Here is a 43,524-nt window from a genome sequence, read left to right as displayed (position 1 = left end):
GCTTTCTGTAAGGACTGCAACAGTACCGCCCCAGGAAAACGTTCATCGATGATAATTGAATCTGTAAGGGTATAACAAATCAATCTATCCGTTTCTATATGGGGGATGTTAGGGAAACGTCTTGACTTATCAAAAATGAGAGGTAGTTTTCGTGGGAATGAAAAGGGAAACCCTATTGTAAGAACAGAGAGTTTCCCTAAAATCGATAATTCTAGTTCATAGACACAAGTACTGTTACGATACTGCATCCTTTCATCAAGGGATATAGGGATAATGTTAGAAATCATATTTTCATCATACTCTTGTAGTTCTTTAAAAGCTTGCTTGATGATATCCATGTCTACTCTCCCTTGGGATTTATGCTGATTCTGAACTTGGGATTAATGCCAAAGCAGCCGCCTTTTTTCCCGTATCTTTGCGAGGTGGGACTGGAAAGTCATCCCCGAATGCCTTTTTCAATATTTCTGCAGCGTCGGTTGGATCAGCTTCTGCCTTCGCATCTAGTAAACACTCAAGTAAACTTTCCAGCTCTTTTTTGAACGTCTTCATCTGCTTTAGTGACATTTTTTCGAATAGATCGGGATAAGGGGCAACAGGAAGATCAACAGTTATTTTGGGATAATACACTACACTATCATCTTCGATTACAGATACCGTTCTAAACTGATCGAGGATATTAGACACAAGAGTAGTAAGGGCATCTAAATCACGGTATTCTACTTTACTTTGCATAATGTCCACGATCTCTTTTTTCACATACATATGATGATAAGCACAGGCGGTTAGTGCAATACCAGTTGGCTTCCCATATGTGGTGTTTTTAAACTGAATATCCTTCCAACGTTTCAAATACCGTATAATACGACGAAACTGTTTTCTGTCATTTTCATTATCGAAATGGTCCCGAATGGTCTTAATCAAGTCTTTCGGATTTGACTCATCCCATTTCTTATTTTCTTCTGCACTCCCTGGTCTCCCCTTGGCAAGATATACCTTACCATCGCTATTCTCAGATGCATAGACCGTAATATCAACATGGTAACCTGCCTGATATGATACTGTTATGCAAGGTGTTTTCATTTTCACATCATTTGTATGTCCCGTTACTGCATCTAAGATCCACTGTTTTGCTTCGACAGGCTTCACATCTTCTTTAGACATTTTAAAATAGAGTCCCAAGTCGATATCATAATTTTCATCCAACGGCTTGATCCCGGTATGCATTGCGTAACTTCCTTGATTAAACGTCGTATAATCTTTCGCTTCATCCGGTATTTTGTCCTTAATTCGATTGATAATGATGTCCCGTTTCTCGGCTAGGATTTGATTTTCTTCTGTCAGTTTAATAGCATCGTGAAACTCCGTGAATTGCTTTTGACAATGAGCTATTTCTTTCACTTCCTTTTTTATTTGATTAACCTATTCTGGTGATTTACATATCCAATTAGTATTATAGTCCTTGGCATCATCCTATTATGATCCACTACTCTATTAATCTTGAGCATGATTCAACACCTATAATATTACCATATTTTTGCATGCTTTTCTTTTAATGAGAAATTTACATACTTCTTTATAGGGGACCCGACGACAAAATGCGGATTTCGAATGATAATCCATATTTGATAAGATAAGCGGGGGGTTATTCATGTATTATTTTTCTAGATAGCGATATATCGTTGTTCGAGAGACACCCCATCTTTCAGCAACATCTTTAATGGGTGTACCATTATCAATTAGGGCTTTCATCATCTCAATATCTTTCGATCCGTATTTTTTAGGACGACCACCAAGACGACCTCGCGCCCTTGCGGCTGCTCGTCCTGCAGCCGAGCGTTCCTCGATTAGATTCCGTTCAAATTCCGCAAAAGCTGCGAATAAGTGGAACATCAATTGCCCCGTTGCGTTGCTTTTATCCATTGTTAGATTTTCTTGTAAACTATGGAATCCCACGCCCCGTTCATTTAATGTATTTACAATTTGTATGAGGTCCTGCATGTTGCGACCAAGCCGATCTAGTCTCCATACGACAATGGTATCTCCCTCACGCGCATACTGAAGCGTTTCCTCTAAACCTGGTCGTTGTCTTTTGGCTCCACTTATTTTATCGTAAAAGATTTTCTCGCATCCGTATTGCATTAATGCATCCTTCTGTAAATCCAAATTTTGTAGTCCTGTTGACACACGTGCATATCCAATTAACATCAAAATCACTCTCATTTTATTTTTCTTTGATTTCATTGTACCATAAGATTATTTCAATAAGGTTATTGAACATTGAATAGAGAACAGGGTTTTGGAGCATATATGGCATAAAAAAAGCGCCCTTTTCACTTGAATCTATGTATGTTCAGAAAAGGACGAGTTTTGTGACACGAAAGACGAATACTCAGATTATTTAAGACCGAATTTTTACTTAGATCTACATTTACGTATAGAAACACCAACGTTTATTTTTCATCAGATATTTATGATCTTGATATGATGTTTGTAAGATGAGTTTATTAGATTGGTAGTTTTTCCTTTACTATTTCATGAGACAATTGTGCCATATGTAGATCTGATAAAAGTTTGACTAATACTTGTACATGAAGTGGATACTCGTATTTGGAAAAGGGAGGAATGTTCGGGTCTAGAGTTTCAGGATTGGTTAAGGTTTCGAGCGGAGATACGAATCCAAAAAGGGCATGTCTCTGAGTCTTCTTATTACATAAGCTCCCACATTTTTGGATGTTAAAGGTCACAGATACGATATTTGGCTGACGCCGTTTAATCGTTTCCAATCTGGGAAACAGGTTAATATAAATCACCTCAGCGAATAGTCACGTTAAATTCTTTGTGAATAAAGTGGCAAAATTGCCTGTTTATTTTAAGATTAGCACCTTACAGATTACCACTCCTTCATTCATGTTATACTTGGACTAGGTGATTTATTTATAAATTGATTTTTTATTTTTTAAAAAAGTGAGATGATACTTTTTGAGTGGAAGCAATTATTTATTTATAACTAAACCAACAACGTGGGAAAGGCTCGTCAAGGATCCAAATAAGTTTTGGCCTGTAAATGCAAGGAACTCTAGAACACTAAGTGGGTTAGAAAAAGGGAATGAGATAATTATATATTTAACCCAAAAAAGTGTGATAGCGGGCATAGCTGAGGTTACAGAAGAGTTAAAAGGAACTAATAAACCGTTTATTATAGCCGGAGATATTTACGAATATTATCTCACAATGAATTATAAATTTATTTTGGATAAAAATCATCTCATTCCAATGAAATCTGTTCTTAATGAACTTGATATTACAAAAGGTTTGAAGAATTGGGGAGCAGGTTTTCAGAGGTCAAATAGGAGACTTTCTGATTCTGACTTTAGACTTTTGAAAGAGAAAATTATTAATAATTTTGAAAAACAATCAACGGAGGGAACAACAGATTGAATTCCTTAATCAATAACGAGGTAAAACAAACGAAATCTAAGACTGACACAAGTTCCACTTTCATCAACAATATGAGACTGCCTATTCACAGATGGTTTCGTTATTCAGCAGGTTTCTCTGCGGAATGGGTAGAAGAAGTAATAAAGTCAAATTTGAACAGCTATCAAGAATTAGATAACTTTAAAGTGTTTGATCCGTTTACTGGTTCAGGAACTGTATTGCTTGCTAGTGATAAATTAGGTGTAAGCAGCATGGGAACAGAAGTGCATCCATTTGTTTCAAGAATTACTGAGGCCAAGCTCCATTGGAATACTAGTGTTGATAAGTTCCGCAGCTTTGCCGATAGGATACTTGAAAGATCAATACAGAATGTTGGATCAACTGAAGGGTTTCCTGATTTAATTTATAAATGTTATTCTCCTGAGTCATTAGAGCAGCTGTCTTCTATAAGAGATGCGGTCCGGGAATATCGGGATGGTTCCCCTGAGTATCAATTATCTTGGTTGGCATTAGTATCAATTCTTAGAATGTGCTCATCAGTAGGAACTGCCTCTTGGCAGTATGTACTTCCTAATCAAACTAAAGCTAGAGTAGCAATTCCGTTTGAAGCTTATGAAAAGCAAATAAATATGATGATCGATGATATGTTGGAAATGCAATCAGGAACGGGTACTGCTAAAGCAAAATTTTATCAGGAAGATTCTAGAGATTGCCCATCGATTTCGGATAATTCCATTGATTTAGTCATTACCTCACCACCATATGCAAATAACTATGATTATGCGGATGCTACGAGATTAGAAATGTCCTTCTTTGGAGAAGTATCGGGATGGGGAGATCTAAGAGAAAAAGTCAGTAAATATCTTATTCGTTCATGTACACAACATGTTTCTAAATATAGAAAAGAAACTTTTGAAATCCTAAAAGATGATGGTTTAGTGCCAATTTATGAAGAGATTTTAGATGTATGTCAACAACTCGACGAAGAGCGTCTAACTCGTGCCGGGCGAAAAAATTATCACACAATGATAGCAACTTATTTTTTTGATTTAGCTAAAGTTTGGATAGAGTTGAGAAGAGTATGTAAAGAGGGTTCTAATGTTTGTTTTGTTATAGGTGATTCTGCACCTTATGGTGTCTATGTCCCAGTCGACAGATGGATGGGTGAACTTGCCCTGGCTGCTGGTTTTAAAGATTATTATTTCGAAAAAACACGTGATAGAAATGTAAAGTGGAAAAATAGAAAGCATGATGTTCTTTTAAAAGAAGGAAGACTTTGGGTGAAAGGTTAGATGAAAATTGGCAAAATCCCCTTCCCATAAATTTGGGCAAATCATTGGAGATCTTATGGAATTAGCAATATATCCCCTTTTAGTTGAAGTTTGTGATAAATATAAATTGTATTTGGATAAAAAAGGTGTTAGACAAGCGAGAGGAAGAAGAAAAAAGGTCAGTTGGATTGATAGCTATGGAAATGCTCATGACCTTGACTTTGTTTTAGAGAGGGATGGAAGTCAAGACGTTATCGGTCAGCCTGTTGCTTTTATAGAAGTTGCCTGGAGAAGGTATACTAAGCATTCAAGGAATAAGGCCCAGGAAATACAAGGGGCCATAATGCCTTTAAAAGAAACTCATAGTAAAACGGCTCCCTTTATAGGTGCAGTGTTATCAGGAGTATTTACTGAAGGTGCAGTGAATCAACTGGAATCGTTAGGATTCAACATACTTTATTTTGAATATGACACAGTTATTGAGGCATTTAAACATGTAAATATTGATGCAAGATTCGATGAAGATACAGCAGTAGAGGATTTTGAAGATAAAATAGAATCATGGGAATCCCTTTCTGGGGAAGATATGCAATCGCTCTTAGATAGGTTGCACGAATTAAACTCCAAGGGAATAAAAAAATTTATGAGTAATCTCGAAAAAACAATTACGCGATATATTGAATCTATAAGGGTGCTTCCTCTTCATGGTGAATCGTTTGAATATACTAATATCCCAGATGTTATTACGTTTATTAAAGGATATGAAGAGTGTAAAACTATATCAGCTGAATTTATAAAATACGAAGTAATTGTAAGATACAATAATGGAGACCGTATTGATGCTGAATTTAAAAGCAAAGATTCAGTTGTCGACTTTCTAGAAAGTTTTCTTCCACCATTTAAGCCCCAGATTTAAAATTTTTATAAAGAGTATCCGAATGGTATCTGATTATTATTTATATCAAACTTTTTGGGTTTTGTAGAGGGTAATCCAGCAATGAGTTTGATATGAAGAAAATTTTATTAAACAAAGCCGAGACCAGAACATGGTTTCGGCTTTGTTTCCAACAATCGGTTTTTGATTTAGAGTACAATACATGCAGTCAATATTTGGTTAATCATTAGATTGAAAAGAAACCGTCTGATTCTGGATAATTAATCTGGCTTATTCATCACCAAATATTGTGAAATAACACAAAAAGGGCTCGAGGAAGGAAAATACCGAAAAGCTGCGGCTGTAGCAAAGAAAATGTTAGAAAAAGGACTAGACATTAAAACCATTAAGAGATTGACGGGTCTTACAGAAGAACAGAACCGCCAGCGCTATCCCCTTCCACAGTGTAAAGCTCACTGATCGCGGGATCACGCGAAGAACAATCCGCTAGTTTCAATTGCTAGAAAAAAATAGACCCATTATCCTCCAAACACAGTAAACCTCCAAATCCCTCCGAACAAGGAGGGATTTCTTCATCAAGGTCACTTTTATTTTGATTCAAATTGAAACGCAACCTTTTGATTTTGAATAAACAACCTCGCCTCAAACACCTTCCCCGCTCGGCTCTTAAAACCCTTTATTTTCGCCGTTACCTTTTTTTCTAGCAAATCTTTAATGTTTTTATTCGTTAGTTTTTTACCCGCAATCATTTTAGATATCGAGAACGAGCAGCCCTTTTTATATTCCGTGCATCCGTAAAATGTTTTTCGATCGACCATTTTCCCTGAGTTACAGATCGGACAGTTGCCAATATAGTTAACGTCCTTCTGTTCGTTGACGAGCGTTTGAATATCTTGCTGGTTTATTTTTAAAGGGGCTTCATCGATGGTGGATTGAATAAACTTGACGATATTTTTTAGAAAAAAGTCTTGAGATCCCTGACCCGTTCCGATTTTTTTAAGGTAACTTTCCCATTTCGCCGTCATAGAAGGACTAGATAGCAAATTTCCTTCGATGGCTTCGCAAAGAACAGTCCCTTTTTTAGTGACTGAAACGATATTTTTCTTGACCTCGATATACCCATTCTTTTTGATCGTCTCAATAATCGAAGAACGCGTCGCTTCGGTGCCAATTCCCTCGATTTCCTTCAAAATTTCACTCTCAGATTCATCATCCACCATTTTCCCCGCGGTTTTCATCAGTTGAATAAGCCCGCCCTCGGTAAACGGTTTAGGAGGGGTTGTATGGCCTTCTCTTACTTCCAGTGCTGAAGACACTCGGTCACCCTTTAAAACCTGAGGCAGCGCATTTTGAGGGGACGTTTTTTCACCGGACTCCATTTTTTCATTTGAAAAGAGGGATCGCCATCCTTTTTCGATTCCCACCCTGCCTTTCGTGAAAAATTCCATGGTTTTGACATCCGTAACGATAGTGGTTTCCTCATATTTGTAATCGTCGTGAAACATGGCAAGCGTCGTTTTTAAGATTTCAAAATAAATGTTTCTCTCTTCATTCGATAGACCACCTAACGTCTTTTCAGACGGAATCGATTGGGTCGGGATGATGGCATAGTGCTCCTTTACCTTTGCGTTGTCGACATACCGCTTATTTTTCCTTATTTTTGGTTCAAAGGAAACGCTGATCAGCCCCTGGTACTTCCTAACGTTTTCAGATAGATACGCAAACTCATTTTCCGTAATGTAATTGCAATCCGTTCTTGGATAGGTGACGATCTTCTTCTCGTAAAGGGATTGCATCACTTGCAGCACCTTCGCCGGGCTGTACTTCCATATCCTGTTCGCTTTTGTTTGCAACGTAGATAAAGAATGGAGCCGTGGCGACGGCGTTCGTTTCAATTGCTTGGAGACATCTTTAATGACCGCCTGATCGTCTGTTAAATCAGACAGTCCTTTTTCATCCAACAGCTTTAACACCGTTTCTTTTTGCTCTTCTTTGACCTTCGCCTTCCCGCTGTATGCGCCGTTTTCATGGGTGAAGTCAGCAAACAACTCATAGAAAGGCTTAGATACAAAGTTCTCCATCTCTTTTTGGCGTTGGTACACCATATAGACGGTCGGAGACTGGACGCGCCCGACGCTTAACGTCGTATTCAAGCCTTTTTGTTTTAGTAATAGAGTGAAGAGTTGACTTGCGTTCATCCCCACGATCCAATCGGCGATTTGGCGCGTTTTCGCTTCTTCATACTTCAATAAATCCTGATCGATCGGTTGCAGTTGACGGAACCCTTTGCGGATCTCATCGACTTCTAACGAGTTAATCCACAAACGTTTTAACTCTTTCGCCTTGTGTCCGATCAATTGATACGTGGAATGAAAGATTAGACTGCCTTCTCGATCAATGTCCGTTGCCACAATCACTGTCGCTCGTTCTTTTTCCGCCCGTTTAAACAGGCCTTGCACCGCGCGGTATTGCGCCATCGTTTCCTTTTTCGGCTTGTACCGAAAGGTATCGGGTAAGATCGGCAGGTGATCAAGGGACCAACGGGCCCATTCTTTGTTATAGTCACCGGGCATTTGTAACCCGACCAGGTGTCCGATGCCCCATGTAATGACGGCTCCTTTTGGGAACGTGTTGCATGGTTTTAACGTAATATGCGTCTTCTCTCGCTTCTCGATCGTAAAGGCGTCCGCATACGCTTTCGCTTGCGATGGTTTCTCCGCAAAAATATATTTCAAATCTGATCATCCTCTTGTATTAATTAAAGCGGCCAAACGACTCGGCTTGGCCGCTTGATTTGATCTATCGGGCTAACTCCGATTCTCGATCGGCTTTGACGGGGGATTTATTCTTAGGAAGAAGATCCGTTTGGATCTGAAATGAATCCAACGTTGCTTTTACAAACGGCCATTCCGTTTGCTCCACCCTGGTTGTGTCTAGCGTCTGATGAAAGGAGTGACCTAACTTCTCTTTCAACAGACCTTCCACGCCAAGATCCGAACCTCGCGTTAGTTTTCCAAAGTTAATTATATCGTTTTTTTCTAGCAATCCGTGGTCACTTTTTAAAAGTAGGTTGCTTAATTCTTCATTGACGACCCACTCATGGACATCCATCTTTTGATTCTCTTTTGGAATCTCTAGATTGAATTCATCGATCGATCCGTTTGCGTAATCGTGGATGGCTTTCTCTATCGCTTCATTCGGTTGGATGATCTCAAATAAAGGAGTATCGACAACACTGTCCGCTAAAGCGGTTTCGTAATCATTCGCTTGGTTTAATCCTTGTTTCGCGGGGAGATTCACATACACATAATAGGGCTGCAACTCGCCCTTTTCGATGTCGTTGGCGCATATACTCGTCACGTGTTCTTTCCCAGTCATCCCATTCGTTAGGATCAGTTGAGCGATTTCCTCTTTTGCCCGATCCGTTCGATCGCCGAAAGAGGAAATACGCAACGTATGTGAATCGATGGGTTGAAGATCGTCGCCCCGATCCGCGACCGCTTCTTTATCCTGTTCCTTTACCGTCGCTAGATCTCGATCTTTCACCAGCTCTTCTTCAAGCGTTTGTATGAAATCATGGGACGTGTCCCGAACTTCTTTTAATAATTGTTGCTGATCCTTTAATTCTTTCCCCTCCGTCCAATGATGCAAATAGGGCAAAGAATACTCGGATGTGTCCAATCCAAAGTAACTCGATACCGTATAAGCCACCATCTCGGCTTGAAACTCCTTTTCTTGACTCGTATAGTTTTGATGCGTTTCCGCGGTATGAAGAACCGCGTGAGCAAGTTCATGAACGAGCGTCTTTACGTTTTGCAGTTCGCTGTTTCTCGGATTCAAGGCCACTTCTTTTAACTTCGTGTAACTGACGCCCTTAGCAACACCTAATTCATTGTAGGGTTCAACGATCTTTACGCCGTTTGTTTTGGCCACCTGTTCAAGCGCCTTGTACATCGCCTGATAGTTTTCAATCGATCCTTCCAACCAACGGTTAGGGAAGATTTGCGGCAAGTCTTTCGCGGTCGCATTCGTTTGGGAGACATCAAACACATGGCCAATATCAAAAAAGGTTCGTTTAAAGCTTGGGATTTGCTTCTTTTCGATCTGTTCCTTTTCTTTCTTCGTCGCGTATTTCAATTGTACTTGCTTGCCGTTTCGTTCAAAGTACGTGACCATCTTCGGCACTAAAATTTTGATGCCCTTTTCCCCTTTTTGAACAAAGAACCCTTTCGATTTCCAAAAAGAAAAGGAGCCGACAGCTTGGGCTCCATGAAATTGACGATCGATTAATATGCTGTTGTTCGTGGAGTAGTTATAAAACTTCCCCATAAAATCCAAATATTCTTTTAGGCTTTCTTCACTTCGAAAATACGTAACAATCTGTTGTTCCATCCCCGACATTAAATCGTTAATTTCTTTCGCTCGTTCCTCCGCTGTTTTGCGTTTATATGCCACTTTATATCACCTTCTAATAAATAATAAGGGGTAGTACCAACAAAACGCAGAAAACGATACAAATTGGATATTGCCTTTACTTAAACTTAATTAATTCTTCACTCTTGGTTTTGTGAAAAGAAACCTAGGATTAATGTTAAGCCAGTTATTATTCCAAACACGTCAAATAAAAATAATTTTAATAACCAAAAAGGAACCGGTGAACTTTCAATATTTTCTGGCAAGAGTCCAATGGATGAAAGTGTAGCCAATATTGGATATCCAAATGATACTAATGTACATGGTATAGCCACACACCATAATAGAGATAGATTTATGTTAATTGACCATTTTTTCACGAAGATAAGAGAAACATAAAAACCAAATAGAACCGAAATGATTGGTTTAGACCAAAAAACAGAAAGAGTATCAAATGTTTCGCTTGCAGTTTGTTTAAGTTGATTTTCGAAATTTAAACTTATGATTGATAGTATGATTAATCCAACCAGCCAAAGTATCTTTCGAATATATAATGACCGAATAAAATTCACCGAGAACCCTCCCTCTATAAATGTTGATGAGGTAGTAAACAATGAAAGCCCCCCGTTTAGTACCTACATTTCTGTATAGGTTAAAATCAGATTTCTTTTCGGATAAATTTCATATAATCTCATTATACAGGTAAGTTTTGATATGAAAATAATTCCACCGAAGATTACGATGGAGGAAAATTAGTGAAAAAAGCAACCTGCTTTATATTTGATATTAATCGAACAACATCGAATATTAAATTACCTTTGAAATACATAATGAAATATAAATAGCTGCCTTCATTGGACAGCCTATTTTCTTCGTTTTGTTGGTACTACCCCATAATATTAATTACCGCTCCAAGTCATCCGCTAATTCAAACGTAGATATGCTTTTAGATCGATGGATCGAAGCAATATCTTCGCTTTGAACACCAAAAGCCCCGAACGTTTCTTTTACGAACGGCAATTCATCGTCTTCTACCTTTGCTATTTCAAGGGCATCCTGAAAGGCCCCCTTTAAATCCTCTTGATAGGGAATGTTGAGATCCAAATGATAAAAACCACGCAAGTTCTTCCCAAGACTCACTAAATCATCCTTCTCTAAAAAGCCATCGTTGGCTTTTAACATGACTTCGGTCAATTCCTCATTGACCATGATGTCATGCAGATCCATTGCCAATTGATCCTGCGGAAGGTCTATCTTGAATTCATCGATCCGTCCCTGGTGGTAATTGAGAAGGGTCTGTTCAATCTCTTCATTTGGTTGGATCAAATCAAATAGTTGTACATCGGACACACGCTCGTTGATCATTCCCTCCCACACGGCCCCGCTGGAGACCATGTCTTTATCTATGAACTGTTCTTGGATGTTGATTTGATCATGAAGCGGTTGGTTCAAGTAGACGTAGTAGGGTTGCAGCTTATCGTTTTCTAGATCATTGGCCCATACACTCATGACATACTCTTTTCCCGTCAGCCCGTTTGTAATGGTAATCTGAGCGATCTCCTCTTCATCGCGTTCTCGATCTTTATCAAAAGATGAAAGGCGGAGGGAATGAAGGTGCTTCATCTCTCCATTGACTCTTTCTTCGTACAAACCCAGCAAAGCAATATCTTCTTTCGACATGTATGGGGCCAGCTCTTGGTGCCGATCCCATTCCACCACATGGGATAATAGACCGTATTCCGATTGAAGATGTAACGCTGCTTGATAAGGATCTACTTTTTCAAACGATTGAACGAAAGAATCGGGTAATACAGGCGCGCTTCTTTTCATTTCCATCACCTCTCCATCTCATAAACGGGTTCTTTTTTCTTCTGCTGCTCTTTCCTTTTTTGTAAATCAACATTCCAATCCTTATGGATCGGAACATGGATATCCGCTTGGGTAAGGAGGCTTTTCCATCGCTGCGCAAATCCTTTTCCCGCTTCATCGTTATCCACGGCAAAGATGACCTTCTCTACCCTTTCGTCGCGCGCATGACACTCTTGAATGAGTTCCTTGATCGCGGTATTGGCGGTTCGATCTTTTAAACCGCTCATGGATTGCAACCGGATATTTTGCAGTTGAAATAATTCATAGTACGATATGGCGTCAATCGGACTTTCAAATAGAGCGATCTGATTTGGCGTTCCGACATCCACTCGAAACCCGCCATCTTCTTTGCTGTCCGCCGCAATTTGTTTAAAGGTTCCGTTGCTCGTTCGGATCGTCCCTTGCCGATCCGCGCCCACAATGTCTCCTTTTGAATCCCTCCACTTAAACACGCAATTTTTTCGTTGATCCTCGGCCAGGTAGCCATTCTTGATTAACGAATCGACCAATCGCGGATCGATCTTTCTTTCCTGGACGAGGTAGCGTCGGACATGTTTTTGCGTGTCCGCTTCGTATTGTTTGGGATAAATAAAACCTTGTTCAGATGCTTTTTTCAAATCATCCGTCAAGGTTTTATCAATCGAAAGCTGGTTCACATCGCGAACCGCATCCTGAAAACTTAAATTGTAAAAGGCGCGCGCAAAGCTGATCGGGCCATGCCCGCCTTCCCCGCGGCTATTCCAAAACCATTTGCCATCGTTTCGAATCACCAAGGAATCATGTTCGGCGTGACGAAAATACTTCCCTTGTTGAATCAACCCTTCCCCTTTGGTTTGTAGGTAGTCGAGAAGATGAACGTCGCTCGCCTTTTGAATTTCCTTTTCGCTCACGCGATCACCCGTTTTATTCTTCATTGGGCAGGTCGTCGGTGGCGCCTTCTAAGGCTTCGCTGTCCATTTCAGGGAAGGTTTCATAGACAACCGCTTCATCGATCGCCATCAAGATCTCCTTGTTTTTTTGATCATAGGGAACGAGAAACGTCCCTTCTTCGACCAATTCAAACACGACCTCTCTATTCTTTTCGCTTAACGGCACGACAACGTCTTCGCCATTGACCGTTAACAAGACGTCTTCCTCTCCGACTTCTTTAATCAATCCAATCGTGTAATTTTCGCTAAATACGTTCATGTTTTTATCGCTCCCTTGAATCTTTTCTTTGTTTTTGTTTCTCAATTCTTTCTTGCACGATCCCTTCAATATCTTTTAAGAACGGAGGCTTAACCATATCCGTCGTTATGACATACTCTAGGTTTTGCATTTGAATATGCCCTTGCACCATCTCAATTAAGATTTGCGTGTTTCGATCAATGTTATTGGCGCCGAGACGAATGCGATTGATTTCTTTGGATATGGTTTGATTCAACGACGCTTGCACGGATCGCGTCACCTGTTCTGTGACCGTGTCCGTAATATATTGAAGACTAAACTCTTCTTTCGTTAGCTTCATATGTTCGCGAACGATTCACTTCACGACCGACGTGAACGGAACGGCCCCTTCCCTTCCTTGAAGGGATTTTATTTTGTTTTTGATCAAAATCTTTCACCTCTTTTAAAATGGTGTTTCCCATGCGGGTGTATAGGTCTTTCATTTTTGTCTCGCGATAACGTTCAGCCTTCGAGTTTTCACCATACGATTTTTTATAGACAGCCACTTCTTGATCCAGCTGTTTTTTAAAGTCTTCAAATTCGGTTTTAAAATGGCGGTCGATGTACATATCCGTTAGCTTATCGAGTTCGGGACGTACGTGTTGAATCCCATTCATGTTATATCGCCAAAGTCGTTTGTCTTCGGGAAGCATGCTATGAATCTTTTTAAATTGACTCACGAGCTCTCGATCCACGATTCTATTTTTCAGCGATAGGATCGGATCCTCGCGTTTGCTTTGAATCAAATCATTTCGAATAAATTGATTGAGTCTTTCATTTTCCTTGGAACGATCCAGCAATTGATTCACGGTGGCCGACTTCATCTTTTCAATCGAGGATGGTTTTCTTTTTCCTCGCTCTCGAAAATTTTTTGTTTGAACCGTCGCCACATGAATGTGAATGTTATCCGTGTTGTAATGAATCGCCGCTGTCCATATGGTCGTATCCAATAACTTCTCATGCTTTAACATTTCATTGACGGCTGAGCGCGTCACGTTTTTTAATTTCTTTTCGTCGATGCCTTTGTCTTGAAGCACGCCCCTTTCTTTTAACCAATCGTTATCGAACGAGATGACGTCTTGCCATAAGACGCTACCTTTTTCCTGCATGTCTTTAAACGTATCTTTAAACCTTTCTTTTTCTTGATCCGTTAGAACATCTTTCTCGTTCGTAAATAATCCCGTGGATTTTTCTTCGTTGCTCATATAGTCCTGATAACTTTGAAATTCATTCTTCTCCGAATGCGTATCTGCGCGATCCATGTAATTCACATAGTTTCTAAACGAACCGTTGGCGGTTTGTTGCTTGCCCATTTTAAATTGAGACTTAATAATGACCGCGGGTGAATTATTCATCGAACATCAATTGCGTAAAGACTGCAATCATTTCATCCATCTTCTTTGCATTTTTTTCTAGCAACATTGTGTTTACTTCCAATTGCTTTTCGTAGCGATCCATGAGATTGAAATGCAAGTCGCTAACGGCAAAAGCTTCAAGGTGTTCTCTTAAATATTCTTGTCGCGAAATCCCTTTTTGTTTGGCGAGTTCATCAATTTTGTTGATTGTCGCGGGATGTACATCCCTAATGAGTATGTTCATTTTACGACCTCCTGCATCGTCATAGTAAAAATCCAAAGAAAAAAGACAAAAACTAAAAAGAGTAAGAAAGAGCATAAGGGGAAAATGCTATCACGCGCCGTGATAGCCCAGGCAAAGCCTGGGTTTATTGAGATATCGCATTTTTTCAAAAGAGGTACAGTCTTGTACCTAGCTAAAAGTAAAAAGGGTACAATTTTGTACCCGCCTAAAATCAAAAAAGGCACAGTTTTGTACCTTGTTTTTAAAACCCAATATCCCGCTTTTTCTGTTTCAATCGCTCGATCTTCGCGCGGATGTTTTGGCTATCCGCTTCGATTTTTTCGATCTCCTTTTGCTTCACGTCCATCTCACGATCCAACTGATAAATCTTGTTATTCGTCGTGATTTGTTCGTCCATCGTCTGATACAACAGCCCCGCTTTTAACTTTTCTTTTTCCTCATTCAGTTCCCGATATACTTCCTCCCATTGCTCCATCTTTTCCTCATTTTCTTTGATTTTAATTGTGGATTGATCGATCATCTGATCGGCCACTTGCCGCGTATAGTCACGATGATCTTTTACGTTTACTTCCCCTTTCTCGACGACACGTTCATCTGTATAAAGCGTGGAGATCACGGGGGTTTGTTTTTCTTCTTCCTCTTGTTCTTGAAACCAATCGTTTAAATTCCGCTCGTTTTTATGCAGTCGGATCGCCAATTGCTCGAAGTCTTTGGGCACCTGATCGATGTGTAAGATAAAGATTTCATTGTCTTCATAGACCGCTTGAATCGACAACGGTGTTCGAACGTCCTTTCTCGAAACCGAACTGAATTGTAAATCCGTCCGATAGTCTTTCATGTTATTCGTCGCTAAAATGACTTCCATTTTATTTTGATGTTCATCGTAGATCCAACGATCAATGCTCAACTTTCCATTTGCCCTAAGATCCAATTCCGTTTGCAACGGCGTCTGATTAATCGGCCTTTCCTCAGCGAAAAAGATCTTCGATGTGCCAAAAAATACAATGCCTAAAACGAAAAACAAGGCGATCGCCGCGTAGTAATTGGAGACATTAAACTTTAAATTCTTTCGCTTTTTCTTCTTCATCAGAGACCTCCTTCTTTTACATCTAAAGACTGAATGCGCGCTACTTTCCAAGCGGAATCTTCTTTTTCAAAGGTTACTTTGGCGTAATCGGAAACGACTTCGGAATAACCCGTTTCCCTGATTTCATTTTTCATCTTGTAAAAAACAATCGCTTCGTTTGTATTCTTCTCTCCTACATAAATGTCCGCTGATTCCAGTTTCACGCTCACTTTTTGCGCGTGTTCATCCACGCCGTCCGCGGCGTAAATCGTTTCAAACAACGCCCGCGTCATGTAATTTCGCGCTAACTTTTTTTGTTCCGCGTAATTTTCGGGCGTCCTATTAAAGGTAAATTCCATGAACCGTTTGGCCGCATTGAGCTTTTCGGTTTCGTTATTTTTTTCAACGACCAACGTCGAAATCGGATCACGATCCGCTGTGCTTGGTTCCCCATCGGCTGGGGATTGAGCAGCAAAAAAAGCGATCTTCTCTTTCAAATCGCTTTTTTCTTGATCGCTTTCGATTAACTTTTGATTGATCGCTTGGATGTTTCTCTCATATTTCTCGCGTACGTTTCCTTGCGTGGCAAGACTATAAACATTGAAGACCAAAGACATCACTAGAAAAAAAGAGAGAAGAAACAAGACGCCGTTTCGTGACAAAAGCATAGGGTTTTCTCCTTTTATCGTTACAATCCCAAATACGTTCGGGGATCGATATGTCCTTTCCATAATTCCGTTTTGATTTCAAAATGTAGATGCGTTCCCGTCGAAGCCCCTGTCGTTCCGCAGTATCCGATCGCTTCCCCCGATCGAACCTGTTGCCCATTCGAGACGTGAATACTGTCCAGGTGACCATAGGCGGTAATGAAACCGTCATGTTGAATTTGAATCAGGTTTCCGTATCCGCTGGCGGTTCCCGCGTACACCACTTTCCCGTCTTTAAAGGCATGGATGCTATCGGAATACGTGCAAGCTAAATCAATACCCGCATGCAACGTGCGAACCTTTGAAAAGGGATCGACCCGATAACCATAATGAGAATTGACCTTGAGCTCGCGCGCTAACGGCGAGGACGTTCCTTCTCCAAGCGCCGCGGAATCCACTTCCAACGCGGACGGTAAATAACGCAGGACCGCATCCACATACCCAATGTCGCCATAACACGCCTGGTGTTCAATCGCTTCGGGTCGATGGCACGTGTAGTTCCCTGTATGGGCTAACTTTCCGTACATCATTTGAGAATAGGCGATCGCCAAATCCTTCGTGTACGCCCCACCGTTGGATTGGACATAATCAATAAAACCGCCGCCGAAATTGTAACTTTGCAACGTCAACTCGATATCCCCATCGGTCCGATCCAACACGTTTTTAAAGTGCAGCACGCCTTTTTCGATTGACGTTTGCGCGTCTTGAATACACCCAACCGACCCGCAAAACGATTCGCTCGCTTGCATCGGATCCAATCCCTTCCCGCCGCTTTCTTGCATCATTAAAGCTAGAATCAATTCGGTATACTGACTCAACCCGTGCTGATCCAGTTCGTTAAATACCGCGTCGCGATACTGCGTCACTTCCGCGCTGACCTGGGCTTGACCGGTCCCCACGAAGGAGTCAGATTGATCGCCGCCGCTAATGACGGCCACCAACCCCGCGATTAAAACGGCGACCGTGAGGAACAGGATCAAGATCAGCGCCAGAATTAATTGAATTTTGAACGTGGCAAGATTGAGCTTCTTTAACGCCGCGCGGGTGGCGATCGCTTTCGTCGCTCGAACGGTCTGGCGCGCGGCGGTGTTGCCGTTCGACATGACTACGCCCCGCCGCCAAAGATGGCTAACTCGGCTTGCGACACATCCACTTCAAACACAAGATTCTTTAAGCCGGAAATACAAAGCACAACCTTACCCGTTTCAAGCGTCGGAATGATGCGTGCTTCCGATTCGGTCAACTGTCCGTCGAAGACGGATTGAATCGTGGGCATCGACTCCGCGTCCTGCTGGCCAATGAACTTGTATTGCGTCAATTGAAACAGCTTCTTGACGTTCTCCGCGTTTTGGCTGTCTGATCCTGCGGGAACAAAGTCCGAAATGACATGTGAAACAAAGAAAATCCCGCCAAAGTACTTGCGGGATTCGCGCATGAACCGTTCCAGGTACAACACAGCCGGTTGAGAGATGTCGCGGGTATTGATCACGTGATGCGCTTCATCGATCACGATTAAATAGCGGGTCGCGTCGTTAAATTGCAGTTCGCCCCGATTGAAAGAACGAAATTGATGCGATCCATTCACGATCATCCCATCCCACAGCATGTTCATAATGTTAAACACTTGCGCCTGGTAGATTTCATCTTTCAGGTTTGTTAGATTCCGAAGGGGAAACGACACGACAAGTTCATCGTCGAAGTGATCGATGGAGGAAACCCCGTCAAAGATGTTGCCATAGTTCTCCACCAAGTTTTTAATGGTGAGTTCAATGTTCGCCAGGCGAATCTCGCGTTCCGCGCCGACATGCTCCCGTCTTTTCTTTCGATCCCCATCCGCATAGAGTTCGTCTCTCACTAAGGCGAGCAAATCGGAAAACGTCGGGTATTCGCTCGCGGGAAAGTTTGTGATAGCGATCTCCTCTTCCCCGTCTTCCGACCATAACCCGCGTTGAACGTAGAGTTGACGCAATAAAATCTCAAACTCCGTCGCTTCGTTTCGATCCGACGACGGGTTAATGAAATGGTAGAAGACGTTCATCTTGGATAAATGCTGCGTAAACGATAACGTTTCATTCGTGGAACCATCGTCGTTGGTCACCGTCTTAAACACTTGCAACGGATTAATGATGCCTTGTGAGCCATCCAAGGCGATCTGTTTGCCGTTGAGTTCCTTGACCACTTCCGAAAACTCGCCGGTTACGTCCAAGATGCGGATCTTGTGCCCTTTAATCGCTTGATCCATGACCGTCTTTTTGAGCAGCGTCGATTTGCCCGATCCCATCTTTCCGATCATGAGGGCGTTGTAAAACATGCGGTTTTTATCGCGATGAAACAAATCAAAAATGACACTCCCATTGGTCTCGGTTGTGCCATAATAGGTGCCGTTATCGTCATTTAAGAACGTATAGTGAAACGGATAGCCTCCCGCGAGCGCCGTCGACGGGACGTCTTTTCCTTTTCGTTTGTTCGGATACGTTAATTGTTCGCTGTATCCCGTAAACAAGCTCTCCCACTCCCATTCTTGCTCATTGAGCAGCACCGTTCCCCGATAATTTAAACTTTGCAGTTCGTCGAGAACTTCTTTGACGTTCTCTTCTAACGCTTGCAACGTGCGGCCTTTGACATACACCCGCAAATGCACGCGTTTCATGACCTCGCCTTGCGTGATCTGGTTATAGAGTTCATCCAACTCCATGTAATTTTCTTTGGCGTTGATCCGATCGACGTTATCTTTGGCGTTCACGAATCGGTTATCTTGTTCCGCCATCGACTTATTAATGTCTTCGACGATCTGGATCTTATTGGCGGTCGCGATATCTAACGTGACCAACGTATTTTCGATACTCATCAGTTGTTCCAGCCAAAAGTCCGTCACCAACGTTTGGTACTTGTGAACATGGATACAAGACACGTATCCGTCTCCGAGCCGCACATAACTGGGGGTAATACGAAGGCCCCCTTGCGGTTGGATCCGCGCCAACAACGACGGATTGTAGCCTTTTTCCCCGATCACTTCTTCATCGGTTTTCGGTTGAAATAAACGCGCCAGCGCGTGAATCATGTTCGCATCCCTCCATCCATGCTTGGTTTTGAATTTAAGTTTGATAGCTGATACAACACGTTGATTTTCTTCTCCAGATCCAGTTCAATCATCGGATTGTTCCGCGCGAGCAATCGCTTGAGGTGATTCTTTTGTTCCCTTAATTCCTTGACGCTATCGGCGTACAGAAAGAAGAAGTACTCCTTGTTTAGACGGTTCTCCTCGATAAACGCCAGTTCCGCCAGCTTTTTTTCTAGAAAAGGAACATACGCGGGATCTTTCGCCCGTCGGATGTTTCGAATGATTTGGTTCTTCTGCTTTTCTAAATTGACCGGCGTATAGAGCGGAACGATTTTTAGATCGCCGTTGTACGCTTGGAATAAGTACGTCAGCAAATACATGTCGGCGTTCTTATCTGTTTCATTGAGCGAATAAATGTCTTTGCTCGTCACTTGCGCCATGTCTAAGTAGCGACCACTGCGCAATTCAAAACAATCGTATTCCGCAAAATCGACCACCGGGGAGAAATCCGCGAACAACGACGCCACTTTTTTGCGTCTTTTCCGCTGTTCGCTTGCGGTCACCACATTTTTTTCGTTTAAAATAGCCCCGCTTGCGGCCGTTCGTTTCTTTTTTACTTTGCTTTCGTTAAGTAGCGTCATGATTTTCCCTCCCTTTATAATCGATCGCGCTATAGGCGTCTTTTCTGCGGATCATGGCGTAATAGATCGCGTGATACATCCGTTTTTGCGGGTTGCCCGATGGACGGATCAGCATAAACCCGCCAAAGATCACCAGAAAGATGGTGAAATACCACGTGAAAGACGAATGAATGAAGGGCAACACGATCATTCGGAATACAATGAGACCAATGATGAATAATAGATCGAACAAATACAGTGCCTTATTGATTTTTAACTCCGTCGATATTTCGCTTGGAATACGATACGTTCTCACCTACTTAAAACCTCCTTTGGAATAAAAGAAGGACCGCGCGCGGCGGTCCTGTTTATCTCTTCTTATGGTTTTTCCTTTCTACTCGTTGTTTCTTTTGCTTATCCGTGTGTCTTGTTTGATTTTTTTCCTCTATTACACGCGTAACCGCAATTTCTTGGTTGCTCGCAATCGTTTCATGAACCGTTTGTTGGTTCATAGCAGATCGCTCAACTCGATTGGACACACGCGGCGTCGCGGATGCCCCCGTTTTTCGAACGTGTTCCGTCGTCGCTCCCTGAACCGTCTGTTGCACACTGGAAACGTCCGTGTTTTGCTGAACCGTCGTCTGATCGGTGACCTTCGCGGTATCCGTTACGCTCGCGGTTCGCGTCATGGAAGAAGAACCCCCCCGAACGGGACGCGTCCCTTGAACACCTGCGGATGAAGGACGGGACGCGCTTCCTCCGTCTGTTGTCGAACCGCTCACCGTAGGCTGCGCGCGAGAAGCGTCCGCGTTGGGATGAACCATCGCTTGATCACTCACGTTAGCTGGTTCCATTCGACTCATTGATCGAACCATGGATGCAGATCCCGCACCGCTGATCGCCCCGACACCCGCGTGAGCAAACGAAGGAGCCAGACCACGAAAACCGCCCATGCCGCGTTCGTGATCATTCGGCGAAGGCGCCCGCGTTTGTTTCCTTTGCGCTGGTTCTTCCGTTTGGCGCGACACGCTGCCAAGTCCGGGAATACTACCCGTTTCCGTCTCTGAACCCGCGGCGCCGCCTGTATTCGATCCGCCTGTATCGGTTCCTGGAACGGCCACGCGGTTGTTCTCTTCTCCCTTTTCTCCGTCATTCGGCGAGGGCGCTTTTTCTCCATGCCCTCCCCCTCTCATGGACGATGGGGTTCCTCTATTCTTGTCGTTCGATTGAGCGCCTTGACGCGCCAGGCCATTTACCCCGCTTCCCAAAGCGTTCACCATGCGATAGCCCGCGTACGCTCCCGCGAGCACCCCCCAACCCGATTTCAATCCCGCGTCAATGCCAAATATCCTTTCCACGATGTTAGGCCCGTCAATGACGGCCACGGAAAAGGCGATGAGGGCCACGAGGTACGCAAAGCCATTCAACTGATTCGCAAGGTACGCCGTGCCGACCATATACACTTTCATCGATAAAAAGATCAAAATAATGACCACAAATGTATTTAAAATGGATTGCAGGATTTTCTTTGTTTTCTGTCCGTCATGCAAATCCACGGGGGAAATGATCATGGCTAGCACATAATTAAACGCCAGTTCATACGACAACCGCGCGAGTTTATAGGCGATACTAAACAACGTGAACGCCATCACGACAATCGTGGTCGCCAGCGTGATCCAATCGGGAGAATACCGATAGTAATATTGGTTGTTCCACGACAACATGCCCTGATCCAATTTACTTAACTCTTTTTCAAATCCATTCCACATCAATTGCTTTTTTGATAAATCCTTTCCATCCTCACTCATATCCAGCTCCTTTCTACTACTATCAAACTTTTCCGTAATAGAAATACCACCGATCATACTAAATGGGATGGTGTTTGGCTGATCCAGCTCGGCACTTGACCAACTATGACTATCAAATTGGATCAGATCATAAATATTGCGAGACAAAATGTTTTGCGATAACGTGCCAGACTGTTCTTCATACACCTGTTGCGATCCGATCGCTTGAATCGCTTCATCGGTAAATTCATTCGCCTTTTCCATGCCGACGCCAAGCAGCGCGAGCACGGATAACGCGACAAACAAATTGACCGCCATGCCTTCACGATTAAATTTCTTCTGAAAAATGAGCAAATATCCCGCGTAAATCAAGCTAAACGCTAAAAGAAGGTACAAAAAAGGGCGTATCGCCGAAACGAACGCCGCTATATCGGGATGATCAAAGAATAATTTGATCATCAACACCTCATTAGTGACCTTTTCTAATCCGTCTAACATGAGGGATAATCCTTTGATTAGCACCCAACCGATCCACCGAAACGGATCTGAAAAAACACTGCCAATGGTGAGGTAATCTTCAAATTGCTCTAATTTTATGATGATTTCTCCATCACTCATGATCTTTCATCTTCCCCTCCCTTCACGTAATCGCATCCAAATTATCGATATAGATTGAAAAAAGAAGTAAGTTCTTCTACCAATCTTGATCCAGCATATCCGTCCGCGGGTAGTTCACCAACAACTCTATTGTTTTCCATATAAAAGACTGAATTTCCCCTTATATCACTTGAATCTGGATACATAGGTCTACCATCTTCGTTTCTATTTGCCCCATCTGCCCGATATGGATTATACATCCACACAGTCACTTTCTCTTGATTCGCCACTTGCTCTACTGTCTTAACAAAAGGCTCGTCATTATCTACAGTAATGAACACGAATCCATCCTGATCGCCTTCAAAGTATCGGTTGATCTCGTCAAAGCTCGTTTGGGTAAAATAGGAACCGCCGTTGCCGCCCGATCCGCAAGCCATTAACAACAAGAAGGCAAGCGGCATCAGCCATCCGATGCTCTTTCTCACGATTCTCCCCCTTCCAACGCTTGGATTACTTCTTTTACAGACAGATTCAACGTGCCGTCAAACTCTGAAAAGTACGTGGTCGTTCGGCTCTCGCCCGCTTCATTGACCTCATTGCGAAGGATGATGATGCCGTCGTTCGCTTGCACATACAACGTTTCGCCTTGCTCCAACAACGCTTGATTGGCCGTGATATAACGATCAAGCAATTCCATTTGTTCACGCATTATCCCGCTTCCTCCTTTTCATTTAACTTGTTTAAAGCAAATGTGATTTTCGATACCATCACCGCGACAGTCTTTTGATCCGCGATCTTCTCGCTGTCTGCAAGTAAGATGTCTCGAAACGCCAATAAATCCATTTCTCCGTATTTTTTCGCCAACGCCGGATCGTCGTACACCGCCAACAATACATCCTGACTGATCACGCGATTCGTTTGGATCCGTGGCTTCGAATCGGCTGGACGACCCTCGTTCTCTTGTTCTCTTTTTTCTTGCTTCCGCTGCGCATGTCGGTTGCGCGCCAAGTCTTGCTTCCTTTTCGCCAGTAACGCGGCGGCTTCTTGTCTTTGTTCTTCCCTCTCTTTTTCTAGTAACTCTTTTTCTTCTTGCGCCTCTTCTTGCTGTCGCTTCCTTTTCGCAAACTGATTCACCTTAAAATCCGCTTTCAATTCGTTTAAGTCGATCATCGCATGCGCGCAAGGGATGTCCATTTCATTGATCGATTTGCTCGTGTCATAGTCATCGGCCAGGTATTCCCACCGGTACTTTAACGCCGTTTTTCCTGTTAAATAGATCGGATAGGATTGAATCCGATTGCGGTTTTTATCTTGGCGTTTAATGACGCGAATGACGATCATTTCGCCCTCTTTTAACCCCATCACTTCGGTCGCGGTTAAAAGTCGCCTCGCGTCGACGTTTTCCGTCCGCGATTTATTCAACGACACCGTTTGACCGGAACGCGATTTCGTCACGATGGTCTGTTCGCCGAGTTTCTTCGAAATGAGCTCCGCCGTGCTTTCATCGGCCGTGAGCAAGTACAACGTGTTTCCGCAGTTCCCGTCAATCGTCTTCCATTCCTTATCGTACAGGTTTTCCAATTGCGAGTACGCTTGAATGATGAGATTGAAACGAATGTTGCGACCCAAACACACGGTAATGATATTGGACATGTCTTCGATCGGCGGCATGTTGCCAAACTCGTCTAAAAGAAAGATCACTTCGCGATGACATTTGCCCCCTTCCGCTTGGGAAGCGACGCGCGCCAGGTTCGTATAGACCTGTTTCACATACAAAGACGCAATGACATGAAACGTCGCGTCATAGTCGGGTGTAATCATGAAGATCGCCGTGGGCTTGTCGTGTTGCATGACTTCTCGGATCTCGATTGGTTCGTGATCGCATGCGCCACGTAACGTTCCCTCTTTCTCCGTGATCCGAATGGTCGCATCCATTTCGCCGACACGGATCGTGATGTCATCTTGATGCCGCAACGGATTTTTATGGTACAACGTAAACATGCCGTCCGCGTCCGAGCGGATCGTCTCTGTTTTTCCATTCGGAAACGTAAGCGTCACCCGTGTGTCGGGGGTGGTTTTCGCTTTGATCCACCGCCCGAAACCGATCAATGTCATATCATAGGAATTTTGAGACGTCAGTTTCGCCGTCCCATCCAACGTGAACACGCCAAGCTTGGCGTTCGTGTTGGCTAAAATACTGGCCCGCGTCTGTCCGCCTGAAAAGTTAATCGTCGCATATTGCATTTTCGCGGGATGATTTTCAGGAAATTGGCCAAAAAAGTCATCCAACGCGCTGATCTCTTGTCCGTTGGCGTCTTCCACCGTGCGCGTCCCTAAGTCCGACAGCATCAACGCGACGTTATACATGTTGATTTTCTCGGGTTCGTGTCGGCATTGTTCGCACAAAGCGAGGATCAACGCCGTGCATAAATCCGTCGATGAATTGGCCCAGAAGGGATCTTTCGACGTCGGATCATAGTACAACATGAACGCCACGGAACGCGCGTATTGCTGCGCCAACGAATAATTCCCCTCCATAAACGCGTCGATCGTCAATTGCAATAGATTATACGACATCGACTGGATCGGATTCATCAGATTCAACACTTCCACATGATACCCTAGTTTCTCTAGCGTTTCATTGGAGGCTGAAAATAGCTCTCCCTTGGGATCGTTAATGACCATACTCGCCTGTTCTTCGGCGCGACTATAAATATCAATTGCGGAGAAAACAAAGGTTTCTCCTTTCCCTGAGCGCGTGGTCCCGATAATTAAGTTGTTGACCGGGCTGTCATCGATAAACAATCGGTCTTTGTAACGGGCGATCGGCACGCCGCCCGAACCCGAAAAACGCTCTTTTCGATCGGGCACATCCCGATACTGCTGTTGAATCTCTTGAAACGTTGTGAACCGCGCGCTCCCCTTTTGGTCTTTATTCAGTCTTCCAAAACTATTCAATACCTTAAACACGCCAACGAGACTGAGCGTAAAGGAAAGAACAAATAAAGCGACATAGAACAAGAACGCGGAACCTAAAAACGGAAAAGACAGCAGCATGGAAGCATCCAGCTCGATCTTTTCCGTCTGTAACAGCGAACCCGACCCCAATGTCTTTTGAAAGACATCGATTCCCAGGTTCAAAATAAAGTTAAACGCCAAAAACAGGATTGAAAAGATGGCTAGAAAAACAACCAACCCAATCCCGATCCCTCTCCATCGTTTGTTCTCCTTCATCATAAGGCCGCCAACGCTTCTTTTTTCTTCGCCAATTCCTCTGTTAACGTTTGGATCAAGGCGGGGTCTTTGCCATTCGCCTGCTGTTCGCGTTCCAACTTTTCGGTAAGCGTTTTGATTTCCGCTTGCAACACTTCGTAGCGATCGATGACCCGTTTGAGATTATCGTCGTTGTTATGATTGATCTCGATTTTGGCTTCTTCGATTTTGCCTAACCGCATCAACGCGTATGTTTTCATGCGAGAACGCTTCGCGGTCATGTTGATCGGCGGCAGGTTCAGCATCAATTCGTAATTATGTTCGTAGAACGCCATATCAAAGCGGGCTTCGTTGGTTGGATACAGTTCATTAAACGCTTTGAGTTTGTTGATCTTCTCCTGGTCTTCCCATGACTCGCTGTTTAAGATGTACGTTTCCACTTGCACGGGATCTTCTAAGACCGCCACCGCTTGATCGTAGTCTTCGGCTTTGAGGTACATATCGACCAGGATGTGCTGCTGTTTCTCCGATAACGCCTCCCCCTGCAAATAAGCTTCCAATCCTTCTTTGTTGCCAAGCAAGGCTGTTTCATAGATGTCGATCAGTCCCTTTTGATCCTCCACGATGTCTCTGCCATCGCCCAATGCTTGCTCGTATTGCGCTTTTTGCGCAATAAAGATCGTGGATACCGCGCCCAACGCGGCAATGGAAAGGGCCGCGGTTGCATACACGACCCTGCGTTGCCACGTTTTTAATTTGGAAATGCGTGATTTATCCAAATGAATGAGCTCTTTATCGATAATTTCTTCCTTTTTGTAGGATTCAGGCGTCAACGCTTCGATTTGTTCCAAAAAGTACGTCTTATCCGCTTGATCCTTCTTGCTGACCTTGATTCGCTCGCTGATCTTTTTAATCTGCTGATAGATATTTGGCGCTTCGTACGATCCGAATTGAAAGCTGCCGTCATAAAACGTGAGATCCGTTTCCGTAGAGATCACCACAAACCGCGAGGTCATGACGCGTTTTTCTTCGCGGCACTTGGTTTCTAATTCATCCGTCAACTTCACCGCTTCGGGAAAATCCAACCGCGTATGATTCGGGATCAACGGATCGTCGACGCTAAAAAACAGGACATGCAACATCATTTACGCTCCTTTCTGTATTTTTGGCATCAAAAAAAGCCACCCCATGTCTCTTGAGTGACTTTTTCTAAAATTTAATATTGCTATCGATGCCTTGCGCAATCCCCATCGCGCCCATCACCACGATCAACCCGACGCTGGCGCCGATAAACCAACCAACGGACTTTCTGCGCCCTTGATCACCGCCTAAAATTAAGTAATAGCCACCAATACAAAAAGCGATCGCCGCACTCAATAAACCGAGCTGCTGCGCCCACTCTAAAATGGACTGACCCGTTGAAATTAACCCTTCCACGTCTGTACTCCACCTTTCCTAAATGGTTTATAGTGTAACGCTGTGTGATTGAACGTCTTCGCTCTGCTTCGCTTCCTCTTTGCGCTTGCTAATTTTGCTATCCAAGGCTTCCAAGATGAGCTTATTGTTCTCCTGTAAAAACTGTACGTGTAGCTCGTCTACCCAATCGTCGTAACGAATCCCTTGGATCTGCAAGAGTTTTTCTACAAACTGTTTGTTTTGACGTTGCTCTTTTGTCGCCACCTACTTCACCACCTTTTTCATTCCATTGGCAGTAACACACCATTCAAGACAGTAGGTGTTGTAAGTTTCTAGCGGTAACTTACGAACTCTACAATGACATGCGAAGCCCACGATCCCGACTTGCTCATTGACGCACAAGGTTTTTAGATCACCAAGAACTATTCACGGCCACTGGTCAAACAGCAAGTTTTCGGATGACTTGCCCAACCTTTCAAATGAGTATATCCATGCCTCGGCCCTCGACACAGACACTCCGCTATGACGCCACAGCCCGCGTATTTGTCTTTTTTACTGTCTTTAATGGTGTGTTACTCTCCCTCTATCTTCTAACGAACTTTTACTTTCTGATTTCTATTGCGGCTTCGTTTCGGTTCGTTTATTTTTTTCAACTCTTCTTCCGCATGTTTTCTTTTCGCCACAATTTTGGTTTGTGAAACGACCGTCTTGGCTCGGTAATACAGATCGGTGATGTGTCTCACTTCGCCCGATTCTTTTTCGATGCCGATCGAACCGACCACGCGGTACACTTCGCCCTCAAAGGTTTTGACTGAATTTGCCCTTGGCAAATCGTACAGCCGAAAACGTTGGCCCATTCTATCATCCTCCGATTGTTCGTTGTTGAGTTTCAAATCTAAGTAATCCCACGGCACGTTCGATAAGGGAATCCCTAATGTTTGTGTAATGATCCAAATATTTCGAATGGATGGCGTAATGATGTCTTTGCTTTCCCACATGCTGATCGTGCTTTGTTTAATCCCCGTCAATTCGGATAAATCCGCTTGTCTTAAGCCGCGAATTTCTCGTTGTTCTCGGATCCAATCGCCAAAATAGTAAGCCACTTCAACCCCCTTTTTCTAGCAACCGCATCTACATGGTGTAGTTTATATTCACTCCATGACTAGCAGTTGTTTTTAATTCCAGTTTTTGACTCGCTTGATATCATCATACGTAACCTATCCAAGTTTTTCAATGGATTTAGTCAACTTTCGGTCAAAATGAACCCTTGGTACGTATTAATTTGTATTCAAAGTAGCCAATCGCGCCTTTGCGACTATGACCTTGGGCGCATGTGTTCGGATTGAGTTGAATGGCTACGTAATCGTAAACGTGGACGTAGATGTATGTGTAACCGTGTGGAGTAACAACTTGTTCCTATTTAAGTGACAACTCCAATGTGTAGAACGCTGTAAGTAAAAAGAGGGACCTAGTTGGATCTCTTTATGTTTCTCGCTTTATTTCGTTTTAAATGGCATGGAGAGGTTTAGAAAGTGATGTTAAAATAAACCAGAAGGGAGAGGATGAAACATGGCGCACAAAATGACCCTAACAGGTAAATCGATTAGTTCGTTGCGATCCATCGGCAACATCTTCCCTTTTGATATGGAGGAAAGCGGTTCACCTTCCGCGCCGAAAGGATTGCCAAAAAGCAGCCCGATCACCTATACCGTCTTTGTGAACCAGAAGCAGTTAACCAAAGCGGGCATCGACGAACAGAATTTGCAAGAAAATCGATTGTTTATTCAAGGCGAGCCGACCCTCGACATCCCAGTCGATGAATGTTGGGGAGAGATCGGCGTCGTCTGTTATCAAATTGAAATCGTCGCCGATAGAAAGAAAAAGTCAGCCGAGAAAGAACCCTCGTCTCAAAAAGAGATTGAAGAAGCGGAGGAACAAGTTGCCGCGGCAACGGAAGAAAAGACACAACGCCAACCGAAAGGAACGCAAGACCTGATCCCGTTGGACGCGATTACCATTCCAGAAGAGTTTTTGCAGACCGTGCCCAATCGTCAAAAAACACATCAGGCGATCGAGTTTGTAAAGAAGCATGGCCACCTGGACAAACCCATCACGATTAACGCAAAGAATGGTGTTCTCACAGACGGCTATCGAAGGTATGTCGTTGCGCAAACGTTAAAATTGGATGTCGTTCCGGTGACCTATTCATAAAACATCCATATCATTAAATTTAACGTTTGTGATACGCTAAGATAAGAGCAGACATTTTTCAGGAAGGATGATTTTTCATGGCAATTAGCAATGAAGAGCTCATGAAGTTGGTTCACGCGCTGCCAGAGGAAGCCAAGAAATCAGCCTATGATTATTTAACATTCCTTGCGCTTCGTCACACACGCCCCAATTGGGCTGCAATCGATCAGATGGAACCTGACGATGCCCCACTTACAGAGGAGGAACTTCGGCAATTAGACAGCGAGGAAGGTTTTGTGACGGGAAAGGACGCTAAACGTGAGTTCGGATTATCAGTTGATTTACCATAGAAACAGCATTAAATTTTTAGCCAAGCAAGAAAAAGCCATTCAAGAACGCATCGCATCAGGATTAAGAGGCCTTCTTCAAGTACCCCCGATCGGCGATATTCGATCGATGAAAGGCTATGCTGGACTCTACCGACTGCGAGTGGGGGCCTACCGCATCCTTTTTGAAATCGACCACCATGAAAAAATCGTGTACATACGCACCATTGATTCCCGCGGCGGCATTTACAAGTAAAGGGACCTTAAAAATAATAATCCGATTTTCCCCTATACCTTTATAGGGGAAAATCGGGTCTTATAGTTTATTTGTTACGATCTTCTTTTTTAAAGAATCCGACTAGAGTAAGAATAAACCCAAAAATTAAAAGGTAGAGCTCATTCCCAGCTGTCCTAAATGCAGGTTCGTGTGGAATGTATATTGAAACCAACATTAATGCTATACCCAATAGCATTATTTTAGTAGATCGCATGATATCTCCTTTAAATCCTAAATAAAAATGATGCTACAAAATAACGGTTTTGTCACGCTAGAGTAGCATTTACTTCATCTCTTTTAAAACATTTAGCAAACCTGCTAAGAAGAATAAAATGCCTATTATTAAAAATGCCATTACAAAAAAGTTTTCAGTTAATGACGGCATCGTTGGATCTGTTGGATAACTACCGCCTCCACTTGCCGCAATCCTATGTACAGACCAGAATACAATTGAATTTATCCGTTCAATTGTATATATCAAACCGCTAAAAATAAGAAAAAGAGTGCCTATGATAAAATAAGTGCTTTTCTTCAATATGCTATACAACTCCTTTGGACAAGCAATGTTCGTAGAAACCCTACCTCCCCGTCATAGTTACTGAGTAACACAGTAACACTGTTACCGGGATCAGACCCGTTTTCCCCTCATTTTTTTATTCTATGCGCTCGAAAGAGCCAATAAAGGCGAGTTTACGCCCTAAAAGGGGCCATGTATAGATTCCTGCATAAACAAATCGGGCTTATGAACAGTCCAATCCCTTTGAATTCAAGGCAATCCGCTCTATGGCCGTGTTGAAGTAAGCGGACAAAATCTAACTTTTGTTCCCCTGCATGTAAAAGCTATACAACTTCAAATAACATTCCCTATAAACCCTAACAAACAAAAAATCAAAGACCCTAATAACATGGAGCTAATGATTGTGCGCCCTATGATTCCGTCGTCTTTACGGTCCCGTAACCTCATAGCCATAACGACACAGCTAATGAAAAATAGAATTGAAAATAAAATCGTCGAAAAGAAAAACCCCATGTCTCTCACCTCTTTTCAGGAGCCCTCCATGCATGTGAACCTTATTTTGTAAGAGGATCCCTTAAATATTTTTTCAAAACGAATTGCCGCTTCTCATATTCAAGAATATACACACCTATGTGAAGAAATAGATCACAGCGAAAACAAGTAAAAAGAAGAACAAGCTGGCTGAAAAAATGGATACAGTCAAATTAAACAGCCATTGGAGGATAAATCCAAAGGAATACAAAATCTTTCGCCAGGCAATGCAAACAAACACGATCAGGAGCAGTCCGCCCAGCGGCACTTTGACGGTCATTAAGAATAACAAAAGAATCACTAGAAAAACAGGTTTGATGTAGACGACAAATCGATGCAAGCCTCGTTCCAACGTTCTTGATCCATCTTCAAAAGTCCTTTTCTTCTCGTTTTTATAGTAATTTACCACTTTCTCCAATCATCTCCTTCGTTAAAACAGATTCTAACGCCCCTAAAGAGGGTTTCTAGGCCACTGAATGCCAGGTTGGTATATTTGTCTAGACTTGACGCCCGCGTGCGCCAGCAGACCATCCTGAGGCTTCCATTGCCCTTCAGGATGGTCTGCTCGTTTGATGACTTTTGCTTTGACTAGCCTATGAGCTCACTTTTTCTCCTTTTATATTCTTGTTCATCGATTTCATTCAATTGGTATAGCAATTCTGTTGCCTCTAGTTTTTGTTCCATCGTGAGTTCATCCTGATCGGAAGAAGCTGCTGGATCCGTGTCTTGTTCGCTCTGACTTTGATTGACGATCCATTCAGGCATATCCGTTTTCTTCTTTTGAGCTTGAGTTGTAGTTGCTTCTTCCGCTTTTACGTTATTCATCATGGCTTTTAGAAAGTAGTGTTTAAAAGGGACACTAATTTTAGCCTCATTAGCTTTGAATAAGGTTTGAATAAATAGAGCTTCGCTATAGCCAGGTTTTTCTTTTATAGCTAAATAAACCGTTTCAATGTCTGTCAGTCGGTCAAGCATCTTTTGATTTTTTAATATGATTGACTTAATAGATTCACTTTCTATTTGAGATTGATATGTTTGAGGTGGTTCAAAATTTGAACTACTGATTTGATTGATAGACTGACTTTTATTCATCTCATTATAGTCATTTAAAACATTAGATTGATTCAAGACATTATTGTGTTCCCGTACGGAACTAGGGTAGTTCTGTACGGGAACTAGGGGTAGTTTTGTATGGGAACTAGGGTCAGGTAGTTCTGTATGGGAACTACCCCCTTCTTCTTTTTTTGGCCGACCACCTTTTAAAGCGGTTTTTCTCGTTTCAGTCTTATAATCTTTATCATAATCACGTATAGGTTTAATCGGTCTTGTTGCTAAAGCAGGATCGTTTTGTGGATACTCATATACGATTATATTAACTGGATTATGGCCACCCTTACTTTTTAATTCTATTTCCTGTAGATCAATTAGGCCGTGATTCCAAAGTGGCCTGATGATTTTATTATAGAATGTTCCTTTTCCGACACCGAGTTTCTTTTGAATTTTATTCATGCTATTAGGGATTACATCATGTTCCCGTTCCGATTGGCTACGGTCTGCCCATGTATAAAATTGGAGCCATGCCCATATTGCGTCTTTACCAATCTTATCTTGCCAATCGTCTAATACGATAAAATGTAACTGAGGTAGCCTTAATTCCCCTCTTGTTTTCTTTCTACCTGAAACAAATTTAACGGAATCTTTAGTCATTACAATCTCCCCCAATATTTTATTGGCAGGAGTCCTATATTTTGTGTTAAAATATAATTTAATTAAATTGAGTGTAGGACTCTATTAGGATCCCTGATAGGACTCCTGCCTGTTTTGAAAAACCACCTCGTCCCGCCAAAGACAAAGGGTGGTTTTTTTATCTTTTTCTTAGAAAAACAATAAAAGCCCTTTCACTGATTAGAGTGAAAGGGCTAAATATCCTTTAAAATACTTACAGTAAACGGAAAGTAATCTGTAAATAAATTGACAACACGACTCTGATATCGTAAAATATGAGGTAAATTAGTTAACTAATTCATCCTATGATGGATTCAAAGCCATGCGGAAGCTCCTGTTCACTGACTGCAACTCAGTGATCAGACCTATTGAAAGTGTTAGCGCACGATCATTAGGCCGTATGGTTTTTATTTTATTTTTTTAAATTGAATGTAATTAGGAAATACTTGGTTTTTTAAATTATATCGCAGGATTCGACTTTATTCAATTCATTTCTGCATGACCATAGATATCCCTCTGCCACTCCGTATACCTTATATTACCACAATGGCACGTATACGTAAACATATACATTTACATTTACGTATTTGGTTTTATGATGTGTTCTGTCGCGAGTGCGAGTGTTTGAAGAACTATTTAATTTTAAAAGGTTACTATACACCAATCAAAAACATTGATAATATAAATACGTACACGTTGTTATATACGTATACGTAAGTGGGAGGTGATACTAAATGGCAGTCGTTATAACCTGCGGAATACAAAAAGGCGGTTCGGCAAAAACCACCACCGCTGGAACCTTATCTTATTTATTAAGTCGGGAACATCGGGTCCTTGCCGTTGATCTTGATAGTCAAGGAAACTTAACCGAACTTCTTACCCAACAAGACATTTATGATTTTCATGGTCAAACAATACTAGAGGCTATGAAGGAACAAGATGCGCGAGGCTACATACATCGAATTGATGACACTCTTCATATACTCACGGCAGAAGATCTTTTAGCTACATTTCCGCGATGGCTGTATTCAGAATACGGAGATAATCGATCCTTAGTTTTAGATAAGACACTTGAAAAAGTGAAAGATGACTATGATTATATTTTGATTGATACACCTCCCGCCTTGGGTGACCAAACAATTAACGCATTGTGTGCGTCTGATGCTGTTGTGGTTTTATTTGAGGCTTCAAGGTTTTGTTATTCAGCATTAGAAAGGTTCCTAGAGACTGTAGGCCATGCTCAAAGAAAGGTTAATCCGAAATTAAAAGTGGCGGGAATCCTTCGATCGATGATCGATTCACGTCGAACGGATTCCAAGGCTTTTATTGAGTTGGTCGAAGAGGATTATCCAGAGTTAGTTTTCGAAACTATTATTTCTAGAAAAGCTGCAACAGGCCGATTACCTATTAACGGTTTTTTTAATAACTCAGAGTTGAGGCAGGCTGTAGAACCTTTTCATGATGTCGTAAAGGAGTTGATTAATCGTGTCTAATAACTTTAAGGACAAAATAAAGAATAAGGTCCGATCGTCTGCTCACGAGCAACTAATTGAACCTGTTCATGCAAACGTAAACAGAGGAAAGAAAAGGGAAAAATTTGAGGATCGCTATTCACGCCAAACGGTGTGGATTGAAAATGAAATCATTGAGCTTATTACACGAGAGGCTCAAAATGAACGTGGAGAAAAAACAAGGATTTTTAATGAAGCATTACGTCAGTATTTTAAGATATAAGCTCCCTTCTATAAAATATTTGAAAACAACAACACAAACACTTACATATACGTAAACGTATATGTAAGTGTTTTCTTTTTTTCCAAGCACATAGGGTTCGTAAGTAAGTTTCACGTCGTTCTATCGGGACTTTCAGATGCATAAACTTTTAACATCTAAGACGTTGAGAGTCTCAAACTTTTAGTGGCTCATACTCTGAGACTAGAGGATAAATGAGAAACGGAGTGATTATGTGAAGGTTAGAGGAGTAGGGCAGGGGGCGCCAGTCCGAAATACGCGTTCAGATAAAAAAGAGCGTGTTCAATCTTATGTATCATCTGATGATAAACAAAAATTGAATCGATTGGCTCGGTCTTGTAACACAACGGAATCAGAACTCGTTAATGAAGTACTTTCTTATTTTTTAAATCATCCTGATTTTATTAATTGGATTCAAGATAGGCATGGCGTTACGAAAGAAGATCCATTCCGTATAGTGCCGATCAATGACGAGGGAAAGCTTATTTATTAGCCAAAGATCCGCTTGATAAACGACTTGTTCTTAGGATTATTTGGGGATATTGCCGTGTACAATTTTTCGCACTTTAGGCATCGATATTTAGTTTGCTTGGTTGCTCCATTTTTTCCGCAATCTATACAATTCATTTAAACATCCCACCTTTCTTATTAACCAATATTGACAGAAAGTTTGAATGGCATACATACAAATTAAACTAATCGGCCATGTATACGTAAGTGTAACTGTATACAACTACGTTTACGTATATATAATAACTATTTGAAAGATAAGGAGATTTAAATTGACATAAGACCATCTCTACTTAGTTATTAGATACACTCTTTTGTGGCATATAGTACTAATTAGCGTTAAAGATAAAAAGTGAGATTATAGCTTAAGGTAAAGAGATCGAGATCGTGGTCGATAATCCATAATTATGGTTCAAGAGTGAGACAGTCTAAATCATGCTATACAAATCATGTAAGAACAAATACGTAAACGTAAACGCATACGTATTTGTTTACGTTTGTGTATAGGGTAGTCTCAGTAGCGTGAACCTTTTCTCGGTTTCTTATAAACACATTTAATTAGCTGAGTAAGCATGGTCTTGTTAGCGTAGCGTGACAAAATTGTCATTTGATTTCGTGTTTTTAGAAAAAACTGCGTTAGTATCTTAAATCTTACATAGGATTCAGCCCTGATTGGCGGCCTGATCAAGGCTTGAGGTTACTAAAAAAATGCGGGGAAGATGGACAAGCTGATTACTGTCCTTACGCAAATTAATAATCTGTGAGTCGAACAAAAAAGGAAAATAGAATTTCGTTTTCTTTTAATGAACGATATGGATGCGACCATTTTCGAAAATTTCAACTGATTGATAACTGAACATAAGCTCTGTCCCTATAAAATTACTCTCTTCTCTTAATTTACGCTGCATTTCATTATATTTTAGCCTGTCTAACACCAAATGGTAGAAATACACTTTACCACCTTCGGATAAATCGGAAGTAACCATCTCGAAATTATCGCCATATCTTTCTTTAAACCACGCTCTTGCTTCAGCGTGATCATTGAATTTGGGGATTTTATCCTCGTCTTCTCTTGAAATAGCATTAGGTCCGTACATATTTTAGCCTCCTTAAAATCGATGACTACAATTTTATTTTATCCTATTTTTAATTTTATGAAACAAATTTTATTTTTTTTTCGAATAGCCCATCAAAAAAACAGCCCGAAAGCCCGAAAAAAGCACACGGGCGAACTGGTCCCCACTTTAATATGTGTGCTATCTTTCGAGTTCAAAACCTTTTTTATTCCATTCATTAAAGTCCCAATAGAGTGTGCCCTATTGAGGCAAGGCTTAAAAATATGAAATAGCATGTTGTTAGGCTATGCCTAAACGAATATAGTAAAAGGCCGATATATCCAAGTAATGACTTTTTTCGGCACTTCACCATTTTCTTTGGGTAACGGATATTAATAGAGAAAATTACAAGGGGCTTGATATGATGCTTCTGTCGGCATGATTCGTTACTCAAGTCTGATACCCAAGGGTTTTGTTAGGCTGCCAAGCCCATCATGCCCGCCACTCCTAATAGCTCGATATATGTCTAATAGATAAAAAGGTCGTTATTATTAAGTATATGAGGAGATACAGGAATGAAAAAGATAAAACGTGGTTTAGTTATTGGTTGTGTGATCTCATTTTTATATGTCGGTTTAAATACCGCGGATGCATCGAATGTAAAGACTTATTTGAATGGTCAAAAATTAGACTTTGATTCCCCAGCGGTTATTAAAAATGGTTTTACCCTAGTTCCAGTTCGAAACATTGTAGAAGCCTATGACAACAGGAATAAAATTGATTGGGATCCCGTTGCAAAATCAGTAAAGATCACAACGCGATATCAAAAGGAAATTACTTTAACAGTAGGGTTACCGTATGCAAAAGTGGATGATATAGGAGTTGTTATTCCTAAGGCTCCAGAAATAATCAATGGTAGAGTGATGGTACCGTTAAGATCATTAAGTGAAATGATTGGTGTCGAGGTCGATTGGGACGGTAAAAACAGAGTGATTAACCTTTATGGAAACCATCATGAAAATGCAAAAGAAACTAATTCTTATTTTGATAACTTGTTTGTTGCCAGTGTTAAGCAAGGTAAGCTTCCAGATTATGATATAAAAATAGGTGATCCGATATCTAAAGCGGCATTACAATTAGGGCAACCCGAGGTTATCGATTATTGGGCGGGTGCTAATCTTTATGAGTATTCAGACGTTTCTTTCCACTTTGATCCATTTAGCAGTGAGAATATATTACAGATTACAAAATACTTAGTCCCACAAACCAGGGAATCTATTATTGAAAAATTAGGGCAACCAAATGATGAATATCTTTTGTATACTGATTTCTGGAATCATATAATTTATATTTACGGTGACTTTACGATTGATTTTAGTGGTGACTCCGAGAAAAACAATATAACTGAGGTATCTATATATAAGAATCGATAAAAAGTTTAGGACGTATCGCTATTCGGTATGTATTGGTTTTGGAGCTAGTATAGATGGGTTGTTTAGATAAAATTTTTGAAATGATAGTATGTACTATTAATTTAAGGAGCGAATGGATTGAGTCTAAGAAGATTTGTATTATTTATAATACTATTATTAATCTTAACATCCTGTGCCTCTGGAAAAGAGGTCGCTGATGGAATTGATGAACCTCAAGATAAAGAGGATGGTTATGAAATTAACCCCACCGAGATTACTCCATTTGACATCTATGATTTTTTCCCAAAATACGCAATAGATAATAGTAACATTGAAATTTTAATATCAGAGCCTGTGCAAATTACTGGTAAAAATCCAAAAGAGCAGTTGATAATTTTCAATTCAGCTTCTGATAGTCATGAAGATTTTGTTGATACTAATTTAGCCATCTTTCAGTACAGTACAGATTCTCAGAAATGGTTGCCCATCTATAGTGAATTTATTATAACAGATTCCATCGAAAGCCCGACGGACCATTTACATGAGGTACATTTTTCAAAATTTATACCGAATTCTATCAAGGAACAAATATTAATTACAACAAGACTTGGGTTTAATGGGAAAATTGGGGACCTTGTTATTTATGGAAAAGGAATGAATGGTAATGTAGAGGAGTTATATAGCGAAGGGTATAGTTCAGGTCCCATTAAAATAAAAGACGGAAATATATATGTGTTAGAAAATATTAATCATGGGAATTATATTGAAATTGTGTTACATAGAGTTTATTGGGATCAAGATCAATTTGTTGATGTTGTCTTGGATAGTTTTGAGGTTAGTTGGCAAGAAGCACTAAAGATTACGATAGATGACCTTCTTGCAAGTAATGATACATTTAATAGACCTAAAATCCCTTTAACGAAATTAGATATTGATTTAGATTCTGAATTTATAAGATTAGCGAAGCAAGGAAAATTAAAAGGGATGTCGTTTGGAATTGGGACAAAGGTAAGTGAAATTATGTTAGTAGAGGGCGATTTTTTGGAAGGCGGAGGATGGAACGGGGCTAATTATATAGGTTACGAAAAACATGCCTATATTTATCATGATCCAGAGAACCATATGCTAATGTATCCAGGCTCTGAAGTAACAGAAGATACCGTGATTGGTATCATGAGATATATTCCTGCTATGAGCGAACAGGATATTATAGAAAAACTTGGGGAGCCGGATTCTGCTGACTATTTTGAATATAATGACGCCTACTCAGTTACATATACTTACGGGAGATATTATCTAGAGTTTGAAGGTGAGAATGAAAGTAATCTTAGCTTAATCAGATTGTTAAAAACATGGGTTGATTAATTGTATTTAACATCGTAGCACATAATATGATTTATATTCACACACGACACTCCCAGATTTACATTTAAACAGATTAAAAATAATAATATCTATGAGACAATCAAGGAGAACGGAATGTTTTCTTTTTATCATGTTGATGGAAATCCGAATAACGTTCGAATCAAACCAATTGAAATTGATGGAAAAGAAGTGTTGGTGACGGAAAAATACGAGATTGATGGGTCTTTAACAAATACGCTTCCCAATACGTTCAGCTATTTTTGGAAAGAGGACGATATTTGTTTTCAAGTCCCACCTCGCTTAGATCATGGGCAGAACGAACCGATGGTCAGCTTCTTGATGAATACAGATTTCATGGATATAAATGATCTACACTAAAATGAACACAGCGGCTTATTCTTTTGTAGGATGAAGCCGCTCTTTTTATTTGGTTGTTATCATTTACATATACCTAAGTATTTTCAAGAGTTTCAAAGATGTCAACTTAACTAGTCACATAATATGCACTATGCGCTGTCTGTCTGAATACGGCCTCGAGATCTTACCAGCCTCGCCATCTTTTGTACCACCGTTTGCCAAGAAATGTACCACGCAACGCCAAGACGTTTACCACAAGATAGAAAAGTCCTACAGATTAAGCATTTGCTAATCTTGTAGGACTTTTTTGTATTTAGTTAACTAAAGGCCTAATCCATGGCGTTCACGCATCGAGATCTCTCCGTCAAGTAGAATCTGATAGGAGTCATGAATGATGCGGTCTAAAATAGCTTCCGCAATCGTTTCATTTCCTAACTTTTTATGCCATCCATTGGGATCGATTTGAGAACAGAAGATAGTCGTACCGACTGTAATGACGCAAAAAACTGCGATATGAATACGGAATCTTTTGGTTCGCTCGACACGCCGCTTCATATTCATGATGCAAAAGGGAAAGCGTTACATTTGGCTTGGCTAACTCCTTATGAATATAATCGAAATCCAATGGTTGCCGCCCCGAACCCTCCAAAGACTTCTCCGGGAAGAGAAACTCTTCAATCCATTTATCCGTCATTTCTTCCTCTAACGGACAGACCAATCCCTTCCTTTCTGCAAGACCAATGATCTCCGTTACCTTTTGACGAGAATTACCTGTACTGGCGGAAATGCCTCTAAAACTAATCCCCTCATCGTGCAATTCCAGTATCTTTCGATAATGAATCATACAAAAATACCCCCTACATAATAACGGCACGCTGAAAAGCGCGCTCAATAATTATACAGAAGGTATCGTGGTAAACTGCCTGTCACTTACTGGTACAATCTTTGTCACTTGGTGGTAAATAAGATGGCACTGGTGGTACATTTCAGTGGCCGTATTCACTGTCAGAAGAAGATAGGTTGTACTTGGCATATAAGATAGAAAAAAGCCCGTTTTCATCGTTTTTTAAAAAATTAAACTCAGCGCATAAGAGGAAGGAGCCTATCCCATGATTAATAATTGATTTGTATTTATGGGAATTGGAGATTGGGGGGATGAGGTTGAGATGAAGCGAGATTAGATAAAAAAGATACGCTGTTCCCCACCACACCGCATCTTTTTCATCGATAGAATTCGGCTCCTGATTTAACAGTCAGCTATATTGTTATGGCCATCTGATATTTTGGGTTTTTACGATTGTCATAATTATAGATATAAACATCTGGCCACATACTTTTATTTATACATCTACCTATTTCAACAGCAAGACCGGCGGGACCAGCGTAAAATAAGTGAACTTCACTATAACCATTTTTAGTAATCATGTCATAGATTTCTTCCCTGAATAATGAAAGAATAGAGCTCACATGTTCCCTATATAGAACCCGATCTGGTCGTGGATTATTAATTTTTATTTCCATTGAATCATATTTTTTGGGGGGGATAACGGCTTCAACGTCCCTAGTGTGAACAATCCCACTAAGACCAATAGTAACAACCAGTTGATTTGACGAGCATTCATTTCTATTGACTGTAAGACCTAGATCTTCAACATGTGGGGCTTCAGGTGAATCAAAAACCCACTTCATACTCATTCGGTCATATTGATAAATTGTAACAGGATTTGTGTCAGTAATAAGAGAGCCTATATGAATCAATAGCGGAATATGTGATAGAGGAAACATCTCAATTTTTGCTCCCGGCCAGTGTCTAGCAGTTTCTTTAAACTTTGCATATAATTCCTTGTTCTTTTTCTTCGCCTCTAGCCATCCTTCATCAGTGAAGTCCATTAACTCCTCCTGATATTGGATATTTGCAATCAGAAGGTTGTTCAACTCCTCACTCAGAATGATTTCATCCAGCGGCTCGCCCTTCGTCTTATGTATTAAGGCGATAGATTTTGAATTCGTTTCCACCCTTCTTTGAACCCATTCTTCGTGCTCCTTTTTCATTTCAAAGAGTAATTCGGGAGGGTACTTTCCCCTTATACGACTATCATCAATAATTTTATGGTGATCATAACAGGTAAGCATTAGATTGGGCTCATTATCAACGTTAAATTCAGTGATCTTGTATTCCGCTTTATATTCTGCCCTTGGTCCCTTGCTACTATGACCTATAATATGAGCTGCGTTTGATAGGTTGACATTAATCCCATCTACTTGGTATAAAAGTTTTTCATTACAACCACGGAAAGCACAAATCCCCCCTGAATTTGCCCATAACACGAACTTATCAGCAGCAGATGTATAACGTGACATTTTATCTCATCTTCCCTTCAAATATTTTAAGATAATAACGTTGACTGTTTGCTATTTGCTCTCTTATGCCAAACGTGAATTTTTTTGATACCTACAATAATAAAAAACATATCGTTTGATTCATGGCCTTGATGTACAATTCGTTCCCAGTCATTAAAGTCAATAAATGACGGATACGGAATATCTTCAGGATGGGTATGCCATTCTCCTAAGTAAAAACAACGTCCCTCACTCTCTTCCCATTTCTCATTAAAATATTCTTGATGCTCCTTTGAACTGCGGATAAATCTCGTTCGTCTGCAAATGTCATTCTTCATGGGTACTGTAATATCATCGATAATGTAATCAGAGCTTTCAATTAAAATACGCCCAATTAAAATGCCACCAGCTTCATTATCATTTGAAGAAAGTTGACGATACTTTATCATTTTTTCAATTGCAGGTTCTCTTAACTTCAGTTTTTTACCACTAGGCAATAAGAACGTTTGTCCATTCAAACTCAAGCCTGCTTCCCACCACTGCAGATAGGACACTGTGGATCCTTATACAGCAATCGCATTTCATGTAGCCTTTCGTGGGTAAAACTGTAACGTGGATTTAGTTCAAACCCGACAGCTAGGAAGTCATTTGCGTCACCTTTCCATGAACAAAGGGGATTATCCGTTTCCTTATTTAGTAAAACTCGGGCCGATTCCTCAACAGCCAATAGAGCCGTTTTCTGGCTATCAAGGAAGTTATAAGGTGTGAAAGCACTTCCACACCCTGTGATACTCTTAGCGAATGTCTGAAAAGGTTTTGCGAAGGCTGCTCGATTCGATATCGGCTCTTCACCAACAGGCATAAAGAGACATTGATAGCACCCCTGTTTTGTTCCATTTAGTGTAACAAGTGCATGTCCGCCTATCCCGATGGGTTCCACCCACGTATAAATCACAGGAATTGGAATTTCGAGCTGATGCATGAAGCGGTTAATATACATTTCCTCATTTGGACTCCCGATCGCAACAACAACTAGGTCTACCTCTGACCAATTTATTAAATCCTGGTTTACTACCTCAGTAAACTCCTTACAGATCGAGTCGACCTCGAGCATCGGATATTTTTTCTGCAATTCGTCTTTCATTGCGAACACTTTAAATCTATTTAAAGGACCGTTTTCACTTGCAACATATAGATGGTTAACTCCAAGGAAATGACGATGGATGTTATTTATATCAAGGACATCCGGATCAACAAAAGTTAACTTTGCAAGACCAAGTTTGGCTAGTCCTGTTGCTACTTCACTCCCTATAGAACCAACTCCGATAACAACAGCATGTTTGTTTATCAACTCGGCATTACCTCCTGTCCGATTTAATTGAAATTGCGGATGAAACCGCTTAACACTCAGTGGGTGAGCTGTCATCGTTGCAGGAGACATAACGAGTGGATGTAAACGAATAGTAGGGATGACCTTGTTTTTTCGATTTTTCATATGCGTTACTTCACGTATCCAAAAACGTATCCCAAATAAAGCAAGTCTGCCGTTAGAAAGAGGCAAACCTATAATAATAAATTCTTGGAATGGTACCAATCTTTGTTTCCTTTTAAAGATCTTTCTTAACCTCTCCTGGTTAGAAGGTGATAAATTGGAAAGAATATTCCCTCTTAAGTTCTTTATCTCACTTAAGTCTAAAGTAGACGGAATAAGCTGTGTTTCCTTTTTTAATGGAAGATAGATGCAACGTGATCGATAGGCACTCTTCATATCCATATGAAAGAAACTGCGCGCTAAATCTGGCATATTGAACTTTGGTTCCGCAGCGATAGTTGTAGTGCGTTTTTCGTGAAAAAACACCCAAAGATTTAATTCACGCACGTCATCATTACTTTCGCTAATAAAACTATAAATTTCCTCAATGCCGTCCTGCTGTCTCCAATAGGCCTCAAATTCTGTTTGAAAATCTTCTACATTGGTCCCTTTAACCCCTTCTTCTATAACCTGAATT

At 41.3% G+C, this 43,524-nt stretch carries 46 protein-coding genes and 1 pseudogene; 12 read left to right on the top strand and 35 right to left on the bottom strand.

What is annotated here, in order from left to right; all coding sequences use genetic code 11:
- From BEP19_RS01845 to BEP19_RS01835, 3 genes are all read right to left on the bottom strand, one after another.
- Nucleotides 1-338, bottom strand: a 338-nt coding sequence (locus tag BEP19_RS01845) for an E2/UBC family protein (RefSeq protein ID WP_147393756.1), incomplete at its 3' end; no start/stop codon positions are given.
- Nucleotides 339-357: 19 nt separating this feature from the next.
- The gene (locus BEP19_RS01840; protein WP_211329298.1) at nucleotides 358-1,398 is read right to left on the bottom strand and encodes a nucleotidyltransferase domain-containing protein; all 1,041 of its coding nucleotides are present in this window, start codon (nucleotides 1,396-1,398) and stop codon (nucleotides 358-360) included.
- Nucleotides 1,399-1,653: 255 nt separating this feature from the next.
- The gene (locus BEP19_RS01835; RefSeq protein ID WP_120188166.1) at nucleotides 1,654-2,205 is read right to left on the bottom strand and encodes a recombinase family protein; all 552 of its coding nucleotides are present in this window, start codon (nucleotides 2,203-2,205) and stop codon (nucleotides 1,654-1,656) included.
- 774 nt (nucleotides 2,206-2,979) lie between these two features.
- On the opposite strand from BEP19_RS01835, the gene BEP19_RS01830 reads away from it, so the two are divergent.
- The 3 genes from BEP19_RS01830 to BEP19_RS01820 are packed head-to-tail and all read left to right on the top strand — an operon-like array spanning nucleotide 2,980 to nucleotide 5,625.
- The gene (locus BEP19_RS01830; RefSeq protein ID WP_120188165.1) at nucleotides 2,980-3,438 is read left to right on the top strand and encodes an EVE domain-containing protein; all 459 of its coding nucleotides are present in this window, start codon (nucleotides 2,980-2,982) and stop codon (nucleotides 3,436-3,438) included.
- Nucleotides 3,435-4,730, top strand: a complete 1,296-nt coding sequence (locus BEP19_RS01825; protein WP_170145225.1) for a site-specific DNA-methyltransferase — start codon at nucleotides 3,435-3,437, stop codon at nucleotides 4,728-4,730. The genes BEP19_RS01830 and BEP19_RS01825 overlap by 4 nt, the downstream gene beginning before the upstream one ends.
- 55 nt (nucleotides 4,731-4,785) lie before the next feature.
- Nucleotides 4,786-5,625 carry a hypothetical protein gene (locus tag BEP19_RS01820; protein WP_211329297.1) on the top strand — a complete coding sequence of 280 codons (840 nt, stop codon included), beginning with the start codon at nucleotides 4,786-4,788 and terminating at the stop codon, nucleotides 5,623-5,625.
- 566 nt (nucleotides 5,626-6,191) lie between these two features.
- On the opposite strand, the gene BEP19_RS01815 is transcribed toward BEP19_RS01820, so the two are convergent.
- The 23 genes from BEP19_RS01815 to BEP19_RS01705 form a co-directional block, all read right to left on the bottom strand.
- Nucleotides 6,192-8,339, bottom strand: a complete 2,148-nt coding sequence (locus BEP19_RS01815; RefSeq protein ID WP_120188163.1) for a type IA DNA topoisomerase — start codon at nucleotides 8,337-8,339, stop codon at nucleotides 6,192-6,194.
- Between the two features lie 64 nt (nucleotides 8,340-8,403).
- Nucleotides 8,404-10,059, bottom strand: a complete 1,656-nt coding sequence (locus BEP19_RS01810) for an ArdC-like ssDNA-binding domain-containing protein (RefSeq protein ID WP_211329296.1) — start codon at nucleotides 10,057-10,059, stop codon at nucleotides 8,404-8,406.
- Nucleotides 10,060-10,157: 98 nt separating this feature from the next.
- Entirely contained in the window at nucleotides 10,158-10,589 is a 432-nt protein-coding gene (locus BEP19_RS01805) for a hypothetical protein (RefSeq protein WP_120188162.1), read from the bottom strand.
- A 331-nt stretch (nucleotides 10,590-10,920) separates the two neighbouring features.
- Nucleotides 10,921-11,847, bottom strand: a complete 927-nt coding sequence (locus tag BEP19_RS01800) for a hypothetical protein (RefSeq protein ID WP_147393755.1) — start codon at nucleotides 11,845-11,847, stop codon at nucleotides 10,921-10,923.
- Between the two features lie 5 nt (nucleotides 11,848-11,852).
- Nucleotides 11,853-12,800: a DUF3991 and TOPRIM domain-containing protein gene (locus BEP19_RS01795; RefSeq protein ID WP_120188160.1), complete on the bottom strand. Its 948-nt coding sequence runs from the start codon at nucleotides 12,798-12,800 to the stop codon at nucleotides 11,853-11,855.
- Nucleotides 12,790-13,074 (bottom strand): hypothetical protein, encoded by a 285-nt coding sequence (locus tag BEP19_RS01790; RefSeq protein ID WP_120188159.1) that lies wholly within the window; start codon nucleotides 13,072-13,074, stop codon nucleotides 12,790-12,792. Before BEP19_RS01790 ends, BEP19_RS01795 begins: the two co-directional genes overlap by 11 nt.
- 4 nt (nucleotides 13,075-13,078) lie before the next feature.
- Nucleotides 13,079-13,393 (bottom strand): hypothetical protein, encoded by a 315-nt coding sequence (locus BEP19_RS01785; protein ID WP_120188158.1) that lies wholly within the window; start codon nucleotides 13,391-13,393, stop codon nucleotides 13,079-13,081.
- Nucleotides 13,368-14,447 carry a MobP2 family relaxase gene (gene mobP2, locus BEP19_RS01780; protein ID WP_120188157.1) on the bottom strand — a complete coding sequence of 360 codons (1,080 nt, stop codon included), beginning with the start codon at nucleotides 14,445-14,447 and terminating at the stop codon, nucleotides 13,368-13,370. The genes BEP19_RS01785 and mobP2 overlap by 26 nt, the downstream gene beginning before the upstream one ends.
- On the bottom strand, nucleotides 14,440-14,691 hold the full coding sequence (locus BEP19_RS01775; protein WP_120188156.1) for a hypothetical protein: 252 nt from the start codon (nucleotides 14,689-14,691) through the stop codon (nucleotides 14,440-14,442). Before BEP19_RS01775 ends, mobP2 begins: the two co-directional genes overlap by 8 nt.
- A gap of 241 nt (nucleotides 14,692-14,932) precedes the next feature.
- Complete coding sequence (locus tag BEP19_RS01770; RefSeq protein WP_120188155.1) at nucleotides 14,933-15,778, bottom strand: coiled-coil domain-containing protein; 846 nt, start codon at nucleotides 15,776-15,778, stop codon at nucleotides 14,933-14,935.
- Complete coding sequence (locus BEP19_RS01765; protein ID WP_120188154.1) at nucleotides 15,778-16,425, bottom strand: hypothetical protein; 648 nt, start codon at nucleotides 16,423-16,425, stop codon at nucleotides 15,778-15,780. The genes BEP19_RS01770 and BEP19_RS01765 overlap by 1 nt, the downstream gene beginning before the upstream one ends.
- 20 nt (nucleotides 16,426-16,445) lie before the next feature.
- Nucleotides 16,446-17,567, bottom strand: a complete 1,122-nt coding sequence (locus BEP19_RS17490) for a lysozyme family protein (protein WP_170145224.1) — start codon at nucleotides 17,565-17,567, stop codon at nucleotides 16,446-16,448.
- 2 nt (nucleotides 17,568-17,569) lie between these two features.
- Nucleotides 17,570-19,525 (bottom strand): VirB4 family type IV secretion system protein, encoded by a 1,956-nt coding sequence (locus tag BEP19_RS01755; protein WP_120188153.1) that lies wholly within the window; start codon nucleotides 19,523-19,525, stop codon nucleotides 17,570-17,572.
- Entirely contained in the window at nucleotides 19,522-20,166 is a 645-nt protein-coding gene (locus BEP19_RS01750; RefSeq protein ID WP_120188152.1) for a hypothetical protein, read from the bottom strand. Before BEP19_RS01750 ends, BEP19_RS01755 begins: the two co-directional genes overlap by 4 nt.
- Nucleotides 20,153-20,461: a DUF5592 family protein gene (locus tag BEP19_RS01745; RefSeq protein ID WP_120188151.1), complete on the bottom strand. Its 309-nt coding sequence runs from the start codon at nucleotides 20,459-20,461 to the stop codon at nucleotides 20,153-20,155. The genes BEP19_RS01750 and BEP19_RS01745 overlap by 14 nt, the downstream gene beginning before the upstream one ends.
- Nucleotides 20,462-20,513: 52 nt before the next feature.
- Nucleotides 20,514-22,550, bottom strand: coding sequence for a pLS20_p028 family conjugation system transmembrane protein (locus tag BEP19_RS01740; protein WP_120188150.1), 2,037 nt, complete (start codon nucleotides 22,548-22,550; stop codon nucleotides 20,514-20,516).
- A gap of 41 nt (nucleotides 22,551-22,591) precedes the next feature.
- A complete protein-coding gene (locus BEP19_RS01735) occupies nucleotides 22,592-23,014 on the bottom strand; it encodes a hypothetical protein (protein WP_120188149.1) in 423 nt (140 codons plus the stop codon).
- The gene (locus BEP19_RS01730; protein ID WP_120188148.1) at nucleotides 23,011-23,238 is read right to left on the bottom strand and encodes a hypothetical protein; all 228 of its coding nucleotides are present in this window, start codon (nucleotides 23,236-23,238) and stop codon (nucleotides 23,011-23,013) included. Before BEP19_RS01730 ends, BEP19_RS01735 begins: the two co-directional genes overlap by 4 nt.
- Nucleotides 23,238-25,766 carry a VirD4-like conjugal transfer protein, CD1115 family gene (locus BEP19_RS01725; protein WP_120188147.1) on the bottom strand — a complete coding sequence of 843 codons (2,529 nt, stop codon included), beginning with the start codon at nucleotides 25,764-25,766 and terminating at the stop codon, nucleotides 23,238-23,240. Before BEP19_RS01725 ends, BEP19_RS01730 begins: the two co-directional genes overlap by 1 nt.
- Entirely contained in the window at nucleotides 25,763-26,887 is a 1,125-nt protein-coding gene (locus BEP19_RS01720) for a hypothetical protein (protein ID WP_147393754.1), read from the bottom strand. The genes BEP19_RS01725 and BEP19_RS01720 overlap by 4 nt, the downstream gene beginning before the upstream one ends.
- A 64-nt stretch (nucleotides 26,888-26,951) precedes the next feature.
- Complete coding sequence (locus BEP19_RS01715; RefSeq protein WP_120188145.1) at nucleotides 26,952-27,179, bottom strand: hypothetical protein; 228 nt, start codon at nucleotides 27,177-27,179, stop codon at nucleotides 26,952-26,954.
- A 27-nt stretch (nucleotides 27,180-27,206) separates the two neighbouring features.
- The gene (locus BEP19_RS01710) at nucleotides 27,207-27,422 is read right to left on the bottom strand and encodes a hypothetical protein (protein WP_120188144.1); all 216 of its coding nucleotides are present in this window, start codon (nucleotides 27,420-27,422) and stop codon (nucleotides 27,207-27,209) included.
- Nucleotides 27,423-27,748: 326 nt separating this feature from the next.
- Nucleotides 27,749-28,261, bottom strand: coding sequence for a helix-turn-helix domain-containing protein (locus BEP19_RS01705; RefSeq protein WP_120188143.1), 513 nt, complete (start codon nucleotides 28,259-28,261; stop codon nucleotides 27,749-27,751).
- Between the two features lie 466 nt (nucleotides 28,262-28,727).
- Here BEP19_RS01705 and BEP19_RS01700 point away from each other — a divergent pair, with 466 nt between their 5' ends.
- The 3 genes from BEP19_RS01700 to BEP19_RS01690 all read left to right on the top strand — a co-directional run bounded on the left by BEP19_RS01700 (nucleotide 28,728) and on the right by BEP19_RS01690 (nucleotide 29,930).
- Nucleotides 28,728-29,369 carry a ParB N-terminal domain-containing protein gene (locus BEP19_RS01700; protein ID WP_120188142.1) on the top strand — a complete coding sequence of 214 codons (642 nt, stop codon included), beginning with the start codon at nucleotides 28,728-28,730 and terminating at the stop codon, nucleotides 29,367-29,369.
- A gap of 77 nt (nucleotides 29,370-29,446) precedes the next feature.
- Nucleotides 29,447-29,698 (top strand): hypothetical protein, encoded by a 252-nt coding sequence (locus BEP19_RS01695; RefSeq protein ID WP_120188141.1) that lies wholly within the window; start codon nucleotides 29,447-29,449, stop codon nucleotides 29,696-29,698.
- Nucleotides 29,667-29,930 (top strand): type II toxin-antitoxin system RelE family toxin, encoded by a 264-nt coding sequence (locus BEP19_RS01690; RefSeq protein WP_120188140.1) that lies wholly within the window; start codon nucleotides 29,667-29,669, stop codon nucleotides 29,928-29,930. Before BEP19_RS01695 ends, BEP19_RS01690 begins: the two co-directional genes overlap by 32 nt.
- Nucleotides 29,931-30,234: 304 nt before the next feature.
- On the opposite strand, the gene BEP19_RS01685 is transcribed toward BEP19_RS01690, so the two are convergent.
- The 3 genes from BEP19_RS01685 to BEP19_RS01670 all read right to left on the bottom strand — a co-directional run bounded on the left by BEP19_RS01685 (nucleotide 30,235) and on the right by BEP19_RS01670 (nucleotide 32,706).
- On the bottom strand, nucleotides 30,235-30,486 hold the full coding sequence (locus BEP19_RS01685; protein WP_120188139.1) for a hypothetical protein: 252 nt from the start codon (nucleotides 30,484-30,486) through the stop codon (nucleotides 30,235-30,237).
- Nucleotides 30,487-31,096: 610 nt separating this feature from the next.
- Nucleotides 31,097-31,408 carry a hypothetical protein gene (locus tag BEP19_RS01675; RefSeq protein WP_120188137.1) on the bottom strand — a complete coding sequence of 104 codons (312 nt, stop codon included), beginning with the start codon at nucleotides 31,406-31,408 and terminating at the stop codon, nucleotides 31,097-31,099.
- Nucleotides 31,409-31,587: 179 nt separating this feature from the next.
- Entirely contained in the window at nucleotides 31,588-32,706 is a 1,119-nt protein-coding gene (locus tag BEP19_RS01670; RefSeq protein ID WP_120188136.1) for a hypothetical protein, read from the bottom strand.
- Nucleotides 32,707-33,458: 752 nt separating this feature from the next.
- On the opposite strand from BEP19_RS01670, the gene BEP19_RS01665 reads away from it, so the two are divergent.
- The 3 genes from BEP19_RS01665 (at nucleotide 33,459) to BEP19_RS01655 (ending at nucleotide 34,969) form a co-directional block, all read left to right on the top strand.
- Nucleotides 33,459-34,217 (top strand): ParA family protein, encoded by a 759-nt coding sequence (locus BEP19_RS01665; protein ID WP_120188135.1) that lies wholly within the window; start codon nucleotides 33,459-33,461, stop codon nucleotides 34,215-34,217.
- Nucleotides 34,210-34,458, top strand: coding sequence for a hypothetical protein (locus BEP19_RS01660; protein ID WP_120188134.1), 249 nt, complete (start codon nucleotides 34,210-34,212; stop codon nucleotides 34,456-34,458). The genes BEP19_RS01665 and BEP19_RS01660 overlap by 8 nt, the downstream gene beginning before the upstream one ends.
- 232 nt (nucleotides 34,459-34,690) lie before the next feature.
- Entirely contained in the window at nucleotides 34,691-34,969 is a 279-nt protein-coding gene (locus BEP19_RS01655; RefSeq protein WP_120188133.1) for a hypothetical protein, read from the top strand.
- An 817-nt stretch (nucleotides 34,970-35,786) separates the two neighbouring features.
- Here the strand turns inward: BEP19_RS01655 and BEP19_RS01645 are convergent.
- On the bottom strand, nucleotides 35,787-36,083 hold the full coding sequence (locus BEP19_RS01645; protein WP_120188131.1) for a hypothetical protein: 297 nt from the start codon (nucleotides 36,081-36,083) through the stop codon (nucleotides 35,787-35,789).
- 533 nt (nucleotides 36,084-36,616) lie between these two features.
- Here BEP19_RS01645 and BEP19_RS01640 point away from each other — a divergent pair.
- From BEP19_RS01640 to BEP19_RS01630, 3 genes are all read left to right on the top strand, one after another.
- On the top strand, nucleotides 36,617-37,474 hold the full coding sequence (locus BEP19_RS01640; RefSeq protein ID WP_120188130.1) for a copper amine oxidase N-terminal domain-containing protein: 858 nt from the start codon (nucleotides 36,617-36,619) through the stop codon (nucleotides 37,472-37,474).
- A 117-nt stretch (nucleotides 37,475-37,591) separates the two neighbouring features.
- Nucleotides 37,592-38,818: a hypothetical protein gene (locus tag BEP19_RS01635; RefSeq protein WP_120188129.1), complete on the top strand. Its 1,227-nt coding sequence runs from the start codon at nucleotides 37,592-37,594 to the stop codon at nucleotides 38,816-38,818.
- Nucleotides 38,819-38,932: 114 nt separating this feature from the next.
- Complete coding sequence (locus BEP19_RS01630) at nucleotides 38,933-39,196, top strand: patatin-like phospholipase domain-containing protein (RefSeq protein WP_120188128.1); 264 nt, start codon at nucleotides 38,933-38,935, stop codon at nucleotides 39,194-39,196.
- 300 nt (nucleotides 39,197-39,496) lie between these two features.
- On the opposite strand, the pseudogene BEP19_RS01625 reads toward BEP19_RS01630, so the two are convergent.
- The 5 genes and pseudogenes from BEP19_RS01625 to BEP19_RS01605 all read right to left on the bottom strand — a co-directional run.
- Nucleotides 39,497-39,664, bottom strand: a pseudogene (locus tag BEP19_RS01625) (ATP-binding protein); the annotation flags it as partial.
- A complete protein-coding gene (locus tag BEP19_RS01620; protein ID WP_120188127.1) occupies nucleotides 39,615-40,019 on the bottom strand; it encodes a transposase in 405 nt (134 codons plus the stop codon). The gene BEP19_RS01620 and the pseudogene BEP19_RS01625, both read right to left, overlap by 50 nt.
- Before the next feature lie 413 nt (nucleotides 40,020-40,432).
- The gene (locus BEP19_RS01615; protein ID WP_120188126.1) at nucleotides 40,433-41,536 is read right to left on the bottom strand and encodes an SAVED domain-containing protein; all 1,104 of its coding nucleotides are present in this window, start codon (nucleotides 41,534-41,536) and stop codon (nucleotides 40,433-40,435) included.
- Nucleotides 41,537-41,562: 26 nt separating this feature from the next.
- A complete protein-coding gene (locus BEP19_RS01610; RefSeq protein WP_147393753.1) occupies nucleotides 41,563-42,033 on the bottom strand; it encodes a Mov34/MPN/PAD-1 family protein in 471 nt (156 codons plus the stop codon).
- A gap of 2 nt (nucleotides 42,034-42,035) precedes the next feature.
- A partial coding sequence (locus tag BEP19_RS01605; protein ID WP_147393752.1) for a ThiF family adenylyltransferase occupies nucleotides 42,036-43,524 on the bottom strand: 1,489 nt, incomplete at its 5' end.

The sequence above is a fragment of the Ammoniphilus oxalaticus genome, from assembly GCF_003609605.1.
Classification (GTDB): Bacteria; Bacillota; Bacilli; order Aneurinibacillales; family RAOX-1; genus Ammoniphilus; species Ammoniphilus oxalaticus.
Note: the sequence above shows the minus strand (reverse complement) of the source record. Positions and strands in the feature narration are given on the sequence as shown.

Coding starts and splice junctions, on each gene's coding strand:
- BEP19_RS01835 (WP_120188166.1), bottom strand. CDS start 2,205: ATGTTAATTGGATATGCACGTGTGTCAACAGGACTACAAAATTTGGAT.
- BEP19_RS01820 (WP_211329297.1), top strand. CDS start 4,786: ATGGAATTAGCAATATATCCCCTTTTAGTTGAAGTTTGTGATAAATAT.
- BEP19_RS01800 (WP_147393755.1), bottom strand. CDS start 11,847: ATGAAAAGAAGCGCGCCTGTATTACCCGATTCTTTCGTTCAATCGTTT.
- BEP19_RS01795 (WP_120188160.1), bottom strand. CDS start 12,800: ATGAAGAATAAAACGGGTGATCGCGTGAGCGAAAAGGAAATTCAAAAG.
- BEP19_RS01790 (WP_120188159.1), bottom strand. CDS start 13,074: ATGAACGTATTTAGCGAAAATTACACGATTGGATTGATTAAAGAAGTC.
- BEP19_RS01785 (WP_120188158.1), bottom strand. CDS start 13,393: ATGAAGCTAACGAAAGAAGAGTTTAGTCTTCAATATATTACGGACACG.
- mobP2 (WP_120188157.1), bottom strand. CDS start 14,447: ATGAATAATTCACCCGCGGTCATTATTAAGTCTCAATTTAAAATGGGC.
- BEP19_RS01775 (WP_120188156.1), bottom strand. CDS start 14,691: ATGAACATACTCATTAGGGATGTACATCCCGCGACAATCAACAAAATT.
- BEP19_RS01770 (WP_120188155.1), bottom strand. CDS start 15,778: ATGAAGAAGAAAAAGCGAAAGAATTTAAAGTTTAATGTCTCCAATTAC.
- BEP19_RS01765 (WP_120188154.1), bottom strand. CDS start 16,425: ATGCTTTTGTCACGAAACGGCGTCTTGTTTCTTCTCTCTTTTTTTCTA.
- BEP19_RS17490 (WP_170145224.1), bottom strand. CDS start 17,567: ATGTCGAACGGCAACACCGCCGCGCGCCAGACCGTTCGAGCGACGAAA.
- BEP19_RS01755 (WP_120188153.1), bottom strand. CDS start 19,525: ATGATTCACGCGCTGGCGCGTTTATTTCAACCGAAAACCGATGAAGAA.
- BEP19_RS01750 (WP_120188152.1), bottom strand. CDS start 20,166: ATGACGCTACTTAACGAAAGCAAAGTAAAAAAGAAACGAACGGCCGCA.
- BEP19_RS01740 (WP_120188150.1), bottom strand. CDS start 22,550: ATGAGTGATGGAGAAATCATCATAAAATTAGAGCAATTTGAAGATTAC.
- BEP19_RS01730 (WP_120188148.1), bottom strand. CDS start 23,238: ATGCGTGAACAAATGGAATTGCTTGATCGTTATATCACGGCCAATCAA.
- BEP19_RS01725 (WP_120188147.1), bottom strand. CDS start 25,766: ATGATGAAGGAGAACAAACGATGGAGAGGGATCGGGATTGGGTTGGTT.
- BEP19_RS01720 (WP_147393754.1), bottom strand. CDS start 26,887: ATGATGTTGCATGTCCTGTTTTTTAGCGTCGACGATCCGTTGATCCCG.
- BEP19_RS01700 (WP_120188142.1), top strand. CDS start 28,728: ATGGCGCACAAAATGACCCTAACAGGTAAATCGATTAGTTCGTTGCGA.
- BEP19_RS01695 (WP_120188141.1), top strand. CDS start 29,447: ATGGCAATTAGCAATGAAGAGCTCATGAAGTTGGTTCACGCGCTGCCA.
- BEP19_RS01670 (WP_120188136.1), bottom strand. CDS start 32,706: ATGACTAAAGATTCCGTTAAATTTGTTTCAGGTAGAAAGAAAACAAGA.
- BEP19_RS01665 (WP_120188135.1), top strand. CDS start 33,459: ATGGCAGTCGTTATAACCTGCGGAATACAAAAAGGCGGTTCGGCAAAA.
- BEP19_RS01645 (WP_120188131.1), bottom strand. CDS start 36,083: ATGTACGGACCTAATGCTATTTCAAGAGAAGACGAGGATAAAATCCCC.
- BEP19_RS01640 (WP_120188130.1), top strand. CDS start 36,617: ATGAAAAAGATAAAACGTGGTTTAGTTATTGGTTGTGTGATCTCATTT.
- BEP19_RS01630 (WP_120188128.1), top strand. CDS start 38,933: ATGTTTTCTTTTTATCATGTTGATGGAAATCCGAATAACGTTCGAATC.
- BEP19_RS01620 (WP_120188127.1), bottom strand. CDS start 40,019: ATGATTCATTATCGAAAGATACTGGAATTGCACGATGAGGGGATTAGT.
- BEP19_RS01615 (WP_120188126.1), bottom strand. CDS start 41,536: ATGTCACGTTATACATCTGCTGCTGATAAGTTCGTGTTATGGGCAAAT.